Raw genomic sequence first — 55476 nt, forward strand, 5'->3', positions numbered from 1 at the left:
CAGAACGCTGCCCTTGAACGGATGAATGGATGCCACGTCTTCCTCCTTGAGATGCGCAGCGAAGCTGGCGGATCGCCACGGGGCGTCAATTCGCCACATCCGCTTGCGCCTGTCCACTGCTTCACAGCCCGAAGTAGATGATGCACATCAATTTATTCGGCGCCATCGCTTGTGTTCCGCGGTCGCAGGCACTCCAACCGGCCCCGGCATTGCGGATAAAACTGTTGGCGAGGCAAAAAATTAACATCTCCTTTAAGTCTGCAGTGGAAGCTCTCGCCGGCAAGACACGCGACGCGGGAAGAAATGCAGGGAAATTGCAACTTTCGTCTTTTCTCCCGTAGAGCGATCTCCGAAAATCCCCTGAATGATTCGTGGGCTTGTGCCGCAAATTGGCGCAGTCGGTGGAGTAGAGAAGTCAGAAATGTCCAAGTTGGAAACCGCCACCGAACTGATGAATCTCGACGTCGATATCGACGAAGTCGCCGGGCTGAAGACGCAATTCGACGTGTTCCGCTTCGTCAAGCGACTGGCGGAATCATACGGCTACCGCAATTTCATGGTTCTCAATCTGCCGCCGTCGACGGCGCGCGGCCTTGCCGGCAGCGCCATCATCAACAACTGGCCGGCAGAGCTCGTTTCGCTTTTCGATCGCGAAGGCCTGCTGCAGTCGAGCCACGTCGTGCGCCGCCTTCGCCGTTCGACCACGCCCTTCTTCTATGATCTCGAAGAGATCCCGGCCGAGGCCGAAGGTCCTGACATGCGCGAGATCTTCGGCCGTTTCGGCATCGTCCGTGGCGGATGCTTTCCGGTTAGTGACGCAGCTGGCGCGCGCGGCGCGGTCGTCATCGGCGGCACCGGCCCGAGCCTCAATCGTCAGCAGATGATGGAACTGACCTATGCCTCCATCCATATCTTCGACAAGCTGGCCGAAATCCGCAATCTCGATATCCGCCCCGCAGAGCTTCTGACCGAACGCGAAGTCGATTGCCTCAACTGGACGGCCGCCGGCAAGACCAGCGCCGAAATTGCCGAGATCCTTGGCCTCTCCGAACATACCGTCAATCATTACCTCAATCGCGCCGCCAAGAAGCTCGATACCGTCAACCGCACCCAGGCGGTGGCCAAGGCCTTGCGCATCGGCCTGATCAAGTAGGCCTCGGGCATCTCCGGATCCTCTGTTGCGGCGCACCGCGCTTTTTGCAGGGCAGCATTTTCGACAATGCTTTCCGGCTCTTCCATTCCGGGACGGCCTCCAACAAAAGATGCCTGGCAGCATCTTTTGCTGCTCATCCTGTGTTTCGGATAGGAAATATTGCGGCTTTACTAATTTGCACAACAGATGTGCAATCTGATGTTTGTTGCAGTGCAAAAAGCCACCCAGATCGACGCCGGATGCATAAATTAACCTTGAAAATGCCCGTTGCGGCGGTTTTCGCGAATGGCACGTTTCATGCATTCTTCTTTGTCAGGTCCAGAGGGGACTGAAGAAAAGCGTACCAAGAGACGCGACCAAGAAAAAAGCCGCTGTCCGGTTTGAGCGCCCTGAGGCCGCCGTCCGGACAGCGGCTTTATTCATCTTGCCCCCCGGCAATCTCCACTCCTATATAACGGCAATGATGGCGGTCCGGCGCGATAGGTTGCGGGGCCGCTTGCGATGCGAGGAGTTCGACATGCCGGATGTAACGAAGGATCAGGTGCTGGCCGCGCTCGCCAAGGTTCGTGGTCCCGATCTGGAAGGCGACCTCGTGTCCCGCGGCATGGTCTCCGATATCTTCATTTCCGATGCCAAGGCCTATTTTTCGATCACCGTTCCCGCAGACCGGGCGCGGGAGCTGGAGCCGCTCCGGCTCGCCGCCGAAAAGGCGGTGACCGCTGTTCCCGGTATCAAGGGAGCGCTCGTCACGCTGACGGCTGACCACAAAGCTTCGTCCTCTCCGCGGCCGGCACCGGCGCCTGCCTCACACGGGCATGGCCATGGGCATGGTCATGCGCCGGCAAGTGCCGGCCCGGCGGGCCAGCCGCGCGGCCCGGCCCAGGGAGGCGTTGCCGCCAAGGCCGGCGTTCCGGGCGTCGGCGCCATCGTTGCGGTTGCCTCCGGCAAGGGCGGCGTCGGCAAATCCACCACTGCCGTCAATTTCGCCCTCGGCCTTCAGGCCAACGGCCTGCGCGTCGGCATTCTCGATGCGGATATCTATGGCCCCTCGGTGCCGCGACTGCTGAAAATTTCCGGACGCCCCGAACAGATCGACGGCCGGCTGATCAAGCCCATGGAAAACTACGGGCTGAAGGCCATGTCGATGGGCTTTCTCGTCGATGAGGAAACCGCGATGATCTGGCGCGGCCCAATGGTCCAGTCGGCGCTTCTGCAGATGCTGCGCGAAGTCGCCTGGGGTGAACTCGACGTGCTCGTCGTCGACATGCCGCCCGGCACCGGCGACGCCCAGCTGACCATGGCTCAGCAGGTGCCGCTGGCCGGCGCCGTGATCGTCTCGACGCCGCAGGATCTGGCGCTCATCGACGCCCGCAAGGCGGTGACCATGTTCCGCAAGGTCGAGATCCCGCTTCTCGGCATCGTCGAGAACATGAGCTATTTTCTCGCACCCGATACCGGCAAGCGCTACGACATCTTCGGCCATGGCGGGGCGCGGGCGGAAGCCGAGCGGATCGGTGTTCCCTTCCTCGGCGAGGTTCCGCTGACGATGGATATCCGTGAACGCTCCGATCTCGGCACGCCGATCGTCCATGCCGAACCGCAAAGCGAAATCGCCGGGATTTACAGGGATATCGCGGCCTCGGTCTGGGCGCAGCTGTCGCAGGGCAACCGCCGCAAGGCGCCATCGATCGTGTTCGACTGATCGCGCATCGGCGGTGGTGGATGCCGCTTGCGGCTTCTGTGAGTTGCGCGCACGGCTTGTGGCCGTTAGCCGCATCGCCTTGCGCGACAGGCTTTTCAGGCGGATGTCTGGGGATCTCTGGCGGATCGCCACGGCACCCCGCCTCTTGATTTTAAGAAGGGCTGTCTTTATAGGCGCGTCGCTCTTGGGCCTGTCTCGACACGCAGGCTATTGAGACGTTGCAACCGGGTTCTGAAGTTTTTTAGGCACCGGTCGCCATTCGTAGATTGAGAGTGATCAAGGCCTGCCGCATAAAAAGGTAGTTTGGAAGTACACCCGCTCCACTGTCTAAGTCTCTATTCCCTTCGTTTCCCGTCGTCCTTCGGAAAGGCTGACTGAGGTCAGGCACCATATGGGTCACCCCGCTGAACAGCATGCAGCCGAAAAGACGAGCAAACAGAGCCTTTTTGCGCTCGCATTGGGCTCGGTCGGCGTTGTCTATGGCGATATCGGCACCAGCCCGCTTTACGCTTTCCGCGAGGCGTTGAAGCCGGTTGCCGCAGATGGCGTGACGCAGGGCGAGATCATCGGCATCATCTCGCTGATGATCTGGACGCTGACGGTGATCGTCACGCTTAAATACGTGCTGCTGCTGTTGCGGGCCGATAACGACGGTGAAGGCGGCACCCTGTCGCTGTTGGCTCTGCTCACCAAGTCCGTCAATGGTCAACGCGCCTTCCTGATGATCCTCGGTCTTGTCGGTGCGGCATTGTTCCTCGGTGACGCAATGATCACGCCGGCGCTGTCGGTCATGTCGGCGGTCGAGGGTCTGAAACTGGTCACTCCCCGGCTCGACAGTGCCGTCTTGCCCATCTCGGTCGTCATCCTGATCGCGCTTTTCGCCATCCAGTCGAAGGGCACGGGCATGGTGGCCCGCTTCTTCGGTCCGATCACCGCGCTCTGGTTCATCGTCATGGGACTTTGTGGCCTCATGCACATCGCCGACGACCTGACCATTCTGAAGGCGTTTAATCCCTGGTATGCGATCGAGTTCGTCATGCGCGAGGGCTTTGCCGGCGTCGTCGTCCTCGGCGCGGTCTTCCTGACGGTGACCGGCGCTGAGGCGCTTTATGCCGATCTCGGCCATTTTGGCCGCCGCCCCATCCAGTATGCCTGGTTTCTCCTGGTCTTCCCGGCACTGCTGTTGAACTATCTGGGGCAGGGGGCCTTCGTGCTGCAGACACCGGAGGCGATGGGCAATCCATTCTTCCTGATGTTCCCGCAATGGGCGCTGCTGCCGGTCGTCATCCTTGCGACCGCGGCAACCATCATCGCCAGCCAGGCGGTCATCACCGGTGCCTTCTCGCTCGTCCGCCAGGCGATCCACCTCGGCTATATGCCGCGCATGCAGATACTCTTCACCTCAGAGACCAATACCGGGCAGATCTTCCTGCCGAGCGTCAACACGCTGCTGCTCGTCGGTGTGATCACCCTCGTACTCGGCTTTGAAAGCTCCGATGCGCTGGCCACCGCCTATGGCATCTCGGTAACGGGAGCCATGGTCGTTACCACACTGATGGCCTTCGAATTCGTCCGGCTGAAATGGAAATGGCCGCAGACGGTGGCGATCGCCACGCTTGCGCCGCTGCTGGCAATCGAGGTAATTTTCCTCGGGGCCAACCTGTTGAAGATCCATGACGGCGGCTGGGTGCCGGCCATGCTGGCGGCCGGTTTCACCATCGTCATGTGGACCTGGAAGCGTGGCACCGCCATCCTATTCGAAAAGACCCGCCGCATCGACGTGCCGCTCGATGCCTTCGTGCCGATGGTGGAGAAGAAATCCGATCACGCGCCCGTATCGGTTCCCGGCATCGCGATCTTCCTGACCAGCGACCCGGAAACCGCGCCCGCCGCTCTCCTGCACAATATCAAGCACAATCACGTGCTGCACGAAAAGAACGTCATCCTGACCATCCGCACGGTCAACAAGCCGCGCGTGGCGATGGACGAGCGCTTCAAGGTGGAAAAAATCTCCGAGCGCTTCACCACCATCGAATTGCGCTTCGGCTTCATGGAATCGCACAACGTCTCCCAGGCGCTCGCCTACCTGCGCAAGACCGGCTTCAAGTTCGACATCATGTCGACCTCCTTCTATCTCGGCCGCCGCAAGCTCGTGCCGGATGCGGAATCCGGCATGCCCATGTGGCAGGACAGGCTCTATATCGCCATGGCCAATGCCGCGACCGACCCGTCGGACTATTTCCACCTGCCGGCAAACCGGGTGGTCGAGCTCGGCTCTCACGTCATCATCTGAGGCCATCCACAACGTGTACCGGCCGTGGCATTCACGCATCTGTTAAATGCGCGTGTGCTGATGAAGCTTGTCTTGCAAGGCTTTCACCTTCCGGCGTTAACCGGTCATCAAGGTTAATAATTCACTCTTTGGTCATTGTCTGACTTGTGGAGTTGCCGTCTTGCGTCCGAAAAGCGTTCTGCGTAACAGGTCCCTGCCGCGTTGGGACCGGCCTGCCGCGCCTGTGGTGCTGGGGCTTGCCTCCTGGCTGGTATTTCCGTCGATACCCTCGCATGGCGACTTCACCGATCTGTTTTCCGGCCTGAAAGGCGCGTCCGAGAGCTGGCGGATGGTGATTACCAATTCCCCTGCCGGTTCCCTGCATAGCGCCTCGCTCGCCTTCCCCGGAGGCGGCAAGGTTCTGGGCGGCGATGCCGGCATCGAATTGCCGGACGGTCGCAAGGTGGCGCTCTCCGACGAGGACAAGTCGAAGGACGGTTCGCCCGACGAGGATCGCGTCAACCGTGCCGCAAAGAAGGGGCGCATCGTTGCCGTCATGCCCATGCTGCCGCCGAAGGCCTTCTCTGCCGGCACCATCCTCGACCGTTCAAGCTCGCTCACCAAGCCCGTTGACGACGAGGACGAGATGACGGCCTTCGTAAAGTCGCCCAGCCGCCAGGCCGAGATGCAGCCGGTCAGGGTCGCCGAGTTCTACTTCCGCAAGGACGAGGTGAAGGAGAAAAGCCTGCCGCCGATGATCGCAAGCCTCGTCACCAACGATCATCCCGACGTGCTGGCCCTGGGTTATGCCGAGGCGAAGCCCGATTTCTCCCGCCAGTCACCCTTCGATGCCATCCTGAAGAAGCCGGATGCCGGCCGTTTCATTCCGCCGATCGGCCCGGACGATCATGCCTGGGCCGCCAATCCGCTGCCGGCCGATTCTTTCTCCGCAAAGCAGCAGCAATGTCTCGCCTCGGGCATCTATTTCGAGGCGCGTGGCGAATCGGTGCGCGGTCAGGCGGCGGTCGCCCAGGTCATCCTCAACCGGGTGCGCAACCCGGCCTACCCGGCGACCATCTGCGACGTGGTGTATCAGAACGAGGACTGGCGCAACCGCTGCCAATTCTCCTTCGCCTGCGACAACATCAAGGATCGCGTCCGTTCTGCGGACCACTGGAAGACGGCGCGCGAAGTGGCCATGGCGGTCAGCGCCGGCAGGATTTGGCTGCCCGAAGTCGGCTCTGCGACACATTATCACGCGGTCTACGTGCATCCGGCCTGGGCGAAGACGATGAAAAAGGTCGGCCGGATCGGTCTACACGTCTTCTATAGAACCTATGGTGGTGGTTGGAGCTGATACAAGCGCCTTACCCCCTGTGAATTCCCGCGACAGTTTTACCCACCTTGCTCCCGCTCGGCTGATAACGCGATGAATTCATTATCTTTAAATCCCTTGGGGCAAGCTTGCTCAGTGCCTTGACTAGCCGGGCGGTGAAAACTATGTTGCGCGCGACTTGAAAACGGGCCGGAAGGCGCGAAATCCCTCGCTATCCTTGCGTTCGGCTGCACCGGACAAAAAGGCCGGAGGAGGAGGACGTGAGTGATGGACGACCGTGATGATGGTCTGGATGCGCGCCGAAAGCGACTTTCTCAGGCACTTGCCGAGAAAAAGGCCGACGATGCAGCGGAAATGAAACGGGACGGGCAATCCGAAACAAGTCGCAAGGGCATGGCTCTCGGCTTGAAGATTTCCTCCGAATTCGTCTCCGCGATCGCCGTCGGCGGTGTCCTGGGCTATCTGATCGATTGGGCGGTCGGCACCAAGCCGTGGGGGATGATCCTTTTTGTCCTCTTAGGTTTTTGTGCCGGTGTGCTAAGTATATTGCGCGGCGTCGGTATGGTGGCTCAGCCACCGCACCTTTCGGCGCGCAGCGACGAAGATAAAGAGTGAACCGGCCGGTGCCGGTTTTGAAGAACAAGGCCGCGCGGGCGGTCATCGAAAGAGGGTAGACGGTGGCAAACGATCCGATCCATCAGTTCCACATCAATACGATCGTTCCGATCCATGTCGGTGGTTACGACTTCTCTTTCACCAACGCTTCGTTGTTCATGGTCGCAACCGTCGTCGTCGCCGCCGGCTTCATGTACTTCTCCACCTCGCAGCGTTCGCTGATCCCGGGCCGCGCCCAGTCGGTTGCCGAGATGTCCTATGAATTCGTCGCCAACATGTTGCGCGAAGGGGCGGGCAGCCACGGCATGAAGTTCTTCCCGCTGGTGCTGTCGCTGTTCATGTTCATCCTGACGGCGAACCTGCTCGGCATGTTCCCCTATTTCTTCACCGTCACCAGCCAGATCATCGTCACCTTCGCGCTTTCCATGCTCGTCGTCGGTCTCGTGGTCGTCTATGGTTTCTACAAGCACGGCCTGCGCTTCCTGAAGCTTTTCGTGCCCTCCGGCGTTCCCGCCGTTCTTCTGCCGCTCGTGGTGGCGATCGAAGTCATTTCGTTCATTGCCCGTCCGATCAGCCTGTCGGTTCGTCTTTTCGCCAACATGCTGGCCGGCCACATCACGCTCAAGGTTTTCGCAGGTTTCGTCGCCTCGCTCGGCGCGCTCGGTGCACTCGGCATCGGCACGGCGATCCTGCCCCTTCTCATGACCGTCGCTCTGACCGGTCTGGAATTTCTCGTTGCATTCCTTCAGGCCTACGTCTTTGCAGTCCTGACATGCATGTATCTGAACGATGCCCTGCATCCGGACGGTCACTGAGAAATAAAGTCGTTGGTGCTTTGAGCACCAGTCCAAAGCCGCAACAAACCATTCTAAGGAGTTCCAATATGGACGCGGAAGCAGCAAAGTACATCGGCGCAGGTATCGCTTGCCTCGGCATGGGTGGCGCAGGCATCGGCCTCGGCACGATTTTCGGCAACTACCTGTCGGGCGCTCTGCGTAACCCGTCGGCTGCTGATGGCCAGTTCGGCCGCCTGATTTTCGGCTTCGCCGTTACGGAAGCTCTGGGCATCTTCTCGCTGCTCGTAGCGCTCCTCCTCCTGTTCGCTGTCTAAGACCTAAACGTCTAGCGGCATAGGATTGGATCACGGCGGGCCGGAAACGGTATGCCGTGATCCGTTATATATGGAATTCACCTGGAGGTGATGATGTTCGTGACCTCGGCATACGCGCAGACCGCGCCGGCCGCATCTGAAACGCCCGCGGCAAGCGCAGGCGAGGTTCATACCGAAACCGGTGTTGCCCATGGGGCAGAACACGGTGAGGCTGGTTTTCCGCCGTTCGACTCGTCGCATTTCGCGTCGCAGCTGCTCTGGCTCGTCATCACGTTCGGCCTTTTCTATCTCATCATTCAGAAGGTCATCATGCCGCGCGTCGGCGGCATCATCGAGGATCGCAAGGGCCGTATCGCCGGTGATCTCGAAGAAGCCGGCCGCCTGAAGGCAGAAGCCGACGCCGCCGTCGAGACCTATGAAAAGGAACTGGCTGCCGCCCGTTCCAAGGCAAACGCGATTGCCGATGCCGCCCGCAACGACGCCAAGGCCAAGGCTGCCGCAGATCGCACCGCGATCGAAGCGGAAATTGCTGCCAAGATCGCAGCCGCCGAGACCCGCATCGGCGAGATCAAGGCGAAGGCCTTTACCGAAGTCGGCGCGATTGCCGAGGAAACTGCTTCCGCGATCGTCGACCAGCTGATCGGTGGCAAGGCGACCGGCGACGACATCAAGGCCGCGGTTGCGGCTGCCAAGCAGGGAGCCTGATCCATGGCCTTGGACAACACATTCTTCGCCCTTGTCGGCCTGATCCTCTTCTTCGTCCTGATCGCCTATCTCAAGGTGCCGGGCATGATGGGCAAGCAGCTGGACAAGCGCGCCGATAACATCCGCGCCGAACTCGCAGAGGCCAAGCGCCTGCGTGAGGAAGCTCAGGCGCTGCTCGCCGAATACCAGAAGAAGCGCAAGGACGCCGAAGCGGAAGCCGCTGCCCTTCTCGCCGCTGCCGAGCGCGAGGCTGCTCTCCTGACCGAGGAAGCCCGGCAGAAGACCGAGGAATTCGTTGCTCGCCGCAACGCTCTCTCGGAACAGAAGATCAAGCAGGCCGAAGCCGACGCAATCAGCGCCGTCCGCACAGCCGCCATCGACGTTGCTGTGGCTGCCGCCGAAAAGGTGATCGCTGCCAAGAGCGACAAGACCACCCAGACTGCGCTCTTCAAGGACGCGGTTTCCAAGGTCCAGTCGCGCCTCAACTGATGGCGCTCAGACAGATGAAATTGAAAAAGCCGGGTGGAAACGCCCGGCTTTTTTGTTGTCTGTCTGAAGAGGCCGTGGCTGCAACCGCTATCCGGCGGGGAGAAAAAATGCCCGCGCTTCCGGTGGCTGTTCGTGGTCATCGCTCACCTATCGGATATAGCTTGCTCCGTTGATATCGATCGTCGATCCGCTGAGCGATCGTTGCGATCCGATCAGGGAGAACGCCACAAGATCCGCCAGCTCGGTGGCATCCACCATCTCCCCGATCGGAATGTCGCCGACGGCAGCCTCTCGTCCCTTTTCCCGGATGAAATCCTCGGCCATTTCGGTGTGGACAAATCCCGGCGCGATGGCAATTGCGATAATGCCATCCTTGCCGAAATTTCGGGCTATGGACTTCGTCAGGTTTATCAAGCCAGCCTTCGATGCCCCATAGGGCATGTGGTCTTCCGTATAACCGCGTTGCGCTGCCCGGCTGGCAATGTTGATGATACGACCACCGCCTTGTTGTCGAAAGTGCGAAATGGCCGCTCTACAAAGGTCCGCGGGTGCCAGGAGGTTGACGCGCAGGTCAAGTTCCCAAGCGCGCTGCCAGCTATCCAGGTCATCGCCGATCTGAGTTGTCGCGCGGATGCCGGCGTTGTTGATCAGGGCGTGGATTTGGCCGCAGACCGCAACCGAACTTTCCCAGAGAGCGGTTGCTCCCAGGGGATCGACCAGATCTCCCTGTACCACCGCACCTTTCCCCTCGACGCTGAGAAGAAGCTCCTCGGCGCTGTCCCGGTTATACGCATAGTGGATGACGGGATATCCGCCGAAAGCAGCAATGCGTTGCACAAGTGCCCGGCCGATCCCGCCGGATGCTCCGGTGACGAGGATCTTTTGACCTGCCAGCGAGAAATTCGGCGCATCACTCATTGCTTGCCTTCTTTCATTCTCCGTAACTCTCAGAGCCTCCATGAGGTGAGAGCGCGATAGTAATCGAGGCAATGCCGGCCAAGTCGGACAAACCCAAGGTTCGTAATCGGCACGCCGGCTTGTCGGCTGGATGTGCCTCTATCAGCCCTCTGCCTCGTCATCCACTTTCAGCGGCCGAAAGCTCATCCGGTGCAGCGGGCAGGGTCCGTCCGCGATAATCGCGTCGCGGTGCTGCTTCGTCCCGTAGCCGGCGTGTTTTGCGAAACCATAGGCCGGATAGACGAGGCCGGCGCGCTCCATCATCCGGTCGCGCGTCACCTTGGCGATGATCGAGGCGGCGGCGATCGAGACGGAGCGGCTGTCGCCCTTGATGACGGCCTGGCCGGAACACGACAGGCCCTTCGGCACGTCGCGCCCATCGACCAGAACATGGGCAGGCGCGACGGCGAGCCCGGCGACCGCCCGACGCATGGCATCGAGGCTGGCGCGCAAAATGTTGATCCCGTCGATCAGCGCCGGCCCGGACGAGGCGATCGACACATGAGCCGTCGCCATGATCGCCTCGAACAGCTTTTCGCGCTGTTTCAGGCTAAGCTTCTTGGAATCGTTGAGGCCTGCAGGAATATTGTCGGGATCGAGAATGACGGCTGCGGCAACCACCGGACCGGCAAGCGGCCCGCGTCCGGCCTCGTCTGTTCCCGCCACCGGCCAATGGCCGGCCTTGCGAGCGGCCAGTTCGAGACTGAAATCGCAGGCGAGGGCGGATGGATCGAAAAGCATCGGAGAATCGGGCGGCGTGCGTGCGGGCATGGCGGCAAGCTCGCACGCCGTCCCGATCTCCTGCAAGCCCCGAACGCGAGTGCGGCTTCGCTGTCCACCGGGGAACGCGGTGGTCCGGGGCTTCATTCTCGGCGGGAGGGGAGGCGGGGAAACCGAGCCGAGAAAGAGAAAAATGCGGTATGGAAGGACTGGCTGGATCATGGCGGATGTTGCGCCATCCCGCTTGGACGATTCGCTCCTGTCAGCGCCTTCCGGTATAACTCAGTTGAACAATCCTCTCAGAGAAGCGACAGCTGTATGCCGGCGCCATTCGGGCGGATGAACAGGTCATCGCGCAGATGCATGCCGCGCCGCCCGAGCCCGAGCCTCTTGGTCGCCATCTCGAAGCGGCGGCCGATCTGCCAGGCATAGGGACCGGCCCCCTTCATCCGCTTGCCGAATTCGGCATCGTAATCCTTGCCGCCGCGCATCGAGCGGATCAGCGACATCACATGCCGGTAGCGGTCCGGATAATTGCGCAGCAGCCAATCGCGAAACAGCGGGCTGACCTCGAGCGGCAGGCGCAGCAGCACATAGCTTGCCTCCGTTGCACCGGCCGCATGGCCGGCATCGAGAATGCGCTCGATTTCGTGGTCGTTCAGCGCCGGAATGATCGGCGAGGCCATGATGGCGGTCGGTATGCCGGCCTCCGAAAGCGCCTTGATCGCCTCCAGCCGCTTGGCCGGCGTCGAGGCGCGAGGCTCCATCGTCCGCGCCAGCTTGCGCTCCAGCGTCGTCACCGAGATCCCGACCTTGGCAAGTCCCTTCGATGCCATGTCGGACAGAATGTCGATATCGCGCATGATGAGCGCAGATTTCGTCACGATCAGCACTGGATGGTTGGCTTTCTGCAGCACTTCGAGGATCTGGCGCATGATCCGCCATTCCCGCTCGATCGGCTGGTAGGGGTCGGTATTGGTGCCGATCGCGATTGCCCTGACCTTGTAGTCCGGCCTGCTCAGCTCCCGCTCCAGAAGCCGCGGCACGTCCGGCTTGGCAAACAGCTTGGATTCGAAATCGAGCCCCGGAGAAAGCCCCATGAAACTGTGGCTCGGACGGGCAAAGCAATAGATGCAGCCATGCTCGCAGCCGCGATAGGGATTGATCGAGCGGTCGAAGCCGATATCCGGGCTGTCATTGCGGGTGATTGCCGTCTTTGGCTTTTCCACCTGCACCTCGGTGCGGAACGGCTCCATGTCCTCCATCGTCTGCCAACCATCGTCGAACGCCTCACGTCGCTCGGCCTCGAAGCGTCCGCTCGGGTTGATGCCCGCGCCACGCCCGCGCCGCCGGTCGATCTCGATCCGAAGGCCGGAGGATTGAACCAGTGCATCGGCAATGTCAGCCGTATGGGCGGGCGCAAACGCACCCTGCCTGAGTTCAGACAGCTCTGTCATTGAAGGCTCCTGACGGGATCGTTTCCCGTTCCTGATGATTAAATTCCTACCCCTCAAATGAGAACATTGCAAGAACAAACTTTGCTGCTCGCTGGCAATCCCCAAAACTATAGGCTAAGGGTCAGAAATGCTGACTGTTTTGATGGAATGCAGGGATCAGGAAGCCGAGCTCGCGCAGACGCTGTCCATCCTCGTCACAGCCGCGGTGGAGGGGCTGGTGAGCGACGTGATCGTGCTCGATCACGCGTCGCGCGATGGCTCGTCGCGTGTCGCGGATGCGGCCGGCTGCCGGTTTCACAGTCACTGGGACATCAAGGATATCCTGCGCAGCGCCCGCGGCGAGTGGCTGCTGTTCATCGAGGCCGGCGCGCGTCCGCAAAGCGGCTGGATCGAGGAAGTAATGGAGCACCTGGCGATCAACAAGCAGGCCGCCCGCTTCTCTCCCTCGCGCAACTATCGCCGGCCGCTCTTCAAGCGCATCGGGCGCTCCTTGCCGCCGCTAGAATACGGGCTTCTGGTGCAAAAGAAGAATGCCATTGCCGCAGCGAAATCGGGCATGACGCTGGAAATGCTCGCCAAGGGACACAAGGCGACGAGGCTCGTCAGCCAGTTGATCCCCGCCTGGGTGCTGAGGGCCCGCTGAAGCAGCTCCAGCAAAAGTGCGTAGCGGTTTTGCGTCCGGAACTGCGCCAAACTAGGAGGATAGAGCAATTCCGCTATTCGAAGAGAAGCGGCATTGATCTAGAATCTAGCTCTTGGTGCGTTTGAGGTGTTCGTCGAGCCGCGGCATGATTTCCACGAAATTGCACGGCATGTGGCGATAGTCGAGCTGTGCCTTCAAGATCCCGTCCCAGGCATCCTTGCAGGCACCGGGCGAGCCGGGCAGCACGAAGACGAAAGTGGCGTTGAACACCCCGCCTGTAGCGCGTGACTGGATCGTCGATGTACCGATCTTGTCATAGGAAATCCGGTGAAACACCTCCGAAAACCCGTCCATCCGCTTTTCGAATAGCGGTTCCAGCGCTTCCGGCGTCACGTCGCGGCCGGTAAACCCGGTTCCGCCGGTGGTGATGACGACATCGATCTCGGCATCGAGCGTCCATTTCGTCACCTGGGCCGCGATCTTCCCACGGTCGTCGGTGACGATGGCGCGCGCCTTGAGCACATGGCCGGCCGCCTCGATCCGGTCGGCCAGCGTCTGGCCGGATTTGTCATCGTCGAGCGTGCGGGTATCGGACACGGTCAGCACCGCAATGCCCAGCGGCACGAACTGGCGGGTCTCGTCTATACCGATCATGATCTTCTTCCTGTCGTCTCGGCGGCTGCAAAATACCAGTCCGGCCGCATCGCCTGCAGTCTTTCCGCCGCCCGGCCAGCCTCTTCGGCGGTATCGAACAGGCCGAAACAAGTGGCACCGGAACCCGACATGCGGGTAAGCCAGGCGCCTTCATTGGCAATCATCGCGGAAATCTCGTCGATCTCGCCAAGCAGTGCCGCGGCCGGCGGCTCGAGGTCGTTGCGCAGGCCTGAGAGATCGGTGCGCCAGTCGCCGGTGAGGGGCGGGATCGGCGCATTCGTCTTGGTCGCAAGCCGCCGGAAAATGTCGGGGGTCGAGACACCGAGGAGCGGATTGCCGATGACGATCGGAAAGGACGGCATGCTGTCCAGAAAGACGAGATCCTCGCCGATCCCGCGCGCTTCCGCGGGCTTGTTCTTCAGGCACATCGGCACGTCTGCACCAAGCGAAAGGGCAAGCGCTGCAAGCTCGCTGTCGGAAAGACCAGCCTCTGCCCGCCACAAACGCAGCAGGCCACGCAGCGTCGCGGCCGCGTCCGCCGAACCGCCGCCGATGCCGGATGCGATCGGCAGGTTCTTTTCAAGGTGAATGGCAACCTGCGGAGCGCTCATCCCCTTGTCGCGAAGTGCTGCCCGCATCAGGTCGCGCGCCCGCACCACCAGGTTCTTCTGCACACTCGCCGCGTCGACAGGCAGTTCCGCGCCGAACCGGCCGGAGACAGAAAAGCTGTCGCTCTCGGCCGGCGTAAAATGCAGCACGTCGCCGACCGCCGAACCCTGTGCCATGAAGGTGACGATCATTTCGAGCAGGTGGTAGCCATCGGCGCGCTGGCCGACGACATGCAGCGCGAGATTGATTTTCGCAGGCGCAAATTCGGTGACGGCGCCATCCTGGGCCGCAGACTGAAAAAGGCCCGCCGCACCGGCAGGCCTTGTCATCTCGGGTGCGGTTTCGCGCATCAGGACTTCTTGTCGGGCGTGGCCGGCTCGGGCGTCGGCTGGGCCGGCGTATCGGTCTCCTTGCGCACCGTATTGGTCGCATTCGGATCGAGCGGCGGCAGTCCGTTCTCGATCTTGTCCTTCACATGCTCGCGGTTCACGTCGTCGCCTTCGGAAACCAGTGTCCGGTTCCACTGGTAGACGGCTTCGAGCTTGCGCCCGACGCGCCAATAGGCGTCGCCCAGATGGTCGTTGATCGTCGCGTCGCCGGCGCGCAGCTGCACTGCCTTTTCAAGCTCGCTCACCGCATCGTCGAAACGGTTGAGGCGGAAATAGGCCCAGCCGAGCGAATCGACGATATAGCCGTCGTCGGGGCGTGCATCGACGGCGCGCTGGATCATCTTCAGCCCTTCGTCGAGATTGATGTTCATGTCGACCAGCGAATAGCCGAGATAGTTCAAGACCTGCGGCTGTTCCGGGTTGAGATCCAGCGCCTTGCGGAAGTTGGGCTCGGCCTTGGCCCAGTCCTTCAGCCGCTCATAGGCGATGCCGCGCTGGAAGAAGACCGACCAGTCGCCCGGCTTCGGCACAGGACCGATCACCTCGACGGCCTTGTCGTAATTGGCGGCCATCTCCTGGTAGTCCTTGGCTTCCGAGAGAACGCTGCCATAGGCGACATAGCTGCGGATATCGGACGGATCGGACTGGATCAGGTCCTTCAGGTGCTGCTTGGCCTCATCGAGCTTGCCGGTATCCGACAGCGTGATGCCGAGCTGAAGTTCGGAAATCCGCCGCATCGGCGAATCCTCCGGCACCTTCTGGTAGAAGGCGATCGCCTGCTGCGGCTGGTCCTGCTTTTCGGCAATACCGCCGAGAAGTATCAGCGTGTCGGCGCTCCTTTCGTCGAGCGAATGGGAGATCTGCAGGTAAAGCGCCACCATGTCCTCGGCGCCCTGGCGGTTCAGCGCGCCACCGATGGAAAACAGCACGCCGGCTGCACCTTCCGTGGCATTGGTGATCTGCTGCACCGGCTTGTCGCCCTTGTCGATGCTTTCGCGCAGCGCCTTCAGGGGAGCGTAATTGGAAATCATCCCGTCGCCGACGGAGATCGCGTCGAGCGCCTTCTGCTTGTTGCCGGCGGCAGCTTCAAGCCGCGCCAGCGCCATCACGGCGCGCATGAACGTGTCGGGCGCGGTGGCAACGGCGTCGTTGCTGGTCACGGCCTTGTTGAGATACTGCCGCGCCGTCGAGACGTCGCCGGCAACCAGCGCCATCGCGCCGCTCTGGTAGTCGGTGAAGACCTTGAACCAGGCCGGGCCCTTCAGCCCGTTGATCATCGAGATCGCCCGCTTGCCGCGGCCGGCGCCGACATCCGCCCAGGCGGTCAGCAGCACATGCGTCAGCCGGTCGAGATCGTTCGGGCCGTCATACGCGAGGATCTTCTTGGCGGCATCGTATTTTCCGCCATGAATGGCATCGAGCCCGCGCACGATCTTGGTGATGCGCTCCACCGAGGCATCCTCCTTCAGCGCATTGGCTTCTTTCAGGCCGCCATTGAAATCGCCGCTCATCAGGAGCGAGATCATCAGTCTTTCGCGGATTTCCAGGTTGGCGGGTTCGAAGTCCAGCGCCTTGCGGTAAAGCGCAATCGAGTTGGCATAGTCGTGGTCGACGTCTGCAGTGCGGCCGGCAAGAAAGGCGCCGGCGAAGGAATTCACGCTTTCGGGCGTAAACGTCACGGCTTTCTGGTCGGCAGGCTTGGCTTCCGGTGTGGCAGCGGCTGCCGTCAAGCTCGACCATGGGCCGAACACCAGGCATGCCGCGAGCGCGACGCTGGAAAGCAGAAGATGGCGGGATGTCTGCCGCATAGACGGGCCTTTCATGAAAGCTGGCGTGTCGGCGACGCGTCGCCGCAGGATTGCGCCGAGTGATTCACAACAGAATGGCTTTTTTGGAGCATGTCCGCAACAAAATCTCCGGTATCGTCGGGCAACGATACCGGTAACACCTGCGTTAACGCGCCCTCAGTTGACCCGCTGGATGGAGAAGTCGATGACTTCCATCAGCGCATCCTTGATCGGGCCGGCTGGCAGCGGCGCCAGTGCATCGCGGGCAATCTTGCCGTAATGCAAGGCGCGCGCGATCGTATCCTTCAGCGCGTCGTATTTGGTGATCAGCCCGAGCGCCTTTTCGAGGTTTTCGTCGCTACTCTCGCCCTGTTCGATCGCGGTGCGCCAGAAGGCCTGTTCTTCCTGCGTGCCCCGGCGGAAGGCCAGGATGACGGGAAGGGTGATCTTGCCCTCGCGGAAATCGTCGCCGACATTCTTGCCGAGATCGGCAGCCTTGCCGCCGTAATCCAGCGCATCATCGACCATCTGGAAGGCGTAGCCGAGGTTCATGCCGAAGGAGCGCAGTGCTGAGCGGCTCGACTTGTCGGCATTGGCGATGATCGGGCCGACTTCGGCGGCCGCCGCAAACAGCGCTGCCGTCTTGGCGCGGATCACCGAGAGATAGTCGTCCTCGGTCGTTTCCATGTTCTTGGCGACGGAGAGCTGCAGCACCTCGCCCTCGGCGATCACGGCTGCGGCGGAAGCCAGGACGTCGAGCGCTTCGAGCGAGCCGACATCGACCATCATCTTGAAGGCCTGGCCGAGCAGGAAGTCGCCGACCAGAACGCTTGCCTGGTTGCCCCAGATCATCCGCGCCGTCGACTTGCCGCGGCGCAGGTCGCTCTCGTCGACCACGTCGTCATGCAGCAGCGTTGCCGTATGCATGAATTCGACCGAGGTCGCGAGCTTCACATGGCCTTCGCCCTGATAGCCGAACATCGAGGCGGCGGCGAGCGTCAGCATCGGGCGCAGCCTCTTGCCGCCCGAAGAGATCAGGTGATTGGCCACTTCCGGGATCATCTGCACATCTGATCCCGCCTTCGACAGGATCAGCTGGTTGACCCGGTCCATGTCGGCCTTGGTAAGGTCGACCAGGGGCTTCACGGATGCAGATTTGTTTTTGCCTTCTTCAAGCGGTATGACGACGCCCAAGTTCAGGCCTCCTTGGAAAATTTCGCTACGACACTAGAAAAGGTCCATAGGGCGGCAAGACAAAAACATAAAGAGATTTTCGCGAAAGGGCGACAGATGATCGAGCTTATTCGTACCAATGAGGTCGTAACCCTGTCGCTGGCGCAGAGCCTGATGAAGGATGCAGGCATCCATTGCCTTGTCGCCGATCAGGCCATGAGCATCATGGAAGGCTCGCTCGGCCTTCTGCAGCGCCGGTTGCTGGTCGAGGAAGACCGCGCCGACGAGGCCCGTTCTATCCTGCGCGACGCCGGCCTGGAGGCAGAATTGCGGCCATGAGTGACGTTGATTTCAAGGGCGCGGATCAGGCTCGGGATGACTTCACCGTGGATGCCTTCCATCGGGGGCGTTTTCACGTCGTACAGCCGAGAAATGAAGGGCATCGCTCCGGTATAGACGCCATGCTTCTGGCCTCGCTCGTGGCCGGTGATGGACCGGTCAGCGTCGCCGATCTGGGGGCTGGCGCAGGCGCTGCCGGTCTTGCCGTCGCAGCCCGCCTGCCGCAGGCCAGGGTGACGCTGGTCGAGAAATTCCCGGTCATGGCCGCCTATGCGCGCAAAAGCGTCGATCTGACGGAAAATGCCTTCCTTGCGGAACGGGTCAATGTGATCGAGGCGGATGTCACGCTGACCGGCCGTGCAAGGGTTGCGGCAGGGCTCGAGGACGAAGTTCACGATCACGTCATCATCAACCCGCCCTTCAACAATGCCGGGGATCGCCGCACGCCCGACAACCTGAAGGCTAATGCCCATGCCATGACCGAGGACCTTTTCGAGGTCTGGCTGAAGACGGCGGGCGCGATCATGAAGCCGGGCGGGCAATTGTCGCTGATCGCAAGGCCGGAATCGGTTGCCGATATTCTTGCCGCCTGCGGCATGCGTTTCGGCGGTGTCGAGATCACGCCTGTCCATCCGCGTCCCGGCGAGGACGCGACCCGTATTCTGGTGACCGCGATCAAGGGATCGAGGGCAAGGCTCGTCTTCCGCGCGCCGCTCGTCGTGCACGGCGAGGACGGCCATTTCTTTTCGCCCGAGGTCGACGATCTCAACAACGGCCGTGCGGCTTACCGGCGGCGCATCGTCAGCCGGTCACCACGTCGAACAGCAGTTTGACGTTGAGGGCGGCAATGACGAGCGCGATCAGGTAGGCGAGGCCGGCAAGCCAGCGCGGGGCAACCAGTGCGCCCATCTTCGCCTTGCTGGTGGTGAACATCACGAGCGGGAAGACGGCGAAGGAAAGCTGCAGGCTGAGCACCACCTGCGTGAGGATCAGCAGTTCCGAGGTGCCGGCGTCACCATACCAGATCGTCACGAGCCCGGCCGGCACGATGGCGATCGCTCGCGTGACCACGCGCCGGATCCACGGTTTCAGCTTGATATGCAGGAACCCTTCCATGACGATCTGGCCGGCAAGTGTTGCCGTGACCGTCGAGTTGAGGCCGCAGCACAGAAGCGCCACGCCGAAGAAGATCGGCGCCAGTGCAAGGCCCAGCATGGGCGAAAGGAGCGCATTCGCTTCACCGAGTTCCGCCACATCCGTATAGCCGTTGGCATGGAACGCCGCAGCGGCGAGGATGAGGATGGCGGCGTTGATCATCAGCGCGAAGGTGAGAGCCACGGTGGAATCGATCGTCGCGAATTTCAGCGCCTCGCGCTTTTCCGGCACGCTTTTGCCGAAATCGCGCGTCTGCACGATGCCCGAATGCAGGTAGAGATTATGCGGCATCACGGTGGCGCCGAGAATGCCCAGCGCCAGATAGAGCATTTCCGGATTGCGCACGATATCCGTCGTCGGCACGAAGCCGATCGCTACATCCGACCAGACCGGATCGGCAAAGAAGATCTGCACGCCGAAGCAGACGGCGATGACCCCGAGCAGCGTGATGACGAAGGCCTCGACCCAGCGGAAGCCGAGCCTTTGCAGGTAGAGGATGAGAAACACGTCGAGCGCGGTCACGAGCACGCCGATCTCGAGCGAAATGCCGAAGATCAGGTTGAGGCCGATCGCCGTGCCGATCACTTCCGCAATGTCGGTTGCAATGATGGCGATCTCCGCCATGGCCCACAGGACCACCGATACGGATCGCGGAAACGCGTCGCGACAGGCCTGTGCCAGGTCGCGGCCCGAGGCGATCGCCAGTCGCGCACAGAGCGATTGCAGCACGATCGCCATCAGGTTGGAGAGCAGTGCCACGGAAAGCAGCGCATAGCCGAACTTGGAACCGCCGGCGAGCGAGGTCGCCCAGTTGCCGGGATCCATATATCCCACCGCCACCAGATAGCCCGGTCCGGCAAAAGCCAGGATACGGCGGAGTTTCGAGCCGTGGCCTGAGACCTTTACCGATTTGTAGACGTCCGAAAGGGAAGCCTCGCGAGCGTCATGACGCCAGCCATTCTCTGTTTCTATGCGGGAGAGATCCATGGGTTCCTCAAGTAGCAATGCCGGCATCATGCTTGTTTAAAATGAAAATGCAAGTCATTTGCAACAAGGTTGAAATCAGGCTCCTGAATGGCGGATGGAACAGGGTGATTGCACTTGTCGTTGCAATGCTTACATGCAGTGCTGAATTTCTATTCTGGAAGGATCGTCAATGGCTGGCTTGCTCAATCGTCTTCTCCCCAAGCGTTTTCGCAAAAAGGGTTTGGCGATCCCCGTCGTCCGCCTGCATGGGGCGATCATGACCGGCGGCAGCCAGTTCAAGCCGACCCTCAATCTGGCCGGCGTCGCGCCGATGCTGGACAAGGCCTTTGCCGTGAAGGACGCACCGGCCGTCGCCATCTCGCTCAATTCCCCCGGCGGCTCCCCGGTCCAGTCGCGGCTGATCTTCCAGCGCATCCGTGCGCTGGCCGAAGAAAAGCAGAAGAAGGTGCTGATCTTCGTCGAAGATGTCGCGGCCTCCGGCGGCTACATGATCGCGCTCGCGGGCGACGAGATCTTTGCCGACCCGACTTCGATCGTCGGTTCGATCGGCGTCGTCTCCGGTGGCTTCGGCTTTCCTGAAATGCTGAAGAAGATCGGCGTCGAGCGCCGCGTCTATACCGCCGGCGAGAACAAGGCGATCCTCGATCCGTTCAAGCCGGAAAGGGAAAGCGATATCGAATATCTGAAGACGCTGCAGCTCGAGATCCACAAGGTCTTCATCGACATGGTCAAGATGCGGCGCGGCCAGCGTCTGGTCGACGATACGGAAATCTTCTCCGGCCTGTTCTGGACCGGGACGAGGGGCCTCGAACTCGGCCTGATCGATGGTCTCGGCGACATGCGCGAGGTGATCAAGCGCCGTTTCGGCAAGGATGCGCGCCTCGAACTGATCGGTGGCGCCCGCACGCTGCTCGGCAAACGGGTTCCCGGTGTCTCGGCAATCGCACCGAATTTCGGCGAAATCGCCGCGGAGGCCGGCGCGGGGCTTGCCGCGAGTGTCGAAGAAAGGGCATTGTGGAGCAGATACGGGCTGTAATGTCCGATATGCGGTGCCTTTCGCGCCGCATTCTATATGAGGAATTCAAGGGGAAATGGCCCAGTTTCTGTTTCTGGTCGTCGTGGTTTACGGCGGGTGGACGATCTACAAGCGCTTTATCAAGGACGCCGAAAAACTGACGGCCAAGACAAGGCGGCAGGAAAAGGAGCGCGAGACCGGCGCCATCGCCACGCTCGAAAAGGACCCGGTGACGGGCGAATATCGGGTGAAAAAGGACGAGGAATAGCGGTTAGGCCGGCAATTTTCTGCTATGATGGGCCGAGACTGGACCATCGACTGGAGATTTTCATGCGCGTGACGAAATGGAACGACGCCCTCGCAGTGCAGATACCCGATGACGTGGCCAAGTCGCTCGATCTGAAGGAGGGCGATGAGGTCACGGTTCGCGTCGCCGATCAGGCTATTTTGGAAATCGAACGTGAAGACGCGCGCCGACAGGCGCTTGAGCGCATCAGGGCCGCCAAATTCAAACTGCCGCCGAATTGGAAATTTAACCGCGACGAGGCCAACGAGCGTTGACCACGGGCGTCGCCGATCTTCTCGATACGAATATTCTTGTCTACGCTCTGGCCGATGATGCGAAATCGGTTGTGGCACAAGATCTGATGGCAAAGCCGTTCGTCATCAGTGTGCAAGCCTTGAACGAGTTCGCAAATGTCGGTCGCCGCAAGCTAGACCTGTCTTGGGACCGTGTGGCTGGCCACATAGAGGATATAGCGCTCGCCGCACGCGTGGTTTTGCCCATCGAACGGGAATTCAACTCGGTCGCCTTGAGGCTTGCGCCGCGTTTCAACCTTGCCTTCTATGATGCTCTCATGGTCGCGGCGGCATTGAGCGCAGGTTGCAGCACATATTATTCCGAGGATCTGCACCACGGCCTCGTCATCGACGGCCGCTTGACGGTCATAAATCCATTCCGCTGAGCCGGTCCGGCTATAAATCCTTGACCCTTGTCCCCCCGCGTGGCACTCGTCCGCATCCTCAACCAAACGATGCCGATTATTCCCATGACCGATCTGCCCGAACATATGGACCCCAAGCGCTCGTTCCAGGCGCTCATCCTGACGCTCCATAACTATTGGGCGGACAAGGGCTGCGCCGTGCTGCAGCCCTACGACATGGAAGTCGGTGCCGGCACCTTCCACCCGGCCACCACCCTGCGTGCGCTCGGGCCCAAGCCCTGGAAGGCCGCCTATGTCCAGCCGTCGCGCCGTCCCTCCGATGGCCGCTACGGCGAAAACCCCAACCGCCTGCAGCACTATTACCAGTATCAGGTCATCCTGAAGCCGAACCCGTCCAACCTGCAGGAGCTCTATCTCGGTTCCCTGAAGGCGATCGGTCTCGATCCGCTGCTGCATGACGTGCGCTTCGTCGAGGACGACTGGGAGAGCCCGACGCTCGGCGCCTGGGGCCTCGGCTGGGAATGCTGGTGTGACGGCATGGAAGTCTCGCAGTTCACCTATTTCCAGCAGGTCTGCGGCATCGAATGCTCGCCGGTCGCCGGCGAACTCACCTATGGTCTGGAGCGCCTCGCCATGTATGTCCAGGGCGTCGATAATGTCTACGACCTGAATTTCAACGGTCGCGAAGGCGAAGAGAAGATCTCCTATGGTGACGTCTTCCTGCAGGCCGAGCAGGAATATTCCCGCCACAACTTCGAATTCGCCAATACCGAAATGCTGCATCGCCATTTCATTGATGCCGAGAAGGAATGCCTGGCGCTGCTCGCCGCCGGTGCTCCTGCACTGATGGCTGCACAGCAAGAGGCGGGGAGCGCCGCAGGCGCGACAGGGATACTACATAAGTGTGTCTTCCCGGCCTATGACCAGTGCATCAAGGCATCGCATGTCTTCAACCTGCTCGATGCCCGCGGCGTGATCTCGGTTACCGAGCGCCAGAGCTATATCCTGCGCGTCCGCACGCTGGCCAAGGCCTGCGGCGAGGCCTTTCTGCTGACGGATGCCGGTGGGGCGAATATCGGCAAGGCGGCGTGAGCTTACGCTTTGCGCGCCTTTTGGTTGTGCAATAATTCATGATACTTGCAAAGGTTGCAATTGTGCATAATACTCCCCAAGGGTTGAACCTTGGGGGTTGTTATGTTGCGCATCAAGTTTGCATGCGCGGCCTTGGCCGCGTTGTCTCTCAGTGCATGCCAGTCTGCTCCGGAATGGAGCATGAAGACCGGTTTTCCCGTAAAACGGCCAATTGTTCAGGCTGTCTGTGAAATTTTCAAAAAATTCAATGACATCCGTGCAAATGACGATTTTCCGAAAGGGTACTACATCGTGACTGTCACGATGGAGAGCGGTCGCCGGAACAAAGTCGGTGCCGGTGTCGACGCATCCTACAAGACGAGGGATAGTGGCGATCGATTTTTTCAGCTGGATGCGGGTTCCGGCGGCTTGGCCGGGCTTGGTGGCGATCTGTCCTCAAGCCGGGTGAGCACGACGCCGATTACCTTCAAATTGACTGATCTCGACCAGAAAAACGACCACCTAAAGGCGCAATGCGTCAACGGATACGCCAAAGACACTGATGCCACTGCCCGCGGTGCCAATCTTGGGCTGGCGCAATGGTTCTCTGATGTCATGTATGCGTCACCTGTCGGCTTTCCCGACAATCCGAAAACGGCATTGCGGCTGGAGCGAAGCGGCGGTGGATCGCTGTTTCCTTCCTGGCGGTTCTCCCGTGGTTTTGTCAGCCCAAATCTCGCGGCGAGTTTTGCCAATTATGACGAGTTGAGAGTCGAGATGAAGAGCGACACCGGCACAAGCGATGCCGGTGCGGTCAAAGTGACCAAGGACGGAAGGACCACCAGTGTCCCGGCAATCAGCACCGAAACCTATCGCAATCTCTTGCAGCAACGCATCGAGATCGTTCCGCTGCAGTAGCCGTCATCCTGGCCGTCTTCGCGGTCGGGTGACAACATAAGCGAACTCACCTAAGGTCCCCTGCAACCTTGATGCTGTGGGGGACCCGTCATGTATATCGCGCTTGGCATTATCGCCATTGCCGTCATCTATTTGATCTTCATCTATAACGGCCTCGTCCGCGCCCGGCAGATGGCCGAGGAGGCTTGGTCGGGTATCGACGTGCAGTTGAAGCGCCGCGCCGACCTGATCCCCAATCTCATCGAGACGGTCAAGGGTTACGCCGCCCACGAAAAGGGCACGTTCGAGGAAGTGGTCAAGCTGCGCAACCAGGCGCAGGCCGTGCCCCAGGGCGATGTCGCGGGCCGCGCCCAGGCGGAAGGCCTGCTCACCCAGGCGCTCGGAAAGCTGTTTGCGCTGGCCGAAGCCTATCCGGACCTCAAGGCCAACCAGAATTTCCTCGAACTGCAAACCTCGCTGGAGACGATCGAAAGCGAGATCCAGATGGCACGACGCTATTACAACGGCGCCACCCGCGACCTCAACATCAGGGTCGAGAGCTTTCCCGCCAATCTCGTCGCCGGCCCATTCGGCTTTTCCAAGCGCGACTATTTCGAAATCGAAAACGAAGCCGATCGCGCCGTGCCCCAGGTAAAGTTCTGACCGGAGGCCGCTGATGTTTCGGCGCCTTCTCCTAGCCTTCGCGCTTGTTCTCGTCGCCTGCCTCCCGGCTTTCGCGGAGGAATATATCCGCAGCTACAATTCGGATATCCGGATCGCCGCCGATGGCGAGTTGACGGTGGCTGAGACGATCACGGTCAATGCCGAGGGCAACCGCATCCGCCGCGGTATTTTTCGCGATTTCCCGACGACCATGGAGGATGCCAAGGGCCACACCATACGGGTCGGCTTCACGCCCGTTTCCGTCACCCGTGACGGGCGGCCGGAAGACTTTCACACCGAAACCATCTCCCGCGGCATCCGCATCTATGCCGGCAGCGAGAACACGTTGCTTTCGCCCGGCGAGCATACTTACGTCATTACCTACAGGACCACCCGGCAGATCCGCTATTTCGACGATCATGACGAGCTTTACTGGAACGTCACCGGCAATGGCTGGCTGTTTCGTATCGCCAGAGCCTCGGCGCGGGTAACACTGCCGGGCGGCACGGTGACCGATACGGCCGCCTTCACCGGCGCCTACGGTTCCACCGCCCGCGATGCGCGAGCGAGCGCCTCTGGCAATCAGGCGGATTTCACCACGACCCGTCCGCTCGCCGGCCAGGAAGGCCTCACCATCGTCGTCGGCTTCCCCAAGGGCATTGTTGCAGCGCCATCTGCCGATCAGCAAAGCGCCTGGTGGTGGCGTGACAACCGCAATCTCTTCCTGGCGATCGGCGGCCTTGCCACCGTCTTCCTTTATTACCTCTTCGTCTGGCGAAGGGTCGGGCGCGATCCCGCCCGTGGCGTCATCGTGCCGCGTTGGGATACGCCTGCCGGCATCTCTCCGGCACTGGTCAATTATATCGACAACAAGGGCTTTTCCGGCGGCGGCTGGACGGCCTTTTCGGCAAGCCTGCTCGACCTTGCGGTCAAGGGTTATCTGACGCTGGAGGATTTGAAATCCCGCGTCGTGGTCAAGATTGCCGACAGTCGGAAGGCGATCAAGGATCTGCCGCCCGGCCAGGCCGTCATGCTGTTTCAGATGGGGGCGGCAGGGAATACCTTCGCCATCGACAAATCGAACGGCGAACGGGTGCAGGAAATCGGCAAGGCCTTTCGCCAGTCGATCGAAAAGGAACATCGCGGCAAATATTACAGGCACAACACCGTCTATGTGGTGCTCGGCCTGCTCCTGAGCATCGTTGCGGGCGGGGCATTGCTGGTCTTCGGTGATATCGATCCGGATGATCTGGGTTTGCTGCTGCCGCCGGCTATTTTCGGTGCCGTCTGGTCCTTCTTCGCCGTCAAGGCGGGAAAATCGCTCCTGAGGAAGAAGACGATTGCCGCCCGCATCGGCGCGATCATCTTCATTGCCGTTTTCGGCCTCGCCATTCTGGCCATTGGAGGCACCTTCATCACCGGCGCCATCGAAAGCTTCGAGGATGGTCAGTGGCCGGTCTTTGCCGGTGTCGGCGGCCTCTTCATCATCAATGTCGTGTTCTTCTTCCTGATGGGCGCGCCGACACCGCTCGGCCGCAAGCTGATGGACGAGATCGAAGGCCTGCGCACCTATCTGACGGTCGCCGAGAAGGACCGCATGAACATGGCCGGCGCGCCGCAGATGTCGCCGCAGCATTTCGAAAAGCTTCTGCCCTATGCCGTGGCACTCGGCGTCGAAAAACCCTGGAGTGAGGCCTTTGAGACATGGCTTGCCACAGCGGTTGCCGCCGGCGCCGCGGCCTATACCGCAAGCTGGTACTATGGCGATGGCTTCGGCAGCTTCGGAGATCGCATCGGCGGCTTCTCGTCCTCGATGTCCGACACGATAGCCTCCACCATCCCGACCCCGAAATCCTCGTCATCGTCTTCCGGTTTCTCGGGCGGCGGCTTTTCCGGCGGCGGAGGAGGTGGTGGCGGTGGTGGGGGCTGGTAGTCCGACTTGATTGTCTTTCGTCTATCAGTCACGCTGCATCTGAAATGACACATGGAGGCAAGCGTGCCCGATACACCGCAGGCTGACTTTGTGGAAGAATGCCGTCGGCAGTCTAAATGCGCCGCTTTGGCCGACGCGGCTGATCCCGATCTGGATTTGCTCTTGGATGCGGCACTTGCCGACGTCGAGGACGAAGACTGATCATGCGGCACATTGCACCTCCCCCTCGAGGGGGGAGGTCGCCGCACAGCGGCGGGTGGGGGTGATCCAATGCAGGGTAAACGGCCGGACTGGAGTTCCAAGTTCAAGATCGCGAATGCACGCCGCTTGAGGAAAGACGGCACCGATGCTGAGGCTAGGCTATGGCGCCATCTGTGGCGGATACCGATAGAGGGAACGCATTTTCGACGTCAGGTGCCGATTGGCCCGTATTTTGCAGATTTCGCCTGCCACCAGATCGGTCTGGTGATTGAACTCGACGGCAGCCAGCATGCAGAGGATGCGGCGCGACGCTACGATGCGAAGCGAACCGAATTTTTGGCAAGCCAGGGTTATCAAGTGATCCGCTTCTGGAACCATGAAGTATTTGAAGAGCTGGAAGCGGTGCTGGATACCATATTTGCCATTGTGCAGCAGCGCCCAATTTTGCTAGCAGAGGCACACAATTTTCACCCCACCCCGGACCTGTGGTCCGACCCTCCCCCTCAAGGGGAGGGTGAGGAAAAATGATATGCCAGACCTGCTTCTTGAACTTCGCTCCGAGGAAATCCCCGCCCGCATGCAGCGCAAGGCGGCGGGAGACCTGAAAAAGCTCGTCACCGACGCGCTGGTGGATGCAGGCCTGACTTATGAGGGTGCGCGCGAATACTGGACACCGCGCCGCCTGACGCTTGATATCCGCGGCCTGACCGCCCGTTCCGCCGACCTGCGCGAAGAAATCAAGGGCCCGTCGACTTCCGCACCGGAACAGGCGATTGCAGGTTTCCTGCGCAAGGCCGGCCTCTCGGATATTTCTCAAGCCCAGGTCGCGACCGACCCGAAGAAGGGCGACTTCTATCTCGCGGTCACGTCCAAGGCCGGCCGCGCCGCCGAAGAGATCATTGCAGATGTGATGCCGGGCATCATCCGCTCCTTCCCCTGGCCGAAGTCGATGCGCTCCGGTTTCGCTTCCATGCCGAAGGGCATGCGCTATGGCGGCATCGACGGCAAGGGATCGGAAAGCCTGCGCTGGGTGCGTCCGCTGCAGTCGATCGTCTGCATGTTCGGCACCGAGCATGAAGAGACGAAGGTCATCCCCTTCGAGATCGACGGCATCACCGCCGGCAACGTCACCTATGGCCATCGCTTCCACGCGCCGGAAGCGATCACCGTGCGCCGCTTCGATGACTATGTGGCGAGCCTCGAAAAGGCGAAGGTCATGCTCGATGCGGACCGCCGCAAGGACATGATCCTGCATGACGCCCGCGACCTCGCCTTCGCCAGCGGCCTGGAGCTTGTCGAGGATGAAGGCCTGCTTGAAGAAGTCTCCGGCCTCGTCGAATGGCCGCATGTGCTGATGGGCACGTTCGAGAAGGACTATCTCGAAATCCCGGCCGAGATCATCCGCCTGACGATCAAGACCAACCAGAAATGCTTCGTCACCCGGCCGCAAGGGGCCGAAGAGGGCCTTTCCAACCACTTCATCCTGATCTCGAATATCGATGCCAAGGATGGCGGCAAGGAAATCATCCATGGCAATGGCAAGGTCGTGCGCGCGCGCCTGTCCGATGCCAAGCATTTCTGGACCCGCGACCAGCATGACCTGCCGGATCTCGGCACGCTGACCGACTCGGCGAAGAAATTCGACCTCGACCTGAAGGAGCCGCTCGACCAGCGCATGGCCAAGCTCGACGCGCTGAACGTCACCTTCCATGCCAAGCTCGGCAGCCAGGGCGAGCGCGTTGCCCGCATCCGCGCGCTCGCCAAGGAACTGGCGCCGATCGTCGGGGCCGATCCGATCCTCGTCGATCGTGCGGCCGTGCTCGCCAAGGCTGATCTGCGCACCGAAGCCGTCGGTGAATTCCCCGAACTGCAGGGCCTGATGGGCCGCCGCTATGCCGGCCTGCAGGGCGAAAACGAATCCGTCGCCATCGCCATCGAGGATCACTACAAGCCGCAGGGCCCGTCCGACCGCGTGCCGAAGGACAAGGTGGCAATCACCGTGGCATTGGCCGACAAGCTCGATACGCTCACCGGCTTCTGGGCCATCGACGAAAAGCCGACCGGCTCGAAGGACCCCTATGCCCTCCGCCGTGCGGCTTTGGGTGTCGTACGCATCCTGCTGGAGCGGAATGTGCGGTTGCCGCTTCTGGCGACGACCAAGGATGCCGACCTCCTCTCCTTCTTCCACGACCGTCTAAAAGTCTATCTGCGCGATATGGGCGCTCGCCATGACATCATCGACGCGGTGCTGACGCCGGAAAGCGACGATCTGCTGCTCGTCGCTCGCCGGGCCGAGGCGCTGACCTCGTTCATCTCGTCGGATGACGGCAAGAACCTGCTTGCCGGCACCAAGCGTGCCACGCAGCTGCTTGCCGCCGAAGAGAAGAAGGGCACCGTTGTTGCCGATGGCGTTTCCGAGGAACTGCTGAAGCTCGATGCCGAAAAGGCGCTCTGGGCCGCCATTAGGACGGCTTCCAAGGACGCTGCCGACGCGGTTGCCAAGGAAGATTTCCGCTCCGCCATGGAAGCCCTGTCGAAGCTGCGCGCGCCGGTCGATACCTTCTTCGAGGATGTTCTGGTCAATGACGAGGACACCGCCATCCGCGCCAACCGCTTGGCACTCTTGAAGGCGATCCGCGAGGCGACCGGCACGGTCGCGGACTTCTCCAAGATCTCGGGGTGAGCTGCAGCGCCAAACGCCCTGAGCATAAGGCGAAGGGCCGGGAACTGCTTCTGCTTGAATCGAACCTTCAAAAGCCCCGTTGATCCGGGGCTTTTTTCTGCCGTCTGCTCCGTGCTAAACTTTGTGCGGAATTGTCCAGGAGCCTTCGATGAACAAGCCCGTGCAAGTCACCGTCAGCGATCAGGCCGCAAGCTTCGTCTCACGTGAACTGGAAAGCGGACGCTTCGATACGGTCGATGAAGTGGTCGAGGCCGGCCTTCGCATGCTCGAGGAGGAGCAGACGAAGATCGACAGATTGCGCGAATTGCTGATCGAAAGTGAAAACAGCGGTCCGGCGGAACTTTTTGATCGCAACGCGCTGATGGCGCTGGTTCGTGCTTCATGGGCTGAACGTGGTTGAAGTCAGGCTACGCCGGACAGCCAAAAGCGATCTCGCAAGTATCGCGCGCTATACCCGCGAGCGCTGGTCGGCAGATCAAGCAGAAATGTATATAGATCAGCTTCTGGATCTGATCGAACAGATCGGTGATCATCCCTTCTCCGGTCAGGATATGACCGATATCCGCGAAGGATATCGCCGTCGTGCGGCCGGCCACCATCATATACTCTATGCCGTCATGGCCGATGGAGCCGTGGAGATTGCCCGCATCCTCCACGAAAAGGTCGATATCCGCCGCCATCTCGACGACCGGCCATGACAAACGCCCCGCAATGACGAAAGCAAAGATCCTCATCAGCGCCTGCCTTCTCGGCCATGCCGTCCGTTATGACGGCAAGGGCAAGCTGCTCGTCCATCCGGCGATTGCCCGCTGGCGGGAGGAGGGGAGGCTCGTCACTATCTGCCCCGAGCTTGCCGGCGGCATGAGCGTGCCGCGCCCGCCGGCCGAGATCGAGAACGGCATGACCGGCGCCGATGTGCTGGCCGGCCGTGCCCGCGTCGTCGAGATCACCGGCGGCGATGTGACGGAAGAATTCCTCGCCGGCGCCCGCCATGCGTTGGATTTCGCCAGGGCCCATGGCTGCAGTCATGCATTGCTGATCGATGGCAGCCCGTCCTGTGGCTCGGGTTTCATCTATGACGGCTCTTTTGAGGGCGCCAAACACGCCGGTAACGGGGTGACGGCAGCGCTTTTAGAGCGGGAAGGCATAAGGGTCTTCTCCGACCGGCGGATCGACGATCTCGACAGGCTGGTCGGCTGATCGTTGTCGATGCCTCCCGGGGCGACCTTTGGAGCGGTCTTGGGCTCGGCAGGTACTCCTTGCGATATCGCCAGATGCAAAGAAGCCGCCGGCATTGCGGCCCGGCGGCTTCTCCCCTTCCCGAGGTACCCCACCAGGGGAATGGTATGGCGTACTGTTCTGTCGCCCCACCTCGCAAGATGCCCCCCGGCTCGAGGATACAGGCAGATGATCGGGAGAAAACCGGAAGGATGCGGCGCTGGCGGTGGATCGTCGCGCCGCGCGTCTGTTTTCCCGCTCTCCTCAGCTCGCCATACGCATGTCATCCGCCTTCGCAGGCATACGTGCGCCACTTGCCGCAGCGTTGATGCGGAAGCGGCGAATGAGGTTGAGCAGTTCCTCCGTGTCGGCGGCCAGCGCTTCGGCCGAAGCGGTGGTCTCCTCCGCCATCGCCGCATTGTGCTGGGTCGCCTGGTCGAGATGGTTGAGCGACGAGGAGATCGAACGCAGCGTCGTGTCCTGCTCTGCGGCCGAATCGGCGATCTTGCTGACGATGTCGCTGGCAGATTTCACCTGCGTCGAGATGCGCTTCAAGGCTTCGCCGGCCTCTCCCACAAGGCGAACGCCGTTTTCCACCTGCTGCGAGGAACGGGCGATCTGGTCCTTGATTTCCTTGGCGGCATTGGCGGAACGCTGTGCCAGTTCGCGCACTTCCTGGGCAACGACGGCAAAGCCCTTGCCGCTTTCACCGGCACGCGCGGCCTCCACCCCGGCATTCAAGGCCAGAAGATTGGTCTGGAAGGCGATCTCGTCGATCACGCCGATGATCTTGGAAATCTCGCCCGACGAATGCTCGATGCCGCTCATCGCCTGGATGGCCTCGGCCACCACCGCATCGCTGCGGTTCGCCTCGGTGCTGACGGAGACGACACGGCTCGCGGCCTCCCTTGCGCCGTCGGCGGTCTGCTTCACCGCAACCGTCAGTTCGTCCAGCGCCGCCGAGGTCTCTTCCAGATTGGCGGCCTGGCGTTCGGTGCGTTGCGACAATTCGTTGGAGGCGCGACGGATCTCGTCCTTGGAGCCGCCGATGTCGATACCCTTGGTATTGACCCGCGCCATGGCCGCTTCCAGACGGCTAAGCGCATCATTGAAGTTTTCGCGAAGCCCGGCATAACGCTCGCCAAGATCGCCGCAGCGGACAGTGAGGTCGCCATGGGCGAGATCTTCCAGCGCGGCCCCGATCGTCGAGACGACGCGTGCCTGGAGTTCGGCTTCGTTGCGCTGCATGTCGAGATTCTGCTGGCGTTCGCCGTCAAGCTCTCTCTGACTGCGTTGCTGGGTCTCCTCGATCGCGTGGCGTTCACGCACCTTCTGCTGCAGGGCTTCCGTTGCCCGTGCCATCAGGCCGACTTCATTCTTCATGTCCGTATGGGGAATGGCGAGATCGACATTCTCGTCCGCCACCGCGTTGAGCGCTTCACGGATGTCGGAGAGAGGCCTCGATACGCTGCGGATGACGGCGAAGGCGAGAATGCTGGCCAGCACCAGAATACCGGCACCAATCCCGACTGCCTTATAGATCTCTCCGCGGATCTGGGCTTCCAGGTCGTCGACATAGACGCCGGTCACCAGCACCAGCTGCCAGGGCTCGAAAGCGAGCGCATAGGAACTCTTGCGGAAATTATCACCCTGCTCGCCCGGCTTCGGGCCGAGAAAATCCACGGTTCCGCCGCCCGCCCGGCCGATCTTCACCGCCTCGTCGCGATACATGAAGCCCTGGCTGTCCGGCTTGCCCTTGAAGTTCTGGCCGAGCCGCTTCGGGTCGGGGTGCAACCGCATCGTGACATCATAGTCATAGGCGTAGAGATAGCCGTCCGGCTGGAATGTCATCGCCGAGACCGCCTGGAAGGCGCGCTTCTGCGCCTCCTCATGCGTCAGCTCGCCGGATGCCTCGAGCTGCTGGAATTTCTTCAGGATGCCGATGCCCGATTCCACCTGGGTGCGCAGCATGGCGTAACGCTCGGCATAGATGGCTGCAGTGGAGGCACGCAGCTCGAAATAGGTGCCGATTGCAAAGGCGACCATCAGGGTCAGCACGAGCAGCACCAGCTGATGAGAAATCCTCAGATTCTTCATGATGTCCTCAGGCAAGATCGACCGGCCGTCGAATGGCCGTCAAACTGAATTCGATTATTGGGAAAGGGCGCATCCTGCGCGGGATCGGTGCTGCATCGCACCTAAGCACAGTTGCGCGGTATAATTTAAATAAGAATTTAAATTTCCGCGCTTTGCTATCGAATAACTGAGATAGTGAAGAAACATGAGGCGCGGCTGACGGTTGTCGCCGGCAGTAAAGCCGAGTTTTAATATTAGAAATATTACTGAGAGAATACGTGCCGGTATTTTTCTCTCGGCGTCACTTCAGCCGCAAGGGTACAGCATCGAATTTGTTCGCGCTATCTGCGCCGGTCTCTACCGCACCCGTCCGGGCGGTGAGGTCGATCGGGTCCTGCTGCTGGCTGGCAAGCTGCACTTCCGTCTGCACATGCTTGCCCTTGCCGATCTCGATCACGGCCTGCAACTGGTCGACGGTCATCCAGTCGGGAACCTTGCTGATATAGACGACCGGAGAACCGCCCATCAGCCGGTCCGTGCGCACGATCTTCTTTTCGCCGTCGATATCGACCACCGAGACGGATTGCACGCCGCCACGCAATGTCGGGACCTTGTAGCTCGCCTGCTCCTTCACAAGCGGCGGGCAGCTTTCACAGCTCTTCGTCACGAGGCTGCTGCTGGCTCCCTCCGGCTTGGTGACCAGCGGCGTGACCGATTGCGCCTGGGCAGTGCCGGCGGCGAGCACGAAGACGGTGATGGCCAGATGACGCATGGTGCAGATCCTCTCTTTGCACCATGTGTAGCGGCTAGTGGTTGCGATCCCGTCAGGAGAATCGGTAAATAACGGCTTAAACTGTAACGATCGGCTGCAGCGGCAATGCTGCCTGCAGCCAAGCGGCCGATATCAGGGCTTTTCGCGCGCAGCCGCACGCCAGCCGATATCCCGGCGGCAGAAGCCGTTGTCCCAGGAAATGCCTTCGACCAGCGAATAGGCACCGGCCTGCGCGTCGCGCACGCTGGTGCCGGTGGCCGTCACGTTCAGCACCCGGCCGCCGGTCGCAACCAGCTGTCCATCCTTCGTCGCCGTGCCGGCATGGAAGATCTTCTCGCCCTTGCCGGTGGCGGGGAGTGCCGCGATCGGCGTGTTCTTGTCATAGAAAGCGGGATAGCCCTTAGAGGCCATCACCACGGTCAGCGCCACCTCGTCGCGCCATTCTGCCGAAACCTGGTCGAGCGTGCCGGTTGCCGCCGCATAGAGGATCTCCAGAAGATCGCTCTTCAACCGCATCATCAGCACCTGGCATTCAGGATCGCCGAAGCGCACGTTGTACTCGATGAGTTCCGGGCCCTTCTGGGTGATCATCAGGCCGGCGAAGAACACGCCGGTAAACGGATAGCCGCTTTCCGCCATGCCGCGGATCGTCGGCTCGATGATTTCCTTCATCGTCCGCTCGACCATCTCGGGCGTCATCACGGGAGCCGGCGAATAGGCGCCCATGCCGCCGGTATTCGGGCCGGTATCGCCGTCACCGACGCGCTTGTGGTCCTGCGCCGTCGCAAGTGCCAGCGCCGTCTTGCCGTCGGACAGGCAGAAGAAGCTTGCCTCCTCACCGTCGAGATAGGCCTCGACCACGACTTCCGCGCCGGCTGCCCCGAACGCTCCGTCGAAGCAGTCGTCGATGGCCGACAGTGCCTCTTCCACCGTCATCGCGACGGTTACGCCCTTGCCGGCGGCAAGCCCGTCCGCCTTGACGACGATCGGCGCGCCCTGTTCGATTACATAGGCCTTGGCGGGCTCCGCTTCGGTAAAGCGGCGATAGGCGCCGGTCGGAATATTGTAGCGGGCGCAGATATCCTTGGTGAAACCCTTGGAGCCTTCGAGCTGGGCTGCGGCGGCCGATGGGCCGAAGACGACGATATCCTTGGCGCGCAGCACGTCGGCAATGCCGGCGACCAGCGGGCCTTCCGGGCCGACCACGACGAAATCGATGCCCTTATCCAGGCAGAATGCGGCAACCGTCGAGTGATCCTCGACATCGAGGGATACGATCTCGGCGTTTTCCGCGATGCCGGGATTGCCGGGAGCGGCATAAAGGGCCGTCAGTTTGGGAGACTGGGCGAGCTTCCATGCCAATGCATGTTCGCGGCCGCCGGAGCCGATCAGCAGAACCTTCATAACCGCCCTCATGGTTGTTTCACTGGGCGGTTAAGGCCCGTTGCCGCAAAGGTCAAGGGTTCTGGTCGATATGGCTGTCAAAGCTGTTGGCGGGCGGCCGGCCCTGAACAAGGGGTCGGCGCGGCCATTTTGATGAAAAAGGTCTAGAGGAAAGAGTGTCTGTTGCGGCGCAATGCCAGCGTCGTTTCGAAAATCATCCGGTTCCGGTAGGCGAGAAAAGGAATGGGTTCATCTCTGTGGGTTGCATCTTTGATCTTTTCGCTCAGGTAGATGATGGCGGCCTCAAGCTCTTCGGAGCCCACCGCATCGTCGCTGGCGAGTTGGATGGCGATTTTTCTGGGCATACATACCTCCATGCGTGCCGCATCATGCGGCGGGGCTAACTATAGGGAGGGGGCTGAATGCGAGAAGATGTCACGTCTTTATCCACCGAAGCACGGTTATCGCTTGCTGAACGGCGTGCTGTTCTGGCACAGCCTGTGTATCATCCTGTGAGCGATGCGGAGCCGGTGTTGTCTTGCCGCAAAGTTTGACTATGGTCGCGCCTCCGATTTTGACCCGCCCGATTGAGACGAGGACGCTATGGCCGCCGATATCCAGAAGCTTGCAGTTGCGATTGCCGCCGAGATCAACGCGCGGCCGGATCAGGCCAAGGCTGCCATCGGCCTCCTGGATGAAGGCGCGACCGTACCCTTCATCGCGCGCTATAGAAAGGAAGTGACCGGCGGCCTCGACGATACCCAGTTGCGAAACCTCGCCGAACGCCTCGTATACCTGCGCGAGCTGGAAGCCCGCCGTGTCTCGATCGTCGACAGCATCAATACCCAGGGCAAGATGACCGACGAACTGGCGGCCAAGCTTGCCGGCGCCGCCACCAAGGCCGAACTGGAAGATCTCTATCTGCCTTACAAGCCGAAGCGCCGTACCCGCGCCGAGATTGCCCGCGAACGCGGCCTCGGTCCGCTCGCCGAAGCGATCTGGGCCGACCGCGCGGCTGATCCGGCAAAGCTTGCGGAAGCCTATGTGCAGGGCGAGGTCACTGACGTGAAGACGGCGCTCGATGGAGCGCGTGACATCGTTGCCGAGACCATTGCCGAAAATGCCGATCTTCTCGGCCGCCTGCGCCAGCATATGCGCGATGGCGCCGTACTGCGTGCCAAGGTGGTCGACGGCAAGCAGGAGGCCGGCGCCAAGTTCGCCGACTATTTCGATCATTTCGAACGCTGGGCGACCGTTCCCGGACACCGCGCGCTCGCCATGCTGCGCGGCTGGAACGAGGAAATGCTGACGCTGACGATCGATGTGGACGCCGACGACACCTCGCCGGTCAAGCCGGCCCAGCGCATCATCGCCGCTGCATTCGACATAAGGGACAGGGGAGCGGCCGACCGCTGGCTGATGGAGGTTGCCGGCTGGACCTGGCGGGTCAAGCTTTCCGTCTCCCTGTCGCTCGATCTGATGCGGGAAATGCGCGAGCGCTCCGAAGAGGACGCGATCCACGTCTTTGCCCGCAATCTCAAGGATCTGCTTTTGGCCGCACCCGCCGGCTCCCGTTCGACCATGGGCCTCGATCCCGGTATCCGCACCGGAGTCAAGGTGGCGGTCGTCGATGCCACTGGCAAGCTGATCGACACCTCGACCGTTTATCCCTTCCCGCCGAAAAACGACCTGCGCGGCACTCAGGCCGAACTCGCCGCGTTGATCCGCAAGCACAATGTAGAGCTGATCGCCATCGGCAACGGCACCGGTAGCCGTGAGACGGAAAAGCTGGTGGCCGACATGCTGGCGTCGCTGCCGGGCAGCAAGCCGACCAAGGTCATCGTTTCGGAAGCCGGCGCTTCCGTCTATTCGGCCTCGGAAACCGCCGCTGCCGAATTTCCCGGCCTCGACGTGTCGCTGCGCGGTGCCGTCTCCATCGCCCGCCGCCTGCAGGATCCGCTCGCCGAACTCGTCAAGATCGAGCCCAAGGCGATCGGCGTCGGCCAGTACCAGCACGATGTCGATCAGGGCAAGCTCGCCCGCTCGCTCGATGCCGTGGTCGAGGATGCGGTGAATGCCGTCGGCGTCGATCTCAACATGGCGTCCGCGCCGCTTCTTTCCCGCGTCTCGGGCCTCAGCAAGTCGATAGCGGAAGCCATCGTTGCCCATCGCGATGCCAATGGCGCGTTTGAGAGCCGCAAGGATCTTTTGAAGGTCGCCCGCCTCGGCAACCGCACCTTCGAACAGGCGGCAGGCTTCCTGCGCATTCCAAACGGCAAGGAACCGCTGGACGCTTCGTCGGTCCACCCGGAAGCCTATGGCGTGGCCAAGAAGATCGTTGCCGCCTGCGGCCGCGATTTGCGTGCCCTGATGGGCGACAGCGCTGCGCTGAAGGCGGTCGATCCGCGCCAGTTCATCGACGCGCAATTCGGCCTTCCGACTGTCAAGGACATCATAGCCGAACTGGAAAAGCCCGGCCGCGACCCGCGCCCGAGCTTCAAGACCGCAACCTTTGCGGAAGGTATCGACGAGATCTCCGACCTGAAGCCCGGCATGCTGCTGGAAGGCACCGTGACAAACGTCGCCGCCTTCGGCGCCTTCGTCGATATCGGTGTCCACCAGGACGGCCTCGTCCATGTCTCCCAACTTGCCGACAAGTTCGTCAAGGACCCGCATGAAGTGGTCAAGGCGGGCGACGTCGTAAAGGTCCGCGTGGTCGAAGTCGACGTCAAGAGAAAGCGAATCGGATTGACGATGCGCAAGGACGGGGGCGGAAATGATGCTAGAACTGCGTCTGATACCCGTGGAGCGGCCCGCAACGACCGCCCCGCCAATCAAAAATTTATGAAGACCGAAAAACCATCATCTCAGGGTGCTTTCGGTGCGGCGCTCGCGGAAGCTTTAAAAAAGCGATAGATTTAGAGAGGCATCTCATCTCTGCTACTTTTAGCTGTGATCCGTCAGGCATCTGTTTGACGGCGTGCCGTTTTATGTCATTTTCATGTCTTGAATATGCTTGCAGTCCGGCAATTTGGCGTTAGATTTCGCAAATTAGTAAGTCAGCCTTAGTATCTCGGAGGTGAGTCAGTGGCCTCGTCCCTTCACAATCTTCTCAGCAAAATCATCAAGACCGGAACCCTGACCGTGCGTGGCACGGGCGGCGAACAGCGCTATGGCGGCGGGGGAGGGCGTACCGTTTCGATCCGCTTCACCGAAGAAGCCGCGGAACGCGAACTGGTGGCCGACCCGCAGCTCAAGCTCGGCGAACTCTATATGGACGGGCGCCTGCTCGTCGAGCAGGGCGACATTTACGAACTGCTCGCGCTGATCAAGGACAATACGCTCTCCGAAGGGCTCACCTTCGGCATGATCGTCCGCGGCATCGGCCGCATGATCGAATCGCAGTTTCGCAACCGCGTCCCGATCAACCACAACCGCAAGAACGTTTCTCACCATTACGATCTCGATGAGAAGCTCTTCTCGCTCTTCCTCGATGAGGACTGGCAGTATTCCTGTGCCTATTTCAATCCGCCCGGCATTTCGCTGGACGAGGCCCAGATCGCCAAGAAGCGCCATATCGTGGCGAAACTTCTGGCCGAACCTGGCCAGAAGGCACTGGAAATCGGCTCCGGCTGGGGCGGCATGGCCATGTACCTGTCGGAAAGCTGTGGCGTCGACGTTACCGGCATCACGCTGTCGACCGAACAGCTGAAGATCTCCCGCGAGCGCGCCGCAAAGCGTGGCCTTGCCAACAGCGTCCGCTTCGAACTGCAGGATTATTACTACCTGCCGGCAACCAAGAGCTATGACCGCATCGTCTCCGTCGGCATGTTCGAACATGTCGGCCGGCTGAACTACAACAAGTTCTTCGGCAAGGTGAACGACGTGCTCGCCGATGACGGCGTCATGCTGCTCCATTCGATCGGCCAGCCCTATCCGGCGATCTACAACAATCCCTGGATCGAAAAATACATCTTCCCGGGCGGCTACATCCCGTCGCTGCAGGAAGTCATGCCGGCAATCGAGAAGGCGGGCCTGCTCGTCTCCGATATCGAGATCCTGCCGATGCACTATGCCTATACGCTGCGCCACTGGCGCGAGCGCTTCATGGCAAACAAGGAAAAGGCCAGGGCCCTCTATGACGAGCGTTTCGTCCGGATGTGGGAATTCTACCTCGCCGGTTCCGAAATGGCCTTCACCCACGAAGCCTTCCACATCTTCCAGATCCAGATCGTCAAGAAGCGTCAGGCCGTGCCGGACAATCGCGACTACATCTACGAAAAGGAAGCCGAGCTTCGCGCCTTCGAACAAAGCCGCCTGCCGCTCGACAAGATCGCGGTGTAAGGGGGCCTGGCTGTGGCTTGCCCCTCACCAACAAAATCTACGACTTAGCTGAAGCTAAGATCGTGATTTTGTATCCTCTCCCGCAAGGGGAGAGGGAGGGCGCCGAGCGAGCCTCCCCGGTTCCTCTCCCCTTGCGGGAGAGGAAGCAATTTCAACATCTTGGCTGAAGGCCAAGTGTTAGAAATTGCAGGCGAGGGGCTCTAGGCCTGCCACTGTCTTGACCGCCGCATTTTCCCGGCGCTAGAACCTCAGCCATGATGACAAACGCTTCCGATCTTGGCGCCCGCGTGGCCGATGCGCCTTCCGACAATTTCGTCTATCGCGTTCTCCCGCGATCGCTCTGGGGCTATTCCCAGCTCGCCCGCTGGGACCGGCCGATCGGCTGGCAGCTTTTGATGTGGCCGTGCTTCTGGTCGATTGCGCTCGCTGCCGGTGCCGCCCCGGCCGAACTCGGCCTCACCCTCGGCACGGCGATCTTCTATTTGTTCCTGATGTTCGTCGGTTCGGTCGCCATGCGCGGTGCCGGTTGCACCTATAACGATCTCGTCGACCAGGATATCGACAATGAAGTGGCGCGCACCCGCTCGCGGCCGTTGCCCTCCGGTCGCGTGTCCCGTTTCGGCGCAAAGGTCTTCCTGGCGCTGCAATGCCTGGTCGGCCTTCTCGTCCTTATTCAGTTCAACGCCTTCTCGATCGTGCTTGCCATCGCATCGCTCGTTTTCGTCGCCATCTATCCCTTCGCCAAGCGGTTTACCGACTGGCCGCAGTTTTTCCTCGGCCTTGCCTTTTCCTGGGGCGCGCTGATGGGCTGGGCGGCGATCTTCGGCGGTTTCTCCTGGGCCGCATTCTGGCTTTACGTCGCCGCCGTCATCTGGACGATCGGTTACGACACGATCTACGCCCATCAGGACAAGGAGGACGACGAACTGATCGGCGTCCGGTCGACCGCACTGCTGTTCGGCGACGACACCAAGGCCTGGCTCTGCGGCCTTTATGGTGCGACCCTGCTGTTTCTGCTGTTCTCGTTCATGGCCGCAGGCGCAGGCTTCTTCGCCTATGTCGGACTGGTGGTTGCCGCCGTCATGCTGGCTTGGCAGATCCTCATGCTGGATATCGACAACCCCGAACACTGCCTGAAACTGTTCAAGTTCAACACACGCGTGGGCGCGATCCTCTTTGTCGGCCTGATGCTTTCGGCGATTTTTTAAAGCAGCGACGAGAATTTCAAACGGAAAAGCCCGGCTCAAGGCCGGGCTTTTCGTTGCGCCGTTTAAGGATTTGGGGAGACCTTAACGGCGGGCGATGATTTCCCGGCCTTCGATCCTCATCGCCACACCGAGGCTGCCGGTGGTGCGACGGACGAGGAAGCGGGGACGCCTTGCGGCGAAATAGGAATGGCGGCGGCGCTGCTTGGTGCCGTGGTCGCGCACGTCGCCGATATGGTTTTCCAGCGGACGCGCCACGCCATCGGCCTCGACCATCAGCATCGGGATGCGGAATGCATCCGACCACGAGCGCCAGTCGGCGGCGATATCGCAGAGATCATGGGCGACGAGCAGCGGAATGCAGAGATCCGGATCGTCGTGATGGAGTTCGAGCGTCACGGTGACTTCGCCGTCGCCATGGTCGATTGCACGGGCTGCCACCCCCTTGAAGGCGCGTGCCGGCAGTGCGAAGGACAGCGGCAACCCGCTACCCGGAAGGATCTTGCGCAGCACAGCACCACGCTCGTCGATGGTGATGGTGACATCTCCTGATGTCTCGCGCAGCGCATAGGAAATCTGCTGCGGAAAACGAGACGGATCGAGCCTCAGTGTCGACCCTGCCCATTCGGGCTTCAGAACGGTTTTGCTCATCGCTTAATGCTACCCTTGTTTTACCTGAGAGCCGTTTCCGGTTGCCCGTATTCGGTATCTCTGCGGGACTTTTGTCCTCTGATGGGCTCACAATAGGCGGCGGCCTTGCGAGAACTGCTTAAAAATCGCGGTTAAGGAAAGTTTGCCTCGGTTGATGGTTACCGAATGCCGCAACCATCGCGGTTTCCGAAGGGTGAACGCCGGACCTCGTTCCGATGCGGAACAGGTTCGCGACGCCTAGCGCGCAATCACGCGGGCGGCCTGTGGATAACGGCATTATGGGATTTGGTGCGCCCGATGCGTCAGGCTGATGTCGGGCCGGGCGCAGAACGGCGTCAGCCGTCTTCCTTCTGGCCGAGCGGCTGGAAGGCGGGCTCGATATGGCCGGAAAGCCATTCGAGATCGTCATGGGCGGCCTTCAGCATGGCCTCTTCCATCCGCCGGTAGCGCGACAGCAGTTCCTTGCCGAATTCGGTCAGTTCCGCCCCGCCGCCGCTCTTGCCCCCGTGCCGCGTGGCAATCGAGGGCTCGGTAAACATCCGGTTGATCTCGTCGGCCAAGAGCCATGCCCGCCGGTAGGACATGCCGAAGGAAGCACCCGCCGAGCGGATCGATCCATGCTCGGCGATCTTTTCGAGAAGCTGGGCCTTGCCCGGTCCGAGCCGGGCACCGATGTCGAAATCGATACGAAATGTCGTGCGGCGGATGCGGCTCATCTTGGCCCTTGCCCCTCAGATCGTGCTGGGCATGGTGACGACCTTGCCGGGGTTCATGATGCCGGCCGGGTCGAAGGCCTTCTTGATCCGGTGCATCAGTTCCATCTCGATCGGCGGCCGGATACGGGCAAGCTCGTCCCGCTTCAACTGGCCGATACCATGTTCCGCAGAGATCGAGCCGCCGGCCGCAAGCACGATGCCGTGGACGATCGCGTTGATCTCCCGCCAGCGATCGATGAAGGCCTGCTTGTCGCCCGCCATGTCGGCCGAGATCGGCTGGGAAATGTTGTAGTGGATATTGCCGTCGCCCATATGGCCGAAGGCGCAGATACGCGCACCCGGAATGGCGGCAAGCACCGCCTTTTCCGCCTCCGCCATGAAGTGAGGTATCTTCGATACCGGCACGGAAACGTCGTGCTTGATCGAGCCGCCTTCCGGCTTCTGCGCGCCCGACATGCTCTCGCGCATCGTCCACAGTGCCGTCTGCTGGGTAACCGATGCGGCAATCACCGCATCGCGCACGAGACCTGCCTCAAAACCCTGTTCGAGCAACGCATGCACCATGACCTCCGCGGTCTGGGCCGAGTCCGAAGTGGAGATATCGATCAGCACATACCACGGATGCGGTTCCGACAGGGGATCGCGCACCCCGGCGATATGGCGCGAGGTGAACTCGATGCCGAGCCGCGGCATCAGTTCGAAACCGGTCAGCGCCGAGCCGCACAGCGTCGAGGCGCGGTCGAACAGTTTCAACGCATCTTCCGGCGAGGCGACGCCGGCAAGCGCCACCTGATGGCCGACCGGACGGGGAAAGAGCTTCAGAACCGCACCGGTAATCACCCCGAGCGTACCCTCCGCGCCGATGAACAGGTCGCGCAGGTCATAGCCGGTATTGTCCTTCTTCAGCCGTCTCAGCCCATCCCAGATCTCGCCGGTCGGCAAAACCACTTCCAGCCCGAGGCAGAGCTGGCGCATATTGCCATAGGCAAGCACCGCCGTGCCGCCGGCATTGGTGGAAAGGTTGCCGCCGATCCTGCACGAGCCTTCCGAGCCGAGCGATAGCGGAAACAGCCGGTTCACCTCTTCGGCCGCCTTCTGCACATCGGCAAGGATGGCGCCGCCATCGGCAACGAGAACGTTGGCGACCGGGTCGACATCGCGGATGCGGTTCATCCGGGCAAGCGACAGGATCACGTCCGCGCGGCCCGTGCGTGGCGTCTGCCCGCCGACAAGGCCGGTATTGCCGGTCTGCGGCACGATCGCCGTGCCGGTCTCGCTCGCAAGCTTGAGGATCTCGGAGACTTCCTGCGTCGAGCCCGGCTTGAGGAGGAGGGGCGTCGATCCTTTGTAGAGACCGCGGTCCTCGATCAGATGCGGAGCAAGATCGGCGGCCTCCGTCACCACATTCGCATCGCCCACGATTGTCGCAAAGCGGGTTATCAGGCCGGGAGCCATGGCGGTATCGTTGGTTGCATTATCCATTGTCCGTCTCCTCCTCATGGGACCCGTCTCTTGGCGCGGCGGCGCGTGCGAGCCTGTCGTTGATTGCCTCGCCGAGCCCCTCGTCGGGTATGGCACTGACGGCGATATGCGCAGCGCCGCTGGCATCGGCACGCTTCAGATAGTCGAAAAGGTTTGCTGCGGCCTCCGCAAGGTCGCCCGAAGACGAAAGGTCGAGAACGATTGCAGCATGCTCCATGCCCGTGATCGTCGCCCCGGCAAAGCGGATCAGAGCTTCTCCGGGTTCGATCGCAGTGGCATCCAGACGGACGGCCGCACCCGGCGCGTAATGCGAGGCAAGCATGCCCGGCGCCTCGATGATTGCCGCCGGCCCGGCACGCCTGGTGATGCCGCGACCGGCGGCCCTGGCGATCTCTTCCGCCGCAAGCCCGCCCGGCCGCAGAAGCAGGATCGTTCCGGTCTCCGGGTCGACGCGTACGATGGTCGATTCCACACCCACTTTCGACGCGCCGCCATCAAGGATGAGCGGGATCTTGCTCCCCAGATCGTCCATCACGTGACGTGCGCTGGTCGGGCTGACCTTGCCGGACGTGTTGGCGCTCGGGGCAGCGAGAGGCCGGTCGAAGGCGCGGATCAGCTCGTTGGCAAACCCTGCCGGGCAGCGCAGTCCGACCGTGTCGAGCCCGGCCGTCGCCAGCGAATGGATGATGCTGTCCGGCTTCAGCGGCAGGATGATCGTCAGCGGCCCCGGCCAGAAGGCTTCGGCGAGCTGCCGCGATACGGGATCGAACACGGCATAGCGCTCCGCCATGGCGATATCGCAGACATGGCTGATCAGCGGGTTGAAGCGCGGCCGCCCCTTGGTCTCGTAGATCCGCGAAATGGCATCCGCCCGTGTCGCGTCGGCGGCAAGCCCGTAGACAGTCTCGGTCGGGATGGCGACGGCAAGACCTTCGCCAAGCACGCGCACGCCCTCGCGGATCGCGCGCTGCGGCTCAACACCCGTCTCTATGATTTCGGCTTTCATCCTGCCGTCAATACAGCGGAGCGCGCCCGCTTCAAAGCCTTTTGATCATTTCGCGGATCGTCGCGTCGGGCGCGCCGAGCATCAGCACGTTGCGCATCGCCTCATGCGGGTCGTTGGTCTGGAACAACAGCCCGTTCTTGCGCCAGCTGCGGTCGATCTTGGCCTGTTCGCCGGCCTCGCCCTCGACAGCGACGGCGAAATACATCCGCGCGTTCTGCGGACTGATGCGGGCAAAAAAGGCTTCGTCCTCGCCGATCTCCGAGGAGAAATTGGCGATGTAGAACGACCATGTGACCATGGAATCGCGCGAGAAGAAGGTGCGCGCCGCCGTTACATGGCAATAGCCGAGATGCGGGCTGCCATCGAGCGTGCGGTGGAAGATGATCTTCGGAAGAAAGATCGAGCGGTGAAAGCTGTTGAGCCGACGGTGCGTCGTCTCGCCTGCTGCCTCGAGCTTCTTGCCGGTCTTTTCGGCAACTTCCTCATAGGTCAGATAGCGGCGTTCGCTTGGAACCCACATCGGCCGGATGCGGGAAATGCGGCCCGTCCGCAGAAACTCCGAATGGGAAGTCGCGGTATTCGGCGCGGTGACGAAAGGCCTCTGTCTGTTGACCTCGTAATACCGGATCGGTGCTGGCATCTTGGCGGCTCTTCCGATTGGATTTTGACGAATACTATTAGCGACACCTTAACAGTCTGTTTCTGACCGTGCCGGCATGCCACGGCCCGCCCCGGACAATCCTGGGGAACGCTTTCTGCCAAAGCCTGTTCCGTCGTCGCCAATGCAGTTGCCGATGTCGCAATGTCGTCTATGCGACAGGCCGGCGTCACGCTTAAATATGACAAAGCTCAAGGTGCCGCCTTGCTAGGGAAGGTGGAGAATTGGGAAGCCGGCGGGTCGACGAGATCTATCCGGCGCTGCCCCCGCAACGGTGGTGGAGTTGAAGGCATGGCGTGAGGGAAACCCTTAAAGCCACTGGGACAGAGCCGAACGGCCGACCGGGAAGGTGCCATGCAATCCCTCTTGAAGGGAAACTCCTCAGCCCGGAAACCAGCCTGAGCCATGATTGACGACCGGTCGCGGAGGGCGCACGGGACAGGAATTGGTTGCGTTTCAAAAATGCCGCCGGCTTGTCCATGCCCTGAAGCTTGCTTGAATTGCGAGGAAGCATATGGACATTCATAGTCAGGTTCTGCGACAGCTGAAGAACCGCCGCGAGGGTTTCAGCCTCGAACAGCCCTTCTACATCGACCCCGACTACTACAAGCTCGATCTGGAAATGATCTGGTATCGCGACTGGCTGTTCGTCGGCCACGATTGCGAGATCGACAAGGCGGGCAAGTATGTCACCCTGCAGATCGGTGACTATCCGGTCCTCGTCATCCGCACCCGCGAAGGCGATATCCGCGCCTATCACAACACCTGTCGCCATCGCGGCCACCGCGTCTGCACCAAGGATGCCGGTTCCGCCACCCGTCTCGTCTGTCCCTATCACCAATGGACCTACCAGCATGACGGATCGCTGATGTCGGCCCGCCACATGGGCGAGAATTTCGACAAGAAGCAGTATGGCCTGAAACCCGTCCATTGCCAGGTCGTGGGCGGCTACATCTTCGTTTGCCTTGCCCAGGAAGCCCCTGATTTCGCCCCGGTGCGGGCCACGATCGAGCCCTACATGGCGCCGCATCGCCTGATGGAGACGAAGGTCGCCGCCAAGAACACCATCATCGAGAAGGGCAACTGGAAGCTCGTCTGGGAAAACAACCGCGAGTGCTATCACTGCGCCGGCAATCACCCGGAACTCTGCCGCACCTATCCGGAAGCCCCGACCGCGACCGGTGTCCAGGGTGCCGGCGATGACCCCTTCATCTCCGAGCACTGGAGTCGCTGCGAACAGGCAGGCCTGCCGAGCACGTTCAACATGTCGCCGGACGGCCAGTTCCGCGTCGCCCGCATGCCGCTCGTCGAGGATGCCGAGAGCTACACGATGGACGGCCGACCCGCGGTCAAGCGCTCGCTCTCCGACGATGTGAAGATCTCGCATATCGGCACGATGCTGCTCTTCCATTACCCAACCACCTGGAACCACATGCTGGTCGACCACGCGATCTCCTTCCGCGTCATCCCGATCGGCCCGGAAGAGACTGCGGTCACCACCACCTGGCTGGTTCACAAGGATGCCGTCGAAGGTGTCGACTACGATGTCGAGCAGCTCACCCATGTCTGGAACATGACCAACGACCAGGACCGCGCGATCGTCGAGGAAAATGCCTTCGGCATCCGTTCGCCGGCCTATGAGCCTGGTCCCTATTCCGAGGCGCATGAAGGCGGCGTCATGCAGTTCGTCGAATGGTATTCGAACTTCATGATCGATCGCCTGCAGGGCAAGGACAGCACGCTTTACGCGGTGGCGTGACGACAAAAGAGACTCGTGTGTGGAACAAAATGGGGATGCTTCCCGTTGCAGATCGTTAGATTTGCAGAGTGAGGAAACATTCCCATGACCGCATTGCGCATGCGTCTCGCGACGGCTTTTACGGCTGTTGCCGTTCTTGCCACCAGTTTCGTTCCGGTTTTCGCCGCCCCGATGCGGCTTGACCTGGCTTCTCCGCCGGCGACGTCCGACGTGACCAAGGTTCAGTACCATGGCCATCACGGGCCGCCGCGGCACTATCGCGGTCACGATCGCCGCGGCTATTACAACGGCCATCGCGGTTACAGCTACCATCGTCCGGGCTACCGTTATCACAATGGTTACTGGTTCCCGCTGGCAGCCTTCGGTGCCGGTGCGATCATCGGCGGCGCCATTGCCAGCCAGCCGCGCGCCCATAGCAGCAACCACTATCAGTGGTGCGCCAGCCGCTATCGCACCTATCGCGCCTCCGATAACACCTATGTTTCAAGCCCGGGTGTACGCCGCACCTGCGTTTCTCCGTGAAGGTAACGCCGGTTTGATTGAGAGATGGCCCGCTCGCCCTGTCGAGCGGGCTTTCTCGTTCCCATGTTAATGAGCGGTTCAGGATGAAAATCCTAGCGTGCTGGGGTAACGGATCACTATCTTCAGGGTTGGATGTGCAACAGATGTGCACCACCCGCCAACAGAGGAATGGAGAGACAAAATGACTCTGTTCAGGAAACTGGCCGTCGCTGCGGTGTCGGCGTTGGTGCTTGCCGGTTCGATCGGATCGGCCGAGGCACTGCCGCTGCCTGCCGCACCGTCCGCACCCTTGGCTTCCGACGTCACCAACGTCCAGTATTATCGTCATGGTCCGCCGCGCGGCGGCTATTATGGCGGCGGCCCGCGCCGCGGCTGGTATGGCGGTTATCGGGGCTATCCCGGCTATCGCCATGGTTATCGCCGCTATAGCGATGGCTACTGGTATCCGCTGGCAGCTTTCGGTGCCGGTGCGATCATCGGGGGAGCCATTGCCGCGCCGCGTTACGTCGAGCCGGCCCCGGCACCCATCTATCACGGTGCCGGCCTCAATCCGCGTCACTACGAATGGTGCTCGTCCCGCTATCGGTCCTACGATTCCTATTCGAACACGTTCCAGCCGTTTAACGGCCCGCGCCAGACCTGCTATTCTCCCTATTTCTGAGATGAGCGCCTGATCATGGATAAAGGCCCATCCGGCAGTCCCGGATGGGCCTTTTTTGTATGCGTCCGGGCAAGCCGGGTCAGAAGATCCCGGTGCGTTTCAGCAGCCACCATGCGGCGATCACCGACAGCCCCATGATCCCGACCGCAAATGCCGTGCCATGCTCCAGATGGGCGAACGGCAGGCCTTCCGTGTTCATCCCGAAAAAGCCGGTGACCAGTGATGGCGGGAGCAGGAAGGCAGTCATGATCGACAGGATATAGAGGTGCCGGTTGGTTTCCGACGACTGTTTGGAATCGATTTCTTCATGCAGCAGCCGGGCCCGTTCCTGCAGCGCATAGACATCGTGATCCACCGCCTCCAGCCGGCCGATCAGCCGCGTCGCCGCATCGTCGAAACCGGGCGGCATGTCTTCCTCGTCGGCGGCATTGGCCCGCCGCATGAGCGTCAGCACGGTCCTGAGGTGCCGATGCAGACGAACCACCGTACGGCGCACCGGGGCCAATCGTCGGCGCTCGTCGCGCGTGGCGTTTTCGTAGACGAAGTCCTCGATCAGGTTCAGCTCTTCCGTCAGCTCCATGACGAGCGCGATCAGTGTCCGCTGGAATTCGGCCACCAGCGTTTCGAACACGTCGATCGGCTTGCGGAAGCGGGTGGCATTCTTGTCCATCGACGCCTTCAGCCGGTCGACGGAACGCAGTGGCTGCAGCCGCGTGGTGATGATGATCCGCTCCAGGACGAGAAAATGCAGCCAGCCAATATCATGCGTGTCGCTGTCGAACTCCTTCTGGAAATCGATCAGCGTGCCATAGACGAGCTGCTCGTCGAGAATGATCGCCGCATGGGTATCACGCGTTGTCAGTGCCGCGAGCGCCGGGGCGGTCATCTCGGGCAGTGCCTCGAGAAACGCCGGAACCCGGCTGTCGGCAAGGTTGAGATGCAGCCAGGTAAACCCATCCGCGACCAGAAGGTCGTCGATCGTCGCCTCCAGCGGCAACTGTGTGCAACAGCGTGTCGCGGTTTCGAAACGATAGGCCCAGACGAGGCCGGGAATGGCAGGCGTCAGCAGCGCGGTTGCATCCATCGAGGGGCGTACTCCAGGGGTCTGGAAGACTTTCTACGCCAAAGCGACGAAAGAATCTTTAGCGCGGCTGCAACAGGGGCGCCGATCATTTCGCTTTCCCCTCATGCGCGACTGCTTCATGATGAAACAACCTTCCGATTGACAACCTATGTGACGTTTACGTAAAGGTTATTGGACGTCTGGAACGGCATGGCTGCAATTCTGATGAGGAGGATCATATGTACAGCGCCCCGGTGGAGGAGATTGCCTTCACATTGAACCATGTCGCCGGGCTGGCTCCGGCGCTGGAGGAAGGCCGCTTCGGCGACCTGAGCGGCGATCTGGTGGCAGCCATCCTGGAGGAGGCGGGCCGGTTTGCCTCGATCGAGATCGCGCCGCTCGGCGAGAAGGGAGATCGCGAGGGCGCAAGGATCGAGGATGGCGAGGTGACCACGCCGAAGGGCTGGCCGGATCTCTATCGCCGCTGGCGCGAGGGCGGCTGGAACGGCCTGACCGCGCCGGAAGCCTATGGCGGCCAGAACCTGCCGCATATGCTCAATGTCGCGGCGCTGGAAATGTGGAACTCGGCCTCCATGGCGTTTGCCCTTGCCCCCACCCTGACCATGGGCGCGGTCGAGGCACTTTCGGTCCATGGATCCGATGCGCTGAAGGACACCTTTCTGGAAAAGATGGTGTCGGGCGAATGGACCGGCACGATGAACCTCACCGAACCCCAGGCAGGCTCCGATCTCGCGGCACTCAAGACCCGTGCCGAGCGCCGCGACGATGGCACCTACCGCATTTTCGGCCAGAAGATCTTCATCACCTGGGGCGAGCATGATGCGGCCGACAACATCATCCATCTCGTGCTGGCCCGTCTTCCCGATGCACCGGCCGGCACGCGCGGCATCTCGCTGTTCCTCGTGCCGAAATTCCTCGTCGAAAAGGATGGTTCGCTCGGCGAGCGCAACGACGTTCTCTGCCATTCGATCGAGCACAAGCTCGGCATCCACGGTTCACCCACTTGCACGATGATCTTCGGCGACGGCCGCTATGGCGAGCAATGGGGTGCGATCGGCTATCTCGTCGGCGAGGAGAATCGCGGCCTCGCCTGCATGTTCACGATGATGAACAATGCCCGCCTTGCGGTCGGCATCCAGGGCGTGGCGATCGCCGAGGCCGCCACCCAGAAGGCAATCGCCTATGCGAAGGAACGCACCCAGGGCAAGGCGCCGGGATGGCCGAAGGACACGATGAGCCCGATCATCGAGCATCCGGATGTCGTCCAGATGCTCCTGACCATGAAGGCGCTGACCAGCGGCGCGCGGGCGCTCTGCTATGCCTGCGCCCACGCGACCGACATGGCCCATCATCACGAGGGCGACGCCGCCCGCCACTGGAGCGAGAGGGCAGCGCTTCTGACCCCGATCGCCAAGTCGTTTTCGACCGATATCGGCGTCGATGTCGCCTCGCTCGGCATTCAGGTCCATGGCGGCATGGGCTTCATCGAGGAGACCGGTGCCGCCCGCTACCTGCGTGATGCCCGCATTGCGCCGATCTACGAAGGCACCAACGGTATCCAGGCGATCGATCTCGTCACCCGCAAGCTGCCGCTTTCGGGCGGCGAACAGGTGAGGGGCCTGCTTGCCGAATTGAAGGACGTGGCCGACGAGGTTTCGGCCCGCAACGACGATGCCTTCGGAGAAACAGGCGGCCGGCTGCGCGCGGCGATCGCGGCCCTGGAGACCGCCACCAACTGGTTGCTTCAGGCACAGTCGAATGGCCATGCGACCGATGCCTTGGCGGGCGCCACACCCTATCAGCGGCTGTTCGGACTGGTTCTGACCGGTGTCTATCTGGCAAAGGGCGGTCTTGCTGCGGCAGATAACGGCAACGGTGACGCACGCATCAGCCTCTGCCGCTTCATGGCCGAAAATCTGCTTGCCGAGACATCCGCGCTCAAGGATCGTGTCATCGCCGGCTCCGCCAGCCTTGCTGCCGCCCGCATCGTTCTCGATTGAGGAAGTTATATTGACCGAGCACATCATCGTCAGCCGCACCGATGCCTATCCCGGCGTCATGACCATTCGCTTCAACCGGCCCGACAAGAAGAATGCCATCACCGCCGCCATGTATCAGGCCATGACGGCAGCGCTTAAAGAGGCAAACGGCGATCCCGAGGTGAAGGCGGTGGTTTTTCTCGGCACCGACGGCTGCTTTTCCGCCGGCAACGACATGGGTGATTTTCTAAGCTACGCCCTCTCCGGTTCGCGGGAACCGCCTGCCGCGGCCGTCTTCATCAAGGCGCTGGCGCTGGCCGAAAAGCCGCTCGTGTCGGGCGTCGACGGACTGGCGATCGGCATCGGCACGACGCTCAATCTCCATTGCGACCTGACGGTAGCGTCGGGCCGCAGCCTGTTCCGTACCCCTTTCGTCGATCTGGGCCTCGTGCCCGAGGCAGCCTCCAGCCTCATCGCGCCGAAGATCATGGGCCACCAGCGCGCCTTTGCCCTTCTCGCGATGGGAGACGGGTTTACCGCTGAGGCGGCCATGCAGGCTGGCCTGATCTGGAAGGTCGTCGGCCCGAGCGAGGTGGAGATGGAAGCGCTGGCGCTCGCCGCCGAAATTGCCAAGAAGCCGCCTCAAGCGCTGAGGATCGCCCGCGATCTGGTTCGCGGCCCGCGCGACGAGGTGATCGCCCGCATGGACGAGGAACTGGCGCATTTTGCCGAGCGATTGAAAAGCGATGAGGCCCGCGCCGCCTTCGAGGCCTTCATGCAGCGGTAACGGACATTCGAGGAGAGACGTAAGCCTGCCGATGTGGACCCGAAGGTCGACACCGGCAGGCTCGTCTGCTCGGGCGGGCAGACTACTTGTTATTTATGGCTGCGGTTCCAGCACCTGTTCCAGCGCCTTTCCGACCGGATCGATATCGCCGACGAAGCGGATGAGATCGGCCATGGTGAAATGGCCGGGCTGCGCGCCGGGCAGTTCCGGCTTCCAGTCGGATTGCTGCCACAGGAAGGATTCGTGGTCGCCATGCACCATGCCGAGGAAGGTTTCGGCGACGATGATCGATGCCATCGGTCCCAGCCGCTCACCCTTGTGGAAATGCTCGGCCTCCTTCAGCACATAATACCAGAGCGGCGTTTCCTCGTGCAGGCCGTGTTTCTTGGCCGCCTTGCCGTCCGGGCCGGTCGCCACCTGTGACGGTTTGAGCGGCGTCAGCCCCATTGCTCGACAGACCGCCTGTCCCGAGGGAAGACCGATCTGCACGCCGCGCCTGAGATTGCGGAAGGCAAGGTTGAATTCCCGCACCTGCTGTGGCGGCGCATTCGGCGTCAGGCCGGGCAGCGTGTGCAGGGCGGGCGTGATCATCGGATCGAGGCGGCGGCTGAGGTTCAGTGCAAAATTGCCGCCGGCCGGCGTGCCGAGATCGAAGAACCGCCGCCAGTCGATGACCCAGTTGGAGGGCAGGGCGGTCTGCAGCGCCGGCGGCGGACCATTCGGCGGCGGCGGTGCGAGTTCGCCGACGATCGATCCGGACTTGCCGGTGAAGAAGAACAACAGGCCGAGTGTGCCGTTGGCGATCGAATCCTCTGTCGGGTTGAACACCTGGTTATGGCTATAGGTCTGCCGCACCATCGAATGGCCGAGCCGGTAACAGGCGGCGGCAAATTCGGCAGGCATATAGGGCCGCTGCTTGAAACGGTAGAAGCGCCGCCCCTCCTGCTTGATCCTCTGGATCAGGCCCGGCTCCGTCAGCCGCTCGACGAAATCGAACAACACGATCCACTGGTAATGCCAGGTGACGATCCGCCGGGCTTCGCTGAAGCGCTCGCCGTCGCTGAGATTGGGCTGCTCGACGGCCAACTTGTCGAACACCTTGTTGTGGAACTTCAGCATCAGCAGGTGCATCTGCCCGACCAGCAGGTTCTCGTCGTTGCGCTCGTCGAAGATCAGCGCGTGACCGACCTGATTGCGCGGCAGGTCGTTGGGCAGGCTCGGAATGGCCCGGCCGTTCTGGTCGCCGGATTCCCCCGTATGCCCGATCAGCATCTTGCCGATGATCCGCGGCTGGCCCGGATCGCGCTGGTAGAGATAGGGATGGATGCCCGGCCCGTCGCCATAGACGGAATCGAGATCGAGTGCCGGCGTGCGGAAATTGGTCGTCGCCTTCGGATCGGCCTTCTGCTGATCGAGCGGTGTGGTGTCGAGCGTGATGTCGTGGTCGACAAACTGGCCGAGATAGGTATAGCCGGCCGGTATGTTCCGGTTGTCGCCGGCGGGATCGGGATTGCTCTTGGCGTCGAGCTTGTCGAGCATCGCCGCCGCCAGTTCCGCCAGCGCATCGTCGCTGGCAGAAAGCGGCAGCAGGTTCGGAAACATCACCCCGAACTTGCCGGGATCTCCGATACCGTCGAAGGAATGCAGCGTCTCCGGCTTCATGCCGCGCACGCCATGCCCATGCATCGCAATGTCTGTCATGATTTCCCCTCCATCGCAGTGAAGCAACTCCTTTGCTTCCATAGGCTGCGAGGCGGCGGAATTTACGCTCGTTCTAATATATGTAAATCGAAGCGGCCACCCATTGTGACCATATCGATACCGGACCATATATCGCTGCGGCAGCCGTGCTGCGATATGCCCCGATCCGGGGCGCAGGCTGTCCCGTATCAGCGCGAAAGCAGCGCCACCGCCTCCACATGCGGCGACCACAAAAACTGGTCGATCGGCGTCACCGACGTGATGCGGTAACCGGCATCGACGAGGATTTTGAGATCCCGCGCCAGTGTCGCGGGGTTGCAGCTGACGGCAACGATCGTCTTGATGCCGGAGCGGGCAAGCTCCTTCACCTGCACTTCGGCGCCGGCCCGCGGCGGGTCGAACACGGCAGCGTCAAAGACCTTCAGCTCCTGTGCCGTCACCGGCCGGCGGAACAGGTCGCGCTTCTCCACCGTCACGGGTTTGAGGCCCTGTGTATTGCGGGCGGCAAGATCGAGCGCCTTGATCGGCTTGTCCTCGCCTTCCACCGCATGCACCTTGGCCTTGCGGGCGATCCTGAGCGAAAACGTACCCGAGCCGGCAAACAGGTCGACCACCCGCTTCGACTTGCCGATATGGCCGATGACCAGTTCTGCCATCGCATCTTCCGCCGGCTTGGTCGCCTGGGTAAAGGCGCCGGGCGGCGGTGAAACGGAAACGCCGCCGAAATCGATCACCGGCTTGACCGGCTCCAGCACGATCTCGCCATTGACGGAAACGCGGGCAATGCCCTTCAGGGACAACACCGCCTCGGTGACCGAGCGGCGCTGCCTGTCGTCGAGCTTCTTCAACCCCTCGGCGGCCAGATCAAGCCCCGAAAGCGTCTCAAGCACGGTCAGGCGGAATGTCTCCGATCCTTGCGCAAGCGCTGCGGCCACGGCGCGGATCGCGGCAAGCCTCGCCATGATGCCCGGCGAGGCGATGGGACATTCCTCGATAGACACGATGTGATTGGTCTCGGCGCGATTGAAGCCGAGCAGCAGTTCCTTCTCGGTCTTGCGCACCGAAAATACCGTACGCCGCCGTTCACCGGGATGGCAGGCGATCGTCTCGCCCACCTCGGGCGTCAGCCCGCGCGATTTCAGCGCGTCGACGACGAGCCCACGCTTGAAGGCGAGATAGGCCGGTGCCGCCAGATGCTGCAGCGAACAGCCGCCACAATTGTCCCGGTCGGGATTGAAATGCCGACAGATCGGCTCGATCCGGTCCGGCGAGGGATTGGAGGTCGACATGACCGTGCCATGGTCGCCGTTGCGGGCGATCGCCAGCGTTTCGCCGGGCAGCGCATAGGGCACATAGACCGGCCCGTCCTCGCCCTCGGCAATGCCATGGCCCTGGGCGCCCAGCCGCTCGATCGTGATGGTGACCGTGCTCATGATGGCTTCCTTCCGCCAAGCAGGAATTCGACATTGCCGTCACCGCCGGCAATCGGCGAGGGGATCAGGCCGAGGCTTTCCCACCCCATCTCCTCCACAAGCCAGCGCTCCAGTTCGGCTGCCACGTCCGGCGCCGTCTCCGGCTGCTTCAGCATCCCGCCCTTGCCGACATTCTCGCGGCCCGCTTCGAATTGCGGCTTGACCAGGAGCACGCAATGGCTGCCCGGTTCGGCAAGCTCCAGCGCCGGCGGCAGCGCCAGTTTCAGCGAGATGAACGAGACGTCGGAAACGATGAACTCGACCGGTTCGTCGTCGATGTCGTCTGCCGTCATCTCGCGGGCATTCAGCCCCTCGATATTGGTGACGCGCTCGTCTGAGA

At 61.5% G+C, this 55476-nt stretch carries 56 protein-coding genes and 1 riboswitch (2 of these 57 only partly in view); of the genes, 34 read left to right on the forward strand and 22 right to left on the reverse strand.

All coding sequences use genetic code 11. From position 1 onward, the window contains the following. A protein-coding gene (locus tag NCHU2750_RS02135) for an SMP-30/gluconolactonase/LRE family protein (RefSeq protein ID WP_119942843.1) crosses the window boundary here: on the reverse strand, window positions 1–36 show its 5' portion. The gene continues 846 nt to the left of window position 1, outside the view; 36 of the gene's 882 nt are visible here — the first part of the coding sequence; the start codon lies at window positions 34–36; its stop codon lies beyond the left edge, outside the window. A gap of 385 nt (window positions 37–421) precedes the next feature. On the opposite strand from NCHU2750_RS02135, the gene NCHU2750_RS02140 reads away from it, so the two are divergent. The 9 genes from NCHU2750_RS02140 (at window position 422) to NCHU2750_RS02180 (ending at window position 9383) form a co-directional block, all read left to right on the forward strand. Continuing rightward, a complete protein-coding gene (locus NCHU2750_RS02140) occupies window positions 422–1153 on the forward strand; it encodes a LuxR family transcriptional regulator (protein WP_119938948.1) in 732 nt (243 codons plus the stop codon). A 517-nt stretch (window positions 1154–1670) separates the two neighbouring features. Next, window positions 1671–2855 carry an Mrp/NBP35 family ATP-binding protein gene (locus NCHU2750_RS02145; RefSeq protein WP_119938949.1) on the forward strand — a complete coding sequence of 395 codons (1185 nt, stop codon included), beginning with the start codon at window positions 1671–1673 and terminating at the stop codon, window positions 2853–2855. Between the two features lie 391 nt (window positions 2856–3246). Continuing rightward, entirely contained in the window at window positions 3247–5148 is a 1902-nt protein-coding gene (locus NCHU2750_RS02150; RefSeq protein WP_119938950.1) for a potassium transporter Kup, read from the forward strand. A gap of 178 nt (window positions 5149–5326) precedes the next feature. Continuing rightward, window positions 5327–6484, forward strand: coding sequence for a cell wall hydrolase (locus NCHU2750_RS02155; RefSeq protein ID WP_162939700.1), 1158 nt, complete (start codon window positions 5327–5329; stop codon window positions 6482–6484). 246 nt (window positions 6485–6730) lie between these two features. Beyond that, window positions 6731–7078: an AtpZ/AtpI family protein gene (locus NCHU2750_RS02160; protein WP_502703813.1), complete on the forward strand. Its 348-nt coding sequence runs from the start codon at window positions 6731–6733 to the stop codon at window positions 7076–7078. Between the two features lie 62 nt (window positions 7079–7140). Continuing rightward, window positions 7141–7893 carry a F0F1 ATP synthase subunit A gene (locus tag NCHU2750_RS02165; protein ID WP_119938953.1) on the forward strand — a complete coding sequence of 251 codons (753 nt, stop codon included), beginning with the start codon at window positions 7141–7143 and terminating at the stop codon, window positions 7891–7893. Between the two features lie 68 nt (window positions 7894–7961). Then, on the forward strand, window positions 7962–8189 hold the full coding sequence (locus NCHU2750_RS02170; RefSeq protein WP_112455014.1) for a F0F1 ATP synthase subunit C: 228 nt from the start codon (window positions 7962–7964) through the stop codon (window positions 8187–8189). Window positions 8190–8282: 93 nt separating this feature from the next. After that, a complete protein-coding gene (locus tag NCHU2750_RS02175) occupies window positions 8283–8894 on the forward strand; it encodes a F0F1 ATP synthase subunit B (protein ID WP_119938954.1) in 612 nt (203 codons plus the stop codon). A 3-nt stretch (window positions 8895–8897) separates the two neighbouring features. Further along, complete coding sequence (locus NCHU2750_RS02180; protein ID WP_119938955.1) at window positions 8898–9383, forward strand: F0F1 ATP synthase subunit B; 486 nt, start codon at window positions 8898–8900, stop codon at window positions 9381–9383. 147 nt (window positions 9384–9530) lie between these two features. On the opposite strand, the gene NCHU2750_RS02185 is transcribed toward NCHU2750_RS02180, so the two are convergent. From NCHU2750_RS02185 to NCHU2750_RS02195, 3 genes are all read right to left on the reverse strand, one after another. After that, a complete protein-coding gene (locus tag NCHU2750_RS02185) occupies window positions 9531–10301 on the reverse strand; it encodes an SDR family NAD(P)-dependent oxidoreductase (RefSeq protein WP_119938956.1) in 771 nt (256 codons plus the stop codon). 141 nt (window positions 10302–10442) lie between these two features. After that, window positions 10443–11111: a ribonuclease HII gene (rnhB, locus tag NCHU2750_RS02190; protein ID WP_119938957.1), complete on the reverse strand. Its 669-nt coding sequence runs from the start codon at window positions 11109–11111 to the stop codon at window positions 10443–10445. Window positions 11112–11359: 248 nt separating this feature from the next. After that, complete coding sequence (locus NCHU2750_RS02195; RefSeq protein ID WP_119938958.1) at window positions 11360–12517, reverse strand: PA0069 family radical SAM protein; 1158 nt, start codon at window positions 12515–12517, stop codon at window positions 11360–11362. A gap of 127 nt (window positions 12518–12644) precedes the next feature. On the opposite strand from NCHU2750_RS02195, the gene NCHU2750_RS02200 reads away from it, so the two are divergent. Further along, window positions 12645–13160 carry a glycosyltransferase family 2 protein gene (locus tag NCHU2750_RS02200; protein ID WP_119938959.1) on the forward strand — a complete coding sequence of 172 codons (516 nt, stop codon included), beginning with the start codon at window positions 12645–12647 and terminating at the stop codon, window positions 13158–13160. Between the two features lie 105 nt (window positions 13161–13265). On the opposite strand, the gene moaB is transcribed toward NCHU2750_RS02200, so the two are convergent. The 4 genes from moaB to NCHU2750_RS02220 all read right to left on the reverse strand — a co-directional run bounded on the left by moaB (window position 13266) and on the right by NCHU2750_RS02220 (window position 17793). Then, window positions 13266–13814 (reverse strand): molybdenum cofactor biosynthesis protein B, encoded by a 549-nt coding sequence (gene moaB, locus NCHU2750_RS02205; protein WP_119938960.1) that lies wholly within the window; start codon window positions 13812–13814, stop codon window positions 13266–13268. Then, on the reverse strand, window positions 13811–14773 hold the full coding sequence (locus tag NCHU2750_RS02210) for a 4-(cytidine 5'-diphospho)-2-C-methyl-D-erythritol kinase (RefSeq protein WP_502703814.1): 963 nt from the start codon (window positions 14771–14773) through the stop codon (window positions 13811–13813). Before NCHU2750_RS02210 ends, moaB begins: the two co-directional genes overlap by 4 nt. Then, complete coding sequence (locus NCHU2750_RS02215) at window positions 14773–16620, reverse strand: tetratricopeptide repeat protein (RefSeq protein ID WP_119938961.1); 1848 nt, start codon at window positions 16618–16620, stop codon at window positions 14773–14775. Before NCHU2750_RS02215 ends, NCHU2750_RS02210 begins: the two co-directional genes overlap by 1 nt. Before the next feature lie 156 nt (window positions 16621–16776). Further along, window positions 16777–17793 carry a polyprenyl synthetase family protein gene (locus NCHU2750_RS02220; protein ID WP_119938962.1) on the reverse strand — a complete coding sequence of 339 codons (1017 nt, stop codon included), beginning with the start codon at window positions 17791–17793 and terminating at the stop codon, window positions 16777–16779. Between the two features lie 96 nt (window positions 17794–17889). Here NCHU2750_RS02220 and NCHU2750_RS02225 point away from each other — a divergent pair, with 96 nt between their 5' ends. Then, the gene (locus tag NCHU2750_RS02225; protein WP_119938963.1) at window positions 17890–18111 is read left to right on the forward strand and encodes a putative signal transducing protein; all 222 of its coding nucleotides are present in this window, start codon (window positions 17890–17892) and stop codon (window positions 18109–18111) included. Then, entirely contained in the window at window positions 18108–18944 is an 837-nt protein-coding gene (locus NCHU2750_RS02230) for a tRNA1(Val) (adenine(37)-N6)-methyltransferase (RefSeq protein ID WP_119938964.1), read from the forward strand. The genes NCHU2750_RS02225 and NCHU2750_RS02230 overlap by 4 nt, the downstream gene beginning before the upstream one ends. On the opposite strand, the gene NCHU2750_RS02235 is transcribed toward NCHU2750_RS02230, so the two are convergent. Then, on the reverse strand, window positions 18913–20253 hold the full coding sequence (locus NCHU2750_RS02235; protein WP_119938965.1) for an Nramp family divalent metal transporter: 1341 nt from the start codon (window positions 20251–20253) through the stop codon (window positions 18913–18915). The two genes, NCHU2750_RS02230 and NCHU2750_RS02235, sit on opposite strands and share 32 nt — an antisense overlap. A 169-nt stretch (window positions 20254–20422) precedes the next feature. On the opposite strand from NCHU2750_RS02235, the gene NCHU2750_RS02240 reads away from it, so the two are divergent. The 14 genes from NCHU2750_RS02240 (at window position 20423) to NCHU2750_RS02310 (ending at window position 30860) form a co-directional block, all read left to right on the forward strand. After that, entirely contained in the window at window positions 20423–21289 is an 867-nt protein-coding gene (locus tag NCHU2750_RS02240) for a S49 family peptidase (RefSeq protein ID WP_119938966.1), read from the forward strand. Window positions 21290–21344: 55 nt separating this feature from the next. Continuing rightward, window positions 21345–21536, forward strand: a complete 192-nt coding sequence (locus NCHU2750_RS02245; protein WP_119938967.1) for a hypothetical protein — start codon at window positions 21345–21347, stop codon at window positions 21534–21536. Between the two features lie 62 nt (window positions 21537–21598). After that, a complete protein-coding gene (locus NCHU2750_RS02250; RefSeq protein ID WP_119938968.1) occupies window positions 21599–21829 on the forward strand; it encodes an AbrB/MazE/SpoVT family DNA-binding domain-containing protein in 231 nt (76 codons plus the stop codon). Window positions 21830–21900: 71 nt separating this feature from the next. Further along, entirely contained in the window at window positions 21901–22233 is a 333-nt protein-coding gene (locus NCHU2750_RS02255; protein WP_245480443.1) for a PIN domain-containing protein, read from the forward strand. 84 nt (window positions 22234–22317) lie between these two features. Further along, on the forward strand, window positions 22318–23304 hold the full coding sequence (locus tag NCHU2750_RS02260) for a glycine--tRNA ligase subunit alpha (RefSeq protein WP_119942847.1): 987 nt from the start codon (window positions 22318–22320) through the stop codon (window positions 23302–23304). A 102-nt stretch (window positions 23305–23406) separates the two neighbouring features. Further along, on the forward strand, window positions 23407–24201 hold the full coding sequence (locus NCHU2750_RS02270; protein WP_162939450.1) for a hypothetical protein: 795 nt from the start codon (window positions 23407–23409) through the stop codon (window positions 24199–24201). A 90-nt stretch (window positions 24202–24291) separates the two neighbouring features. Further along, a complete protein-coding gene (locus NCHU2750_RS02275) occupies window positions 24292–24843 on the forward strand; it encodes a LemA family protein (RefSeq protein WP_119938972.1) in 552 nt (183 codons plus the stop codon). A gap of 13 nt (window positions 24844–24856) precedes the next feature. Then, a complete protein-coding gene (locus tag NCHU2750_RS02280) occupies window positions 24857–26776 on the forward strand; it encodes a DUF2207 domain-containing protein (RefSeq protein ID WP_119938973.1) in 1920 nt (639 codons plus the stop codon). Window positions 26777–26839: 63 nt separating this feature from the next. Then, a complete protein-coding gene (locus tag NCHU2750_RS02285; protein WP_245480310.1) occupies window positions 26840–26977 on the forward strand; it encodes an antitoxin MazE-like protein in 138 nt (45 codons plus the stop codon). Window positions 26978–27046: 69 nt separating this feature from the next. After that, window positions 27047–27505: an endonuclease domain-containing protein gene (locus tag NCHU2750_RS02290; protein WP_119938975.1), complete on the forward strand. Its 459-nt coding sequence runs from the start codon at window positions 27047–27049 to the stop codon at window positions 27503–27505. Window position 27506: 1 nt separating this feature from the next. Further along, a complete protein-coding gene (gene glyS / locus NCHU2750_RS02295) occupies window positions 27507–29660 on the forward strand; it encodes a glycine--tRNA ligase subunit beta (protein WP_119938976.1) in 2154 nt (717 codons plus the stop codon). Window positions 29661–29808: 148 nt separating this feature from the next. Beyond that, window positions 29809–30060 carry a type II toxin-antitoxin system ParD family antitoxin gene (locus tag NCHU2750_RS02300; RefSeq protein WP_119938977.1) on the forward strand — a complete coding sequence of 84 codons (252 nt, stop codon included), beginning with the start codon at window positions 29809–29811 and terminating at the stop codon, window positions 30058–30060. Continuing rightward, a complete protein-coding gene (locus tag NCHU2750_RS02305; RefSeq protein WP_162939451.1) occupies window positions 30053–30358 on the forward strand; it encodes a type II toxin-antitoxin system RelE/ParE family toxin in 306 nt (101 codons plus the stop codon). Before NCHU2750_RS02300 ends, NCHU2750_RS02305 begins: the two co-directional genes overlap by 8 nt. Window positions 30359–30371: 13 nt before the next feature. Continuing rightward, window positions 30372–30860 (forward strand): 2-thiouracil desulfurase family protein, encoded by a 489-nt coding sequence (locus tag NCHU2750_RS02310; RefSeq protein WP_119938979.1) that lies wholly within the window; start codon window positions 30372–30374, stop codon window positions 30858–30860. Between the two features lie 282 nt (window positions 30861–31142). Here the strand turns inward: NCHU2750_RS02310 and NCHU2750_RS02315 are convergent, their stop codons facing one another. From NCHU2750_RS02315 to NCHU2750_RS02330, 4 genes are all read right to left on the reverse strand, one after another. Further along, on the reverse strand, window positions 31143–32975 hold the full coding sequence (locus NCHU2750_RS02315; RefSeq protein ID WP_119938980.1) for a methyl-accepting chemotaxis protein: 1833 nt from the start codon (window positions 32973–32975) through the stop codon (window positions 31143–31145). 280 nt (window positions 32976–33255) lie between these two features. Continuing rightward, window positions 33256–33726 (reverse strand): plant virulence effector HPE1-like domain-containing protein, encoded by a 471-nt coding sequence (locus tag NCHU2750_RS02320; protein WP_119938981.1) that lies wholly within the window; start codon window positions 33724–33726, stop codon window positions 33256–33258. A gap of 132 nt (window positions 33727–33858) precedes the next feature. After that, window positions 33859–35130, reverse strand: a complete 1272-nt coding sequence (gene purD, locus NCHU2750_RS02325; protein WP_119938982.1) for a phosphoribosylamine--glycine ligase — start codon at window positions 35128–35130, stop codon at window positions 33859–33861. Window positions 35131–35273: 143 nt separating this feature from the next. Continuing rightward, window positions 35274–35474, reverse strand: coding sequence for a hypothetical protein (locus NCHU2750_RS02330; RefSeq protein ID WP_119938983.1), 201 nt, complete (start codon window positions 35472–35474; stop codon window positions 35274–35276). Between the two features lie 238 nt (window positions 35475–35712). Between NCHU2750_RS02330 and NCHU2750_RS02335 the strand changes: the two genes are divergently transcribed. The 3 genes from NCHU2750_RS02335 to ubiA all read left to right on the forward strand — a co-directional run bounded on the left by NCHU2750_RS02335 (window position 35713) and on the right by ubiA (window position 40661). Further along, window positions 35713–38025 carry a Tex family protein gene (locus NCHU2750_RS02335; RefSeq protein ID WP_119938984.1) on the forward strand — a complete coding sequence of 771 codons (2313 nt, stop codon included), beginning with the start codon at window positions 35713–35715 and terminating at the stop codon, window positions 38023–38025. Between the two features lie 171 nt (window positions 38026–38196). Then, window positions 38197–39453 carry a cyclopropane fatty acid synthase gene (locus NCHU2750_RS02340; RefSeq protein ID WP_119938985.1) on the forward strand — a complete coding sequence of 419 codons (1257 nt, stop codon included), beginning with the start codon at window positions 38197–38199 and terminating at the stop codon, window positions 39451–39453. Between the two features lie 257 nt (window positions 39454–39710). Continuing rightward, complete coding sequence (gene ubiA, locus NCHU2750_RS02345; RefSeq protein WP_119942849.1) at window positions 39711–40661, forward strand: 4-hydroxybenzoate octaprenyltransferase; 951 nt, start codon at window positions 39711–39713, stop codon at window positions 40659–40661. A gap of 81 nt (window positions 40662–40742) precedes the next feature. On the opposite strand, the gene NCHU2750_RS02350 is transcribed toward ubiA, so the two are convergent. The 5 genes from NCHU2750_RS02350 to NCHU2750_RS02370 all read right to left on the reverse strand — a co-directional run bounded on the left by NCHU2750_RS02350 (window position 40743) and on the right by NCHU2750_RS02370 (window position 45153). Next, complete coding sequence (locus NCHU2750_RS02350; protein ID WP_119938986.1) at window positions 40743–41309, reverse strand: DUF6101 family protein; 567 nt, start codon at window positions 41307–41309, stop codon at window positions 40743–40745. Window positions 41310–41644: 335 nt separating this feature from the next. Next, window positions 41645–42025, reverse strand: coding sequence for a winged helix-turn-helix domain-containing protein (locus tag NCHU2750_RS02355; protein ID WP_119938987.1), 381 nt, complete (start codon window positions 42023–42025; stop codon window positions 41645–41647). Between the two features lie 15 nt (window positions 42026–42040). Beyond that, window positions 42041–43507, reverse strand: a complete 1467-nt coding sequence (locus NCHU2750_RS02360; RefSeq protein WP_245480311.1) for an FAD-binding oxidoreductase — start codon at window positions 43505–43507, stop codon at window positions 42041–42043. Then, window positions 43500–44513, reverse strand: coding sequence for an L-threonylcarbamoyladenylate synthase (locus NCHU2750_RS02365; protein WP_119938989.1), 1014 nt, complete (start codon window positions 44511–44513; stop codon window positions 43500–43502). The genes NCHU2750_RS02360 and NCHU2750_RS02365 overlap by 8 nt, the downstream gene beginning before the upstream one ends. 31 nt (window positions 44514–44544) lie before the next feature. Next, a complete protein-coding gene (locus NCHU2750_RS02370; RefSeq protein WP_205583871.1) occupies window positions 44545–45153 on the reverse strand; it encodes a DUF6656 family protein in 609 nt (202 codons plus the stop codon). A gap of 194 nt (window positions 45154–45347) precedes the next feature. Further along, window positions 45348–45587, forward strand: a riboswitch (cobalamin riboswitch). Between the two features lie 98 nt (window positions 45588–45685). Here NCHU2750_RS02370 and NCHU2750_RS02375 point away from each other — a divergent pair. The 3 genes from NCHU2750_RS02375 to NCHU2750_RS02385 all read left to right on the forward strand — a co-directional run bounded on the left by NCHU2750_RS02375 (window position 45686) and on the right by NCHU2750_RS02385 (window position 48113). Next, complete coding sequence (locus tag NCHU2750_RS02375; RefSeq protein ID WP_119938990.1) at window positions 45686–46930, forward strand: aromatic ring-hydroxylating oxygenase subunit alpha; 1245 nt, start codon at window positions 45686–45688, stop codon at window positions 46928–46930. 84 nt (window positions 46931–47014) lie between these two features. Continuing rightward, entirely contained in the window at window positions 47015–47452 is a 438-nt protein-coding gene (locus tag NCHU2750_RS02380; RefSeq protein WP_119938991.1) for a BA14K family protein, read from the forward strand. Window positions 47453–47633: 181 nt separating this feature from the next. Continuing rightward, window positions 47634–48113 (forward strand): BA14K family protein, encoded by a 480-nt coding sequence (locus tag NCHU2750_RS02385; RefSeq protein WP_119938992.1) that lies wholly within the window; start codon window positions 47634–47636, stop codon window positions 48111–48113. Window positions 48114–48192: 79 nt separating this feature from the next. On the opposite strand, the gene NCHU2750_RS02390 is transcribed toward NCHU2750_RS02385, so the two are convergent. Then, entirely contained in the window at window positions 48193–49197 is a 1005-nt protein-coding gene (locus NCHU2750_RS02390; protein WP_119938993.1) for a transporter, read from the reverse strand. Between the two features lie 218 nt (window positions 49198–49415). Between NCHU2750_RS02390 and NCHU2750_RS02395 the strand changes: the two genes are divergently transcribed. Then, window positions 49416–51197 (forward strand): acyl-CoA dehydrogenase family protein, encoded by a 1782-nt coding sequence (locus tag NCHU2750_RS02395; RefSeq protein ID WP_119938994.1) that lies wholly within the window; start codon window positions 49416–49418, stop codon window positions 51195–51197. 10 nt (window positions 51198–51207) lie between these two features. Beyond that, window positions 51208–51963, forward strand: a complete 756-nt coding sequence (locus NCHU2750_RS02400) for a crotonase/enoyl-CoA hydratase family protein (RefSeq protein ID WP_119938995.1) — start codon at window positions 51208–51210, stop codon at window positions 51961–51963. 93 nt (window positions 51964–52056) lie between these two features. On the opposite strand, the gene NCHU2750_RS02405 is transcribed toward NCHU2750_RS02400, so the two are convergent. From NCHU2750_RS02405 to NCHU2750_RS02415, 3 genes are all read right to left on the reverse strand, one after another. Continuing rightward, entirely contained in the window at window positions 52057–53664 is a 1608-nt protein-coding gene (locus NCHU2750_RS02405) for a peroxidase family protein (RefSeq protein ID WP_119938996.1), read from the reverse strand. Between the two features lie 188 nt (window positions 53665–53852). Further along, window positions 53853–55097, reverse strand: coding sequence for a class I SAM-dependent RNA methyltransferase (locus NCHU2750_RS02410; protein WP_119938997.1), 1245 nt, complete (start codon window positions 55095–55097; stop codon window positions 53853–53855). Further along, a protein-coding gene (locus NCHU2750_RS02415; protein WP_119942853.1) for a TlyA family RNA methyltransferase crosses the window boundary here: on the reverse strand, window positions 55094–55476 show its 3' portion. The gene runs 370 nt beyond the window's last position; the window shows 383 of its 753 coding nt (coding positions 371–753); the start codon falls outside the window, past its right edge; it ends in the stop codon at window positions 55094–55096. Before NCHU2750_RS02415 ends, NCHU2750_RS02410 begins: the two co-directional genes overlap by 4 nt.

Source organism: Neorhizobium sp. NCHU2750, assembly GCF_003597675.1.
Classification (GTDB): domain Bacteria; phylum Pseudomonadota; class Alphaproteobacteria; order Rhizobiales; family Rhizobiaceae; genus Neorhizobium.

What these genes read in the sequence shown, in the direction of transcription:
- NCHU2750_RS02280 (WP_119938973.1), top strand. Translation starts at nt 24,857, where the DNA reads ATGTTTCGGCGCCTTCTCCTAGCCTTCGCGCTTGTTCTCGTCGCCTGC.
- NCHU2750_RS02145 (WP_119938949.1), top strand. Translation starts at nt 1,671, where the DNA reads ATGCCGGATGTAACGAAGGATCAGGTGCTGGCCGCGCTCGCCAAGGTT.
- glyS (WP_119938976.1), top strand. Translation starts at nt 27,507, where the DNA reads ATGCCAGACCTGCTTCTTGAACTTCGCTCCGAGGAAATCCCCGCCCGC.
- NCHU2750_RS02240 (WP_119938966.1), top strand. Translation starts at nt 20,423, where the DNA reads ATGGCTGGCTTGCTCAATCGTCTTCTCCCCAAGCGTTTTCGCAAAAAG.
- NCHU2750_RS02290 (WP_119938975.1), top strand. Translation starts at nt 27,047, where the DNA reads ATGCAGGGTAAACGGCCGGACTGGAGTTCCAAGTTCAAGATCGCGAAT.
- NCHU2750_RS02235 (WP_119938965.1), bottom strand. Translation starts at nt 20,253, where the DNA reads ATGGATCTCTCCCGCATAGAAACAGAGAATGGCTGGCGTCATGACGCT.
- NCHU2750_RS02230 (WP_119938964.1), top strand. Translation starts at nt 18,108, where the DNA reads ATGAGTGACGTTGATTTCAAGGGCGCGGATCAGGCTCGGGATGACTTC.
- NCHU2750_RS02200 (WP_119938959.1), top strand. Translation starts at nt 12,645, where the DNA reads ATGCTGACTGTTTTGATGGAATGCAGGGATCAGGAAGCCGAGCTCGCG.
- NCHU2750_RS02150 (WP_119938950.1), top strand. Translation starts at nt 3,247, where the DNA reads ATGGGTCACCCCGCTGAACAGCATGCAGCCGAAAAGACGAGCAAACAG.
- NCHU2750_RS02365 (WP_119938989.1), bottom strand. Translation starts at nt 44,513, where the DNA reads ATGAAAGCCGAAATCATAGAGACGGGTGTTGAGCCGCAGCGCGCGATC.
- NCHU2750_RS02385 (WP_119938992.1), top strand. Translation starts at nt 47,634, where the DNA reads ATGACTCTGTTCAGGAAACTGGCCGTCGCTGCGGTGTCGGCGTTGGTG.
- NCHU2750_RS02275 (WP_119938972.1), top strand. Translation starts at nt 24,292, where the DNA reads ATGTATATCGCGCTTGGCATTATCGCCATTGCCGTCATCTATTTGATC.
- NCHU2750_RS02410 (WP_119938997.1), bottom strand. Translation starts at nt 55,097, where the DNA reads ATGAGCACGGTCACCATCACGATCGAGCGGCTGGGCGCCCAGGGCCAT.
- NCHU2750_RS02260 (WP_119942847.1), top strand. Translation starts at nt 22,318, where the DNA reads ATGACCGATCTGCCCGAACATATGGACCCCAAGCGCTCGTTCCAGGCG.
- NCHU2750_RS02405 (WP_119938996.1), bottom strand. Translation starts at nt 53,664, where the DNA reads ATGACAGACATTGCGATGCATGGGCATGGCGTGCGCGGCATGAAGCCG.
- NCHU2750_RS02360 (WP_245480311.1), bottom strand. Translation starts at nt 43,507, where the DNA reads ATGGATAATGCAACCAACGATACCGCCATGGCTCCCGGCCTGATAACC.
- NCHU2750_RS02180 (WP_119938955.1), top strand. Translation starts at nt 8,898, where the DNA reads ATGGCCTTGGACAACACATTCTTCGCCCTTGTCGGCCTGATCCTCTTC.
- NCHU2750_RS02185 (WP_119938956.1), bottom strand. Translation starts at nt 10,301, where the DNA reads ATGAGTGATGCGCCGAATTTCTCGCTGGCAGGTCAAAAGATCCTCGTC.
- NCHU2750_RS02140 (WP_119938948.1), top strand. Translation starts at nt 422, where the DNA reads ATGTCCAAGTTGGAAACCGCCACCGAACTGATGAATCTCGACGTCGAT.
- NCHU2750_RS02160 (WP_502703813.1), top strand. Translation starts at nt 6,731, where the DNA reads ATGGACGACCGTGATGATGGTCTGGATGCGCGCCGAAAGCGACTTTCT.
- NCHU2750_RS02250 (WP_119938968.1), top strand. Translation starts at nt 21,599, where the DNA reads ATGCGCGTGACGAAATGGAACGACGCCCTCGCAGTGCAGATACCCGAT.
- NCHU2750_RS02300 (WP_119938977.1), top strand. Translation starts at nt 29,809, where the DNA reads ATGAACAAGCCCGTGCAAGTCACCGTCAGCGATCAGGCCGCAAGCTTC.
- NCHU2750_RS02375 (WP_119938990.1), top strand. Translation starts at nt 45,686, where the DNA reads ATGGACATTCATAGTCAGGTTCTGCGACAGCTGAAGAACCGCCGCGAG.
- NCHU2750_RS02270 (WP_162939450.1), top strand. Translation starts at nt 23,407, where the DNA reads ATGTTGCGCATCAAGTTTGCATGCGCGGCCTTGGCCGCGTTGTCTCTC.
- rnhB (WP_119938957.1), bottom strand. Translation starts at nt 11,111, where the DNA reads ATGCCCGCACGCACGCCGCCCGATTCTCCGATGCTTTTCGATCCATCC.
- NCHU2750_RS02395 (WP_119938994.1), top strand. Translation starts at nt 49,416, where the DNA reads ATGTACAGCGCCCCGGTGGAGGAGATTGCCTTCACATTGAACCATGTC.
- NCHU2750_RS02170 (WP_112455014.1), top strand. Translation starts at nt 7,962, where the DNA reads ATGGACGCGGAAGCAGCAAAGTACATCGGCGCAGGTATCGCTTGCCTC.
- NCHU2750_RS02225 (WP_119938963.1), top strand. Translation starts at nt 17,890, where the DNA reads ATGATCGAGCTTATTCGTACCAATGAGGTCGTAACCCTGTCGCTGGCG.
- NCHU2750_RS02210 (WP_502703814.1), bottom strand. Translation starts at nt 14,773, where the DNA reads ATGCGCGAAACCGCACCCGAGATGACAAGGCCTGCCGGTGCGGCGGGC.
- NCHU2750_RS02330 (WP_119938983.1), bottom strand. Translation starts at nt 35,474, where the DNA reads ATGCCCAGAAAAATCGCCATCCAACTCGCCAGCGACGATGCGGTGGGC.
- NCHU2750_RS02310 (WP_119938979.1), top strand. Translation starts at nt 30,372, where the DNA reads ATGACGAAAGCAAAGATCCTCATCAGCGCCTGCCTTCTCGGCCATGCC.
- ubiA (WP_119942849.1), top strand. Translation starts at nt 39,711, where the DNA reads ATGACAAACGCTTCCGATCTTGGCGCCCGCGTGGCCGATGCGCCTTCC.
- NCHU2750_RS02195 (WP_119938958.1), bottom strand. Translation starts at nt 12,517, where the DNA reads ATGACAGAGCTGTCTGAACTCAGGCAGGGTGCGTTTGCGCCCGCCCAT.
- NCHU2750_RS02335 (WP_119938984.1), top strand. Translation starts at nt 35,713, where the DNA reads ATGGCCGCCGATATCCAGAAGCTTGCAGTTGCGATTGCCGCCGAGATC.
- purD (WP_119938982.1), bottom strand. Translation starts at nt 35,130, where the DNA reads ATGAAGGTTCTGCTGATCGGCTCCGGCGGCCGCGAACATGCATTGGCA.
- NCHU2750_RS02370 (WP_205583871.1), bottom strand. Translation starts at nt 45,153, where the DNA reads ATGCCAGCACCGATCCGGTATTACGAGGTCAACAGACAGAGGCCTTTC.
- NCHU2750_RS02355 (WP_119938987.1), bottom strand. Translation starts at nt 42,025, where the DNA reads ATGAGCCGCATCCGCCGCACGACATTTCGTATCGATTTCGACATCGGT.
- NCHU2750_RS02175 (WP_119938954.1), top strand. Translation starts at nt 8,283, where the DNA reads ATGTTCGTGACCTCGGCATACGCGCAGACCGCGCCGGCCGCATCTGAA.
- NCHU2750_RS02245 (WP_119938967.1), top strand. Translation starts at nt 21,345, where the DNA reads ATGGCCCAGTTTCTGTTTCTGGTCGTCGTGGTTTACGGCGGGTGGACG.
- NCHU2750_RS02390 (WP_119938993.1), bottom strand. Translation starts at nt 49,197, where the DNA reads ATGGATGCAACCGCGCTGCTGACGCCTGCCATTCCCGGCCTCGTCTGG.
- NCHU2750_RS02315 (WP_119938980.1), bottom strand. Translation starts at nt 32,975, where the DNA reads ATGAAGAATCTGAGGATTTCTCATCAGCTGGTGCTGCTCGTGCTGACC.
- NCHU2750_RS02215 (WP_119938961.1), bottom strand. Translation starts at nt 16,620, where the DNA reads ATGCGGCAGACATCCCGCCATCTTCTGCTTTCCAGCGTCGCGCTCGCG.
- NCHU2750_RS02350 (WP_119938986.1), bottom strand. Translation starts at nt 41,309, where the DNA reads ATGAGCAAAACCGTTCTGAAGCCCGAATGGGCAGGGTCGACACTGAGG.
- moaB (WP_119938960.1), bottom strand. Translation starts at nt 13,814, where the DNA reads ATGATCGGTATAGACGAGACCCGCCAGTTCGTGCCGCTGGGCATTGCG.
- NCHU2750_RS02380 (WP_119938991.1), top strand. Translation starts at nt 47,015, where the DNA reads ATGACCGCATTGCGCATGCGTCTCGCGACGGCTTTTACGGCTGTTGCC.
- NCHU2750_RS02320 (WP_119938981.1), bottom strand. Translation starts at nt 33,726, where the DNA reads ATGCGTCATCTGGCCATCACCGTCTTCGTGCTCGCCGCCGGCACTGCC.